Genomic DNA, 54,558 nt, shown 5'->3' on the forward strand with positions numbered 1-54,558 from the left:
CTTCCCCCGACGCCGGCCAGCCCGACACCAAGGGCCCACCGCGCCGCCGCCCCCGACACCGGTCCATCCCGCGCCCCCCCCCCCCCCCCCCCCGGCCCCCCCCCCCCGCCCCCGCCCCCCCCCCCCCCGGCCCCCCCCCCCCCCCCCCCCCCCCCCCCCCCCCCCCCGGCCCCGCCCCCCCCGCCCCCCGGCCCCCCCCCGCCCCCCCCCCCCGCCGCGGCGTATCAGTCTTCGCACACGGAGGCGACCCTCGTACGCCCGTCGCACCCCGGGCTCGTCGGCACTCGCCTCCCCCGGGTCCCGCGGGCCGCGGCCGCCCCACCGGTCACGCTCCCGTGCATACCGTCCGGACGGCCGGGTAACCGCCCGCTCACACGTCGCCGGGCAGCCCGCCCGGCCTCGGAAGGGAGGGTTCATGTCATCCGCGCCCCCGTCCGCCGACGAGTCGCGAAGCGCCCGCGGCACCGCCGCCGGCCCCGGGGAGGCATGATGGGCATCTCCCGCAAGCACCGGGACCCGGCCGCCCCCGACGGCCCGACCGACGGCACCGCCGCCGAGATCACCGCCGGCGAAACAGCCGCCACGAAGCCGCCCACCGGCGCGGCGCCCGTGGCCCGCTGGGTGCGCATAGGCGCCATGCTGGTCGCGTTCGCCCTGATGGTGGCCTTCGCCGTGGTGCTGGCGCGGCTGACGCTGGAGGCGTCCTCAGCCGCGGAACCCATGACGCACACGAACCTGCGCCCCGGCGACTCGATCCGCGACTACCTCACCCAGCCGGCGTTCGTGGACACCGTCCGGCAGCTCGGCGGCAACATCCTCCTCGGCGTCCCCTTCGGCCTGCTGCTCCCCGTGCTCGTGCCGCCCGCCAGGGGCCTGCTGCGGGTGGGCCTGTGCACCGCCGCGGTGATGACGGCCGTCGAGGTGGTCCAGGGCACCTTCCTCACGGGCCGGGCGTTCGACATCGATGACGTCATCCTCAACACCACCGGGGCCTTCCTCGGCTATCTGTTCCTCGGCCGCCGCCTCGGCCGCGCCGTGCACCCGCCGCGCCGCCGCTGGTGGCACCGGTTCTTCCGGGGGCCGCGCCCGGCCGGTTGAAGAGACGGCGGCCCGCACACGGTAGACAGGGACCGTCCACGGCGGCGTGCCCGGCGGGTGCGGAGCGAAGGAAGAGCGGAGCATGGACCGATGAAGCGCGGGGTGCACGCACGGGGCAGATGGGCGAACGGGGCGCGCTACCGCGCCGCTCTGCGCCGTACCCCCGTGGCCCTCTGGAACGACGACATCAGCGACTGGGCCGCCGCCCTCACGTACTACGCCATACTCACGGTCCTGCCCACGCTCTTCGTCACCCTCACCGTCATCGGCCTCGCCGACCCCTCCGGCACCGAAGCCCTCATCGCCTACATCGCCGGGCTCGCCCCCACCGGCACCGACACCGCGCTCAACGACGCCCTCCACGACATCACCCGCGGCCAGTCCACCGCCTGGATCCTCACCACCGTGGGCACCGCCAGCGCGGTCTGGTCCGCGTGCAGCTTCCTGTCCGTCTTCCGCCGCGCCCTGCACGCGATGTACGGCACCCCCGACAGCCGGCCCGTGCTGCGCCGCGCGCCCGCGATCCTCGCGATGGCGCTGCTGCTGCTCACGCTGCTGGTGTCCGGCGCGCTGACGCTGGTGGTCACCGGGCCCGGCATGCGGGCGCTGGGGCGGCCGCTGGGGATGGGCGAGCAGACGGCGGCGCTGTGGGACTTCCTGCGCTGGCCGTTCCTGGTCTTCGTGGCGGCGCTGCTGGTGCTGCTGCTCTTCCGCTCGGGGCCGCCGGAGTCGCGCACCGTGTCGCACGCCGTGCCGGGCGGGCTGCTGGCGGGCGTGCTGTGGCTGCTGGCGTCGGTCGGGTTCGCGATGTACGCCTCGTACGCGGCGGGGACGTACAGCAGGCTGTACGGGTCACTCGCCGGGGTCGTCGTCTTCCTGATCTGGCTGTGGTTCTCGAACCTGGCGCTGCTGGCCGGCGCGCAGTTCAACGCACTGCTCGCGCGCGGCGAGGGCACGCCGGAGGCGGCCCGCCCGCCGCGGCGCCCTGCGATGCCTGCCGTACCGCGGTGAGGACCGCGGCGCCCTGACGCGCCGGGCCGGGGGCGGGGTCAGCGGCGGGCCAGCCGGCGCTCGCCCGCCGCGCCCGACTCGTACTCCAGCTCGTAGTGCTTGTAGACCGCCGGCTCCTCCTCGAACGTCAGCTCCCCGTCCGTGTCGATCGACGGCGCGGACTTGACCTGGCCCTTGTCGTACGCGACGGTCAGGTACCCGGGGCTGACGGACGCGCCGTCCAGCGGGACGAACACGAGCCGCTTGCGGCCCGGCACGCCGGCCTTGACGGTGGCGAAGGACGGCATGTCCGTGCGGGTGTCGACGTAGACGGCCTCCATCTCGCCGATCTTGCCGCCGTCCGCGCCGCGGACGGGGTGGCCGCGCCACTCGCGGATGTCGTGTGCCTCGAACATGCGGGCCTCCCGGGAGGATGCGTCAGTTCTTGGCCGGCCGGTAGACGGTCAGCGCTCTTTCGAGCTTATCCAGCACAAACGCGGTCGGCGCGGGGACGACCTCCCCGTCGTAGGCCATCCGCGTGCCCTCGGGCAGCCCCGAGACGACGATCCGGCGCAGCCGTCCGGCCGCGTACAGCCGGGTCCTGGCCAGGCCCCCGGCCAGCGCGGTGGCCAGCAGCCGGGTGCGCGCGAAGTCCCCCGCGCGGGCGATGCGCACGTCCAGTACCCCGTCGGCGAGGTTGTCTCGGCGCACGGGCGCGATGCCCACGCTGTGGTACATGCCCGTCCCCGCGAACAGCAGCCACACCTCCCGCCGCCGGCCGTTGATCCGCGCGCTCACCGGTTTCGCCGTACGCATGACGCGCAGCACCGCCGCGACCGTGCCGAGCGGGCCGCGGAACGGCGGCGGGAAGCCCTCGCGCCGCCGCACCAGCTCGGGGTAGACGCCGAGGCTGAAGGTGTTCAGGAAGAGGACCGGCGGGCCCGCGGGCTCCCGGGGCCGGAGCCGGCCGATGTCCACGGCGACGGCGCTGCCGCGCGCCACCGCCTCGCCGGCCTCGGCGATGGTCTCCACCCCGAGGTCGGTGGCGAAGTGGTTGAACGTGCCACCCGGCAGTACGGCCAGCGGCACGCCGTGCCGCATGGCGGCCTCCGCCGCCGCGGCCACCGTGCCGTCCCCGCCGCAGACGCCCAGGGCGCCGCCGTGGCGCGCCGCCTCGCGCGCCGCGGTGTCCAGCAACTCGGGCAGCGGTTCCGCCCCCGGGTCGTCCGGCGTGCCGGCCACCGCCACCCGGGCTTCCGGCAGCACGGCCGCGAGCTGCCGCACCGGGTCGGCGAACTGCTGCCCGCCGGAGGCGGGGTTGACCACGACGTACAGCCCGGCGCCCGCGGGCAGCGCGGGCGCCTCGGCGGGCGGCGGCGTCGGGTGCCGCCCGCGGACGCGGGGCGGCACCAGGCGGCGGACGACGAGCGCCGCGCCCAGCCCGAGCGCGGCCCCGGCGAGCACGTCGCTGGGGTAGTGGACGCCGGTGTAGATCCGGGAGAAGCCGACCGACAGCGCGACCGGCGCCAGGACGGCCCCCCAGCGCGGCGACTCCATCGCGACGCCGCACACGAAGGCGGCGGCGGAGGCGGTGTGTCCTGACGGGAAGGACGACGTGATCGGCTGGCGGGTGACATGCCGGATGACGGGCACCGCGTCGAGCACCGGCCGGGCGCGCCGGAACGCGCCCTTGCCCGCCGTGTTCGCCGTCGCGGAGGCCAGTGCCAGCGACCCGAGCCCGCGCAGCGCGGCACGGCGCCCGCGCGCGCCGCCGAACGCGGCGACGGCCGCGGCGGTGCCGAACCAGAGGACGCCGTGGTCGGCGCCCCGGCTCAGCCGCGGCAGCACCGGCTCGGCGCCGGGCCAGCGGGTCGCGGCGACCCGGGCGAAGAGCGCGTGGTCCGCCCGGCGCAGCCGCCGGGCCACCGTGGGCCGGCCGCCGCGCCCGGCGGCGGCGAGGTCCTCGTACAGGCCGCGCCCGGCGTCCCGCAGCACCCGCGCCGCCCGCCGCGCACCGGGCCCGCCCGGCCGCCGCGCGGCGGCGAGGCCCCCGGCCGCGGCGCGGGCGGCGGCCCGCACCGAGCGTTCGGCCCGGGCGGTCCCGGTCGCCTCCCGGCGCCGTACGCGGCCGGGACGCCCGGAACGCCCGCCCCGCCGCAGTGGCGCTCGCACGCTCACGCCGGCTCGGTCAGTCCCTCGCGCAGGCGTCTGAGGATCGAGGTCAGCAGCCGGGACACGTGCATCTGCGAGATGCCCAGCTCCGCGCCGATCTCGCTCTGCGTCATCTCGGCGCCGAACCGCAGGTCGAGCACCTTGCGGTCGCGCTCCGGCAGCGCCTCGACCAGCGGTTTGAGCGACACCAGGTTCTCGACCTTCTCCAGGTCGGGGTCCGTCACCCCGGTGCGCCGCGCGAGGAAGGACTCGCCCTCCTCGTCGGCGGCGTGGTAGTCGAGCGAGGAGGTCTTGTACGCATTGGCGGCGACCAGCCCCTCGACGACCTCGTCCGGGTCGAGGCCCGTCTGCTCCGCGAGCTCCGCGACGCTCGGGCCGCGGCCCAGCGTCTGCTCCAGCTTCGCGCTCGCCTTCGCCAGCGTCAGCCGCCGCTCCTGCATCCGCCGCGGCACCCGCACCGCCCAGGAGGTGTCGCGGAAGTGGCGCTTGATCTCGCCCATGATCGTGGGCAGCGCGAAGGTGGGGAACTCGGTGCCCTCACCGAGGTCGTAGCGGTTGATCGCCTTGATCAGGCCGACGGTGCCGACCTGCACGACGTCCTCGCGGGACTCGCTGCGCAGCCGGAAGCGGCTGACGGCGTAGCGGACGAGCGCGAGGTTCAGCTCGACGAGGGTGTTGCGGACGTAGGAGTACGCGTACGTGCCCTCCTCCAGCTCCGCCAGCCGGCCGAAGAGGACCCGGGACAGAGTGCGCGCGTCGGCGGTACTCACCTCGCGCAGCTCCGGCAGCGGCGGCAGGTCGAGGCCGGCGAGCGGGTCGGTGCCGGTGGTGCCGATGGCCGGGTCGGTGCCGGTCACGAATGTCGTCATGGTGTCCCCCTGATGTGGACTTCTGCTCGACAGGCGTTGTGTGCAGCTACCCGTCATCACGGCGGCTATACCTGACCGTTACTTTGCATCCGTAATCAACGTGGTCCGGCGACACCCCCTTCAGCTCGCATTTCCGCTCGTCCGTAGGCCATTTGCAGCACGCGTCAACGATCAGGGCGCAGGGGGCGCGCGTCGCCCGGGACCGCGCCGGGGGGCCACCTCGCCCGCAGCGGCTCCGGCACGTGCTCCAGCGCCTCCCGCACGCTGCGGTACGCGGCGAGCATGTCGGTGCTGCCCGTCTGCTCCAGCAGGTACGTCACCCGCCGGCCCACGGCGGCGAGCAGCAGCTCGCCGCCCTGCCGGCGCAGCAGCCAGCGCACCGCGAAGAGGCAGTTGAGGCCGCGGGAGTCGCAGAAGCCGAGCGTGGTGAGGTCGAGGACGACGTAGCGGTGCCCGGAGTCCACGCAGGACCCCACGGTGTCGAGGAACAGCCGCTCGCCTCCGTGGTCCAGTTCGCCGCCGACGCGGATCACCGCGCACTGCGCACTGGAGCTGAGCACGTGCAGCGTCAGTCGCTGTCCCCTCATCGTCCCTCCCTCCCTTGCTCCCTGGGCTGCCGGTGCCGCGGCTGCCGCGCCGGCGTCAGATCACCACCGTTTGACGGTCCTGGACACCGTGTGCCCGACCGCGAGGTAGACGAGGGCGGCGATCCCGTAGTTGAGCAGGACCTGCCACCAGTCGGGGTCCACGGTGAACATGTCGCGGGACCAGCCCGCGAGCCAGCTCGCGATGTCGTGCACGAAGGCGACGAAGTCGTTCGAGCGGTTCGCGTCGAGGACATACAGGAATATCCACAGTCCGATCACGATCGCGGCCAGATCCGCGATCCCGGCGATCACTGCCGCCGCACTAGGTCTGCTTCTGTTCGGCATTCACGGCGTCTTGCCGAGTAACGAATCGGTAAACGCCGCCCGGGGTCGGGCCTTCGGTGGCCTGCGTCACGGTACGGGCCGGGCGTACGCCACCGGCATGGCGGCCCGGCGCTGGGGCGGCCTCGCCGTGAGAATGCCGGGATGAGCGTCGCCGTCTGCCTCTTCACGTCCGACCTCCGGCTGCACGACAACCCCGCGCTGCACGCCGCCGTGCGCGCCGCGGACGAAGTCGTGCCGCTGTTCGTCTCGGACGACGCCCTCGCCCGGACCGGCTTCGTGCGGCCCAACAGGCGGGCGTTCCTCGCGGACTGCCTCGCCGGCCTCGACAAGGCGCTGCGGGCGCGCGGCGGCCGTCTCGTCGTCCGCACCGGGGACCCGGTCCGCGAGGCGGTCGGGGTCGCGGCGGCCGCGGCCGCGGCCGAGGTGCACGTCGCCGCGGGCGTCAGCGCGTACGCGCAGCGCCGCGAGACCCGGCTGCGCGAGGCGCTGGCGGCGGACGGGCGGCGGCTCGTCGTGCACGACGCGGCGGTCACCGTGCTGCCGCCGGGCGCGGTGACGCCGCAGGCGCGGGACCACTTCGCGGTGTTCACCCCGTACTTCCGCCGCTGGGCCGCCGCCGACCTGCGCACGCCGCTGCCCGCACCGCGCCGCGTCCCGGTCCCCGCGGGCGTCCGTTCGCTCGCGCTCCCGGCGCGCGCGGAGGTCTCCGGCACCTCACCGGGGCTCGCCCGCGGCGGCGAGAAGGAGGGCCGGCGGCGCTTCGCGGCCTGGCTGCGCGCCGGGTTGTCCGCGTACGAGGACCGCCACGACGACCTCCCCGGCGACGCCACCTCCCGGCTCTCCCCGCACCTGCACTTCGGCACGCTCTCCGCGACCGAACTCGTCCACCGCGCCCGCGCGGCGGGCGGTCCCGGCGCCGACGCCTTCGTCCGGCAGCTCGCCTGGCGGGACTTCCACCACCAGGTCCTCGCCGCGCGCCCCGACGCGTCCCACGCCGACTACCGCCCGCGCGGCGACCGGTGGCGCACCGACGCCGCCGAGATCGGGGCGTGGCGTACGGGGCGGACCGGCTACCCGATCGTCGACGCGGCGATGCGGCAGCTCGCGCACGAGGGCTGGATGCACAACCGCGGCCGGCTGCTGACCGCGAGCTTCCTGACGAAGACGCTGTACGTGGACTGGCGGGTCGGCGCCGCGCACTTCCTGGACCTGCTGGTCGACGGGGACATCGCGAACAACCAGCTCAACTGGCAGTGGGTGGCCGGGACGGGCACCGACACGCGGCCGAACCGGGTACTCAACCCGCTGGCGCAGGCGCGGCGCTACGACCCAGAGGGGACGTACGTGCGGCGCTGGGTGCCGGAGCTGGCGGGGGTCGCGGGAGCGGCGGTGCACCGGCCGTGGACGCTCCCGGCGGGGGAGCGGGCGGGGTTGGGGTATCCGGAGCGGGTGGTGGAGCTGGCGGAGGGGGCGGACCGGTTCCTGCGGGGGCGGGGCAAGCGGTGAGGCGGGTTCCGGCGCGTGTACGGGGCCGGGCCGGCCCGGGTCCGGGGCGGGTGTCGGTCACGTACGCAGCGAGCAGTCGCCGCACGTGCCGCCGCCGGGGACCCGGTAGTACAGGCAGCAGCTACGGCGCCGGAAGACCAGCCCGGGCCCGGTGAGCAGCCCCGTGCCGGCCAGCCGGCCGGTGCACAGCAGGGCGTCCGTGAGCCGGGTCAGCGGGTCGCCCAGCGCCGGGCGGGCGGCGCGGAGCGCGGCGGCGGCGCCGACGAGCGCGGAGGCGGCGTTGCCGTAGAGCAGCCCGGCGGCGACCTTGACGCGCAGCCCCGCGGCGAGCGGCTCCAGGTGCCGGGTCACCACCTCCTCGTACAGCACCTCCGGCAGCCGGTCCGTCGCGGGCGCCGGCCGCCCGGCGGGCACGGGCAGCCGCAGCGTGGGGCCTTCGTCGGCGCGCTGGAGCCCGGTCAGGTCCGGTACGACGCCGTGGAGGAGGGCGCAGGCGAGCACCGGGGACCAGAGCCGGGAGGCGTGGCCGAACTGGACGAGGGAGGCGCCGATGCGGAGTTCGGCGGTGCCGTAGCGGCCGGCGGTGGCGGCGACGAGGTCGGCGGCGCCGCGGGCGTAGGTGTCGGCGACGGGGTGCCAGCCGTCGCCGGGCCCGGCGACGGCGAGGGCGAAGAACGGCCCGAGCGCGGCGACGTCGCCGAGCGCGGCGGCGACGACGGCCGGGGGCAGGGGCTGGTCGGCGGCGGAGGTCACGGTGCTCCCTTCTGGCCGGGGCGGAACCGGCCGGTGACGGTGGGCGGTTCGGACGGCCCGGGTGGATCGGCGGCCGGGGCCGGGCCGGGAAGACCGGCGGCCGGGTGCGGGAAGCGGGGACCCGGCGGGCCCGGCGGCTCCACGCCCGGGGGCGGGGCAGCGTCCGGCGCCGTGGGCGGGCCGGGCCAGCCCGCACCCGCGCACGAACCCGCACCCCCGCGCGAGCCGGCCCCCTCAGGCACCGCCGCCCCACCCGGCCAACCCTGGCCCCCCGCCGTGGCCGCCCCCGGCGGGGGCGCGTCGGGGAGCAGGGTGATGTGGGGGCGGGACGTGGCCGGGTGGATGCCGACCTCCGCCGCCACCCCGTACACCTCCGCGAGCAGCGCGGACGTCAGCACGTCCGCCGGCGGGCCGGTGACGACCGCGCGGCCGGCCCGCAGCACGCAGATGCGGTCGCAGAACGCGGCGGCCAGGTTGAGGTCGTGCAGGGCGACCAGCGCGGTGGCGCCGAGGCCGCGGACGAGGCGGAGCGCGTCGAGCTGGTGGCGCAGGTCGAGGTGGTTGGTCGGCTCGTCGAGCACCATCGTGCCGGCGCGCTGCGCCAGCGCCCGCGCGATCAGCACCCGCTGCTTCTCGCCCCCCGACAGCCGGTCGAACGGCGCCCCGGCCAGCTCGGCCGCCCCGACCGCCGCGAGGCTGCCGGCGATGACGGCGCGGTCGGCGTCGTCGTCCCCGGCGAAGGCCCGCTTGTGCGGTGTCCGGCCCATGGCCACCACGTCGTACACCGTCAGCTCGAAGGCGCCAGGGATCTCCTGGAGCACCGCGGCGAGCCGCCGCGCCAGCCGCTTGGCGGGCAGGGCGCGCACGTCGTCGCCGTCGAGGAGTACGCGCCCGGAGGTGGGCCGCAGCGCGCGGTAGACGGTGCGTAGCAGCGTCGTCTTGCCCGCGCCGTTGGGACCGACGAGGCCGACCACCTCGCCCGGCGCGACGTCGAGGGACACCGCGTCGACGAGCGTGCGCCCGCCCGCGGTCACGGTGACGGACTCCAGCCGCAGGGCGCCGGGCGCGGCGGGCGCGGCGGCGGTCACCGGGCGGCCCCGCGGCGCATCAGCCACAGGAAGAACGGCCCGCCCGCGAGTGCCGTCAGCACTCCCACCGGGACCTCCTCGGGGCTGATCAGCGTGCGCGCCGCCAGGTCGGCGGCGATCAGGAACGCGGCGCCGAGCAGCGCCGCCGCGGGCAGCGCCCGGCGGTGGTCGGCGCCGGTGAGCAGGCGCACCACGTGCGGCAGGATCAGCCCGACGAACCCGATCGCCCCGCTGACCGCGACCGCCGCGCCGACCATCACGGCGACCAGCGCGAACGTCGCGGAGCGGAAGCGGTGCACGTCAAGGCCGAGGGCGGCGGCGGCCTCCTCGCCGGCGAGGAGCAGGTTGAGCGGCCGGGCGACGGCCAGCAGCGCGGCCGTGCCGAGGACGACGACGGCCAGCGGGATCCAGATGAGCCGCCACGTGCTGCCGGCGAGGCCGCCGAGCATCCAGCGCAGCGCGGCCTGCGTCTTGTGCGGGTCGCCTGAGGTGACGATGAGGAACCCGACGACGGCGGAGAGGACTTCGGCCATGGCGACGCCCGCGAGCACCAGGCGCAGCGACGTCATGCGGCCGTCGGTGCCGAGGGCGAGGACGTAGACGGCGACGAGCGCGGCAAGGGCGCCGGCGAAGGCCGCGAGCGGCAGCGTGAAGAGGCCGAGGACGGTGACGTTGAAGACGACGACGAGCACGGCGCCGACCGTGGCGCCCGAGGAGATGCCGAGCAGCATGGGGTCGGCGAGCGGATTCCGTACGAGCGCCTGGAGCGCCATCCCGCACACCGCGAGCCCCGCCCCGACCGCCCCGGCGAGCAGCACGCGCGGGAGGCGCACGTCCCACACGATGGTCTCGCGCACGGGCGTCCAGCCGGGGTCCGCGAGGGCGGGGTGGAGGCGGTGCAGGAGGATGCCCCAGACCTGGCCGGCGGGGACGCGCACGGAGCCGAGGGCGACGGCGGCGGTGGCGGAGACCAGCAGCAGGCCGAGGAGGAGGACGAGCAGGGCGGGAAAGGGCAGCGCCCGGGCCCTCGTCACCGGAAGCGGTCCGGATGGAGCTGGCGGGCCAGCGAGTCGACGGCCTCCGGGACCCGGACGCCGAGGACGGTCGAGGACAGCGGGAGCACCGCGAAGCGCTCGTTCCGTATCGCCGGGACGTCCTTGAGCGCCGGATGGGAGAGCAGGAACCGCTTCTTGTCGGCGACGGACTGGTCGCCGTAGTCGTAGATGACGACCACGTCCGGTGCCCGGGCGGCGACCTGCTCGAACGACACGTCGCCGAAGGTCTTGCCGACGTCGGCGAAGACGTTGGCGCCGCCGGCCAGTTCGATGATCTCGTTGCCGATCCCGCCGCCGCCCGCGGTGAACGCGGTCTTGTCCCCGCTGTCGTAGACGAAGACCTCCGCCGCCTGTGCCCCGGCGACCGCCTCCCGCACGCCGTCGAGCGTCCCGTGCAGCCCGGCGAGCAGCTTCTCCGCCCGCCGCGGGACGCCGAACACCTCGGCGACGGTGCGTATCTCGCGGTCCATGAGGTCCACCGTCACCGGCGGGTCCGCACACTCCTCCAGGCTGAGGTAGGAGTCGATGCCGGCCCCGGCGAGCGCGTCGCGGCCGCGGCCCTCCTCGAAGGTGCTGGCGAACCCGCCGTAGACGAAGTCGGGTTCCGCGGCGAGGAGCGTCTCGTACGAGGGGTACTCGCCGGCGATCACCTCGATGCCGTCGTACGCCTCGCGGTAGGCGGGCAGGATCTCGTCGTCGAGATAGCCGGTGCCGACCATGGACTTCTCCAGCCCGAGGGCGAGCATGATCTCGGTGACGTGCTGGTTGAGGGTCACGGCCCGCTCGGGGGGCCGCTCGTAGACGGTCTCGACCCCGCAGTTGCCGACGGTCACGGGAAACCCGGGCGGCGACTCCCCCTCCGCCCGCCCGTCGTCCCGCGCGGGCCCCCCGCAGGCGGCGAGGAGCAACAGGGAAAGGGGAACGACCACACGCAGCGACCGCACCGGGCCGCGCAGCAGGGCACGCACGACGGCGCACGCTCCTCTCCGGGGAAATCCGCCCCAGATCCGCCGAGGAGGCGACGACGTGAGTCTCCTGGCTCTCGGTTCGCCGCCGGCCCCTGGCCTTCCCACCCCCGCGGGGGCAGTGGCCTGTTCGGAGCCGGCTCACCGATCACAGTGGCGGGACCGCACCGGATTCACACCGGCTTCCTCGTTCCGCCGTCGCCTTTGGAGGCGCCATCATCGCAGACGAACCCCCCTCCGGGGGAGGGCGCGTGACGTGCACGACAGGCACCCCGGAGCCACCCGCCGCCACCTGACCGGCGGGCGGCGGCCCGTTAAGGTGTAACGCATGGAATCGATGAGCGGCCCTTACGAGATACGGGCCGGGGTGCCCTCCGTCGCGGACTTCCGGCGGTTGCGGACCGGGGCCGGGCTGTCGGACAAGGCGGCCGAGGCGGCTGCCGCCGGGTTGCCGCACACCTGGTACGGGGTCGTCGTGTACCACCGCGGGGTGCCCGTGGGGATGGGGCGGGTCGTGGGGGACGGGGGGACCGTGTTCCAGGTGGTGGACATGTGCGTGCTGCCCGACCACCAGGGGCAGGGGCTCGGGAAGCAGATCATGGCGGCGCTCGTCGCCGAGCTGGACCGGCGGGCGCCCGCCACCGCGTACGTGTCGCTCGTCGCCGACGGGCCCGCGCGGTTCCTGTACGAGAAGTTCGGCTTCGCCGACGTCGCCGGGCACGGCTCCGTCGGCATGTACCGCGCGGGCTGAGCAGCCGCGACGCCCGCCCCGCGCCTCGTACGGCCATACGATAGGCGCATGCCGGAGCGCGACACCGCCCCCTCGCCCACCCCCGCCGTCCACCGTCACGAGTGGACCCCCGACCGGGAGCAGCTCGAAGCCGCGAGCACGGTGTTCTCGCTGCTCGCCGACGCGACGCGGCTGCACCTGCTGTGGCTGCTCGCCGAGGGCGAGGCCGACGTCACCGAGCTGGCCACCGCCAGCGGCGCCGCCCGGCCGGCCGTCAGCCAGCATCTGGCCAAGCTGCGCCTCGCCCACCTGGTGCACTCCAGGAAGGAAGGCAGGCGCGTCGTCTACTCGCTGCGCGACGGGCATCTGCGCGGCCTCGTCGTCGAGGCCCTCAACCACGCCGACCACCTCATGACCGGCGAGCCCTGGCACTCCTGAACCGGTAACGGCCCGCGGGAATAACGCCGGGGCCCTCCTCTGCTTATCATGTGCGTATATGCGCACACGAGCACAGGAAGAGGCCAGGGCCATGTTCTCCGTACTCCGCAACCGCACCTACCGGCACCTCTTCGCCGCCCAGGTCGTCGCCCTCGTCGGCACCGGCCTCGCCACCGTCGCGCTCAGCCTCCTCGCCTACGACCTCGCCGGCGGCAACGCCTCCGCCGTCCTCGGCACCGCGCTGGCCGTCAAGATGGTCGCCTACGTCGGCATCGCCCCCGTCATCGGCGCCCTCGGCGACCGCATCCCGCGGCGCGCCCTGCTGGTCGCCGCCGACCTCGTGCGCGGCGTCGTCGCGCTCGCGCTGCCGTTCGTGACCGAGGTCTGGCAGATCTACGTGCTGATCTTCCTGCTCCAGTCCGCCTCCGCCGCGTTCACCCCGACCTTCCAGGCCACCATCCCCGAGGTGCTCCCCGCCGAGCGGGACTACACCCGCGCGCTGTCGCTGTCGCGGCTCGCGTACGACATGGAGAGCCTGTTCAGCCCCGTGCTCGCGGCCGGGCTGCTGACGCTCCTCACGTACGACCGGCTCTTCCTCGGCACCGCCGCCGGCTTCGCCGCCTCCGCCGCGCTGGTCGTCTCCGTGGCGCTGCCGAAGCCGGCCCCGCGCGAGACCGGCGGGCAGGGCGGCACGGAGAACGGCGGATTGTTCGCCAGGGCCGCGTACGGGATCAGGCTCTTCGGCTCCGCGCCCCGGCTCCGCGCGCTCCTCGCGATCAACTTCGCCGTCGCGGCGGCCAGTTCGATGGTCATCGTCAACACCGTCGTCCTGGTCCGCGACCACTTCGCCCGCCCGGTCGGCGACGTCTCGCTCGCGCTGGGCGCCTACGGCGCCGGGTCGATGGCCGTCGCGCTGGCGCTCCCCCGGGTGCTGGAACGGGCCGGCGACCGCGCGGTGATGCTGCCGGCGGCGTTCGTGCCGGCGCCGGTGCTGGCGGTCGTCGGGGCGGGCCTCGCCGCGGGGATGCGGACCTGGCCGGCGCTGCTCGCCGCGTGGGCCGTGCTCGGCGCGGCGACCTCGGCGATGGTGACGCCGGCGGGGCGGCTGATCCGCGGCGCGGTGCCGGCGAAGGCGGATCTGCCGGCGGCGTTCGCGGCGCAGTTCTCGCTGTCGCACGTCGCGTGGCTGGTCACGTACCCGCTGGCCGGCTATCTCGCGGCTGAGGCGGGGACGGGCGTGGCGGCGGGCGTGCTGGCGGCCGTCGGGCTCGCGGCGGCGGTGGCGGCGGTGCTGCTGTGGCGGCCCGCGGGCGCGGCGCGCACGGCCGGGCCGCATCTGCCGGCCGGCGGCGCGCGGCTCACCCGGGACCGTACGACCACCGCCGCGTAGCGCCCGCGCAGGACACCGCGTGACACCCGTCACCGCACGTCGCTATACCCCCAGGGGGTATATCTGCTACGCTGCTCGGCAGACGGACCGCACCGGATACGAAGGGCAAGGACACCCACCATGAACGCCACCCAGCACCACGACGCCGGCCACGGTCACCACGACGCCCACGCCCACCACGGCCACGGCGCCCCGGCGGGACCCGCCGGGCTGGAGAGCTCCGAGGACGGCTACACCCTCGCGCTGGAGACCACCGCGGTCCCCGCGGGCGCCGAGACCGAGCTGCGCTTCCGCCTCCTCGGCACCGACGGCCGCCCGGTCGCCGGCCTCACGCCGATCCACGACAAGCTCGTCCACCTGATCGTCGTACGCCGCGACCTCACCCGTTACGTCCACGTCCACCCCGCGGAGGCGGCCGACGGCACCTGGTCCGTCCGCGTCCTCCTCCCCGAGGCCGGGGCCTACCGCGTCTTCGCCGACCTCGCCCCCGCCGCGCTCGGCCGCACCCTCACCCTCGGCGCGGACCTCGCGGTGGGCGACGGCGCCGGGCCCGCGCGCGAACTCCCCGCGCCCGCCCCGGCCTTCGCCGTCGACGGCCGCGAGGTGACGCTCACCGGCGAGCTCGCGGCCGGTGAGGGGCGGCGGCTGGAGTTCGCCGTCGCCCGCGACGGCGGGCCGGTCACCGACCTGCAGCCCTATCTCGCCGCGTACGGCCACCTCGTGGCGCTGCGCCGCGAGGACCTCGCGTACGTCCACGTCCACCCGGACGGCTCCCCCGGCGACGGCACGACCGAACCCGGCCCCGTCGTGGCGTTCCACGCGCAGGTGCCGGGCCCGGGGACGTACCGGCTGTTCCTCGACTTCAAGCACGAGGACGTGGTGCGCACCGCGGAGTTCACCGCGGTCGTGCGGTGACGGCAGCCGCCCAGGCCGCGGAGGCGGCCGGCGCGGAGGTCAGTCCCTGCCGACCGGGAAGTTGCTGCGGAACACCCCCTGCGGGTCGCGGGCGCGCTTGACGGCCCGCAGGCGGGCCAGGCTCTCCGGGCCGAAGACGTCCGCCGCGCCCTCGTCGGGGCCCAGGAACGTGTACGGCTTGCGGCCCGCGACGTACGGGCCGAGGGCCTTCACCAGCGCGTCCCGGCGGGCGGGGATGCCGGCGGCCACCTCGGGCGAGAACGGGACACCGAAGAGGTACAGCAGGTACGGCTCCGGCAGCGCGCCGTGCGGGGAGTCCGAGGGGCGGGCCAGCGCGCCGCCGACGTGGCGGAGCTGGACGCCGAGCAGCGGCGCGATCGGCTCCGCGAGGAGCGTGCCGATCACGGTGTCGTCGACGGCCGTGAGCATCTCGGCGCGGCCGAGGCCCGGGCTGGGGTCTTCTGGCTCGCCGGTGATGGTGCCCAGCTCGTGGACGGGCAGCACGGCCCGGTTGTCGTCGATCCGGCCCGCGATCGCGTCGAACGGGCGCAGCAGCTCGGGCCCGGCGTCCCCGGCGCCCTCGCCGAGGTACGTGCTGTGGACGGCGATCATCGGGTCGGCCCCGGGGACGTTGAGCAGCCCGGCCCAGACGGTCAGTTCGCCGGGCGCCGCGGCGGTCACCGAGCGGAAGACGTCGAGCACCTCCCGGGCCTGCGCGCCGGGCCACAGCATCTGGCCGCCGTAGAGGGCGGGCGCGGGGTACAGGCGGAACTCCGTCGCGGTGACGAGCACGTAGTCGCCCCCGCCGCCCCGCAGCGCCCAGAACAGCTCGGGGTCGCTCTCGGCGGTCACCCGGGCGGGCACGCCCTCGGCGTCGACGACCTCGAAGGCGGTGACCGAGTCGGCCGCCCATCCGTGCGCGCGGCTGAACCAGCCGACGCCGCCGCCCAGCGTGTAGCCCGTCACGGAGACGACGGGGGAGCTGCCGGGCAGGCCGGTCAGCCCGTGCCGCGACGCCTCTTCCTGTACGCGCCCCCACTTCACCCCGGCGCCGACCCGCGCGATCCGCGCCCCGGGGTCGACCCGCACCTCGTCGAGCAGCCCCGTGCGCAGCAGAACGGCGCCCTCCGCGGACCCCGAGGCGCCGTGCCCCGCGGGCTGCGCGGCGACGGCGACCCCGGCCCGCCGGGCGTAGCGCACCAGCGCGGCGACGTCGTCGGCGTCGGCCGCCTCCACGACGCCGGCCGCGGCGGGCTGCGGCACGGCCAGGTTCCACGGCTTGGCGGCCGCCTCGAAGCCGTCGTCGCCGGGCAGGAGCACCCGGCCGCGGACGGCGGAACGGAGTTCGGCGAAGCTGCTCATCTCGGATCCTTACGGAAGTCAGCAACAAACGGTTCGGATCCGAGCATCTCGCGCGGGTCTGACATCGGGGCGCGCGGGGCGCCCGTACGACCGGGACCTTCCGGGACGAACGAGACAGCGCGAACCGCCCCCGCCTGCCCGCGGCTAGGCGTGCCCCGGCCGCCGGGCCAGTTGCGCGCGGGCGTGCGCGAACGCCGCCTCGGCGTCCAGTTCGCCCGCGTCCACCGGCACCGTCGGCCACGGCGTACGGGCCAGCACCCGCAGGGTCAGCTCCGTCTCCGCCCGCAGGTGGGCCGCCGCCGACTCCAGGTCCCGTACGTGCCGCGTGCCCGGCGAGGAGCCCAGCTTCGCGACGTACCACTCCGCCCACCCGGCGCCCTCGCGGGCGACCGCCCGGCGCAGGGCCGCCCCGGGGTCGTCGTGCACGTAGACGACCGTGACCTCCGCGGGGGCCACCGCCCGGACCAGGTCCTCGGCCACGCCCGCGATCGTGTCCTCGTCGTGGCCCCAGGCCACGAGGGACGGCACGAACGGCAGCAGCGCGTCCGTCACCAGGACGCCCGTGCCGGCGGCGGCCGCCTCCGCGACGTACGCGCGGACGCACGCGACCAGCGTCTCCGGGCGCACCGCCCCGGTGCCGTCCGCGAACTCCTCGGCCACCGGGCGGAACGCCTCCCGCGCGAGGATGTCGGCCTCCTCGAAGTGGTCGACCACCGCCCCGTCCGCGCGCAGCGCGGCGGCGAGGGCGCGGCAGAGGGTGGACTTGCCGACCCCGGGGCTGTTCCCGATCACGGACACGAGCCGAACTGTCATCGCGGCAGTCTCGCAGCCGCCGCCGGGCCCGGGGGAGGTGGGTGCGATGTCCGGAGGCGCGGCGGTCTGCACCGACTCCTGCAGTGTGAGATAGGTCTCACCGCCGCACTCCTTATGGGGATTCTTCGTGCTCCGAGGGATTCCGGCGCTGGCACATTGTTCCGGCGTCGGAGGACCCCTCGCCCCCACGCGACGGAAGGGACGCCAGGACAGTGACGACGATCTACTGCCCGCGGTGCGACAGCCGGCACGACCCGGCCGGCGCGCCGTGGTGCGCGCAGCCGCGCCACGTGCCCGCGGTCCCCGAGATCTACGGGACCCTCGGCACCCCGGCGCTGCAGCTTCCCGCCGCCCCGCCGAGCGGGCCCGCGCCCGGGGACCTGGAGCTGTTCGACGCCTACGACGGGACGGCGCCCCTGCCCGCGGTGACGGAAGCCGCGGACGACGGCGGGGCCGTGGGCGCGGAACTCGTGCCCGTACGGCCCCGGTCGCGGCACCGGCGCTACAAGCGGCGCAGCCGGCGGCTGGCCGGTCTCGCGGCCGCCGGGATGACCGTGCTCTCCGGCGGGCTGCTCGCCGCGAACGCGATGGGCGGCGGCGGAGGGGCCCGTACGGACGGGGCCGTGGCGCGCGCCGACACCCCCGTGCAGCCGCTCCCGTCCGAGGAGCCCGGCAACGACGACGGCACCACCCCGGACGGCGACCGCCCCTCGGGCGCGGCGAAGCCGGACGGCGCGGAGCCCGCCGAACCGCGCACCGGGCCGACGAAGGCCGCCCGCGACGCCGACCGGCCCACGAAGAGCCCGGCACCGACGAACGACAGCCCGGAGCCGACGGCCACCACCCCGGCGGAGGGCCGCGTCACGGCGCCGGACACCGCGGAACCCGAGTCGTCGCCGTCCACGAGCACCCCGACGCCCACGCCGAGCAACGAGGGCGACAACGACGGCGGGGACGACGGCGGCTCGACCGGGTCCGGCGGCTCCGGCTCCGGTGGCGGCTCGACCGAGGACCCCGACCGCGGCGGCCTCGAACTCGACCTCCCCCTCCTCCCCGGCCTCCTCTGACGGCGGCCACCGCGCCCACACCGCCGTCCCCGGCGCCGTTCACCCGGCGACCGCCGTTCACCCGGCGACCCCGACGGCGCTCACCCGCCGTTCCGCACCCCCGCGACCACCCCGCGGAACGGCACCGCCACGAGCAGCGCCGCCAGCACCAGCACCCCGCTCGCCCACAGCGGCCCGCGGGTCCCCGCGGCGCCGATCGCCCCCGCGGCGACGAGCGGCCCCGCCACGGCGCCGACGTTGAGCGCCGCCGTCGCGTACGCCCCGGCCATCGTGGGTGCGCCGGCGGCCTCGTACAGCACCCGCGTGATCAGCGTGCTGCCCACCGCGAACGACAGCGCCCCCAGCACGCACACGAGCCCCAGCAGGGCGACCGGATACCCGGCCAGCAGCCCCAGCACCGGCCAGCCGGCGAGCAGCAGCGGCCCGCCGGCCGCGACGACCGCACCGGGCCGCACGTCCGCGAGCCGCCCCGCGAGGGTGACGCCGGCGAACGACCCCGCCCCGAAGAGCACCAGCGCCACCGAGATCCACGGCTTGGCCAGCCCGGCGGTATCGGTCACCAGCGGCGCCAGGAAGGTGAAGCTGCCGAACGTGGCCGCGTTCACCAGCGCGCCGAGCAGCATGACGAGGATCAGCCGCGGGCTCCTGAGCCGCGCGATCTCCGAGCGCAGCGCGGGCTCGCCCGCCGCGCCCGGCCGCGCCCGGCCCCCGGGGATCCCCGCGAGGATGCCGAGGGCCGCGGGCAGGCAGAGGGCGGCGACCGCCCAGAACGTGGCCCGCCAGCCGAACGCCGTGCCCAGCAGCGAGCCGCCCGGCACCCCGGCGATCGTCGCCACCGTCGTACCGGACAGCAGGACGGCAAGCGCCCGCCCCTTCCGGTCCGGCGGTACGAGCCCGGCGGCGGTGGTCAGCGCGACGGCGAGGAAGCCCGCGTTCGCCAGCGCGGCGACGACGCGGGTGGCGAACAACACCGCGAAGCTGCCGGTGACGGCGCCCACGACGTGTGCCGCCGCGAACACGACGACGAAGGCGAGAAGCGTGCTCCGGGCCGGCCAGTTGCGGGCGAGCGCGGCCACGAGCGGGGCGCCGACGACCATGCCGATCGCGAACGCGGAGGTGAGGGTGCCCGCCGTGCCGACGGAGACGCCGGCGTCGGCGGCGATGTCCGGCAGCAGTCCTGCGAGCATGAACTCGGACGTGCCCATGGCGAAGACGACCAGGGCGAGCAGATAGAGCGGGAAGGGCATCGAGGGGCTCCGAGACGAGGAGAGGAAGAGCGGGAAGACGTCTCGGTCACCGCGGTGTCAGCGCCCGGAGGGCGCACCCGTACGGCCGCGCCGGGCGGCGCGGCGGCGGGGCTGCGGACTCAGTGGTTCAGGGGGCTGACGGCGTGACCGAAAGCCCCCGCCCTGTCCGACTCGGGACTCGACATGACGCGCACGCTACCCGAGCGGCGGCCGGGTAGGCACGCCGGTTTTCCGGTACGCAGGATCCGTACGGCCCGCACCGCCCGCGCCGTCCGCGCCCCCACGCTGTCCGTACGGTCCGTACGGCCGCGAGAGGCCGGCCCTCACCCCCACACCGCCTCCCCCGCCGCCGCACCCAGGAACGCCGCGCCGAGCCCCACCGCCAGGCTCGCGCCCACGTACGCCGCCGCGTACCGCCCCCTGCCCTTCTCCGCCAGCCGCAGCACCTCGTACGAGAACGTCGAGTACGTCGTCAGCGCCCCGCACAGCCCCGTGCCCAGCAGCAGCCGCACCGACTCGGAGGCGGCGCCCGCCAGCGTCGCGCCCGCCAGCGTGCCGAGGATCAGGCAGCCGGTGACGTTGACGGCCAGCGTGCCCCAGGGGAAGGCCGAGCCGTGCCGCAACTGCACCGCCCGGTCCGCGACGTACCGCAGCGGCGCCCCGGCGATCCCCCCGGCGACCACGAGCAGCCAGTTCACGCGTCCCCCTCCCCCGCGGACGCCCGCGAACCGCCCGCGCCGGACGCGGGACGCCCCACCGCCCGCCGCGTCGCGGCCTGCGCCGCCCACACCGCCGCCAGCGCCGTGACCGGCGTCAGCACCAGGTACGCCACCCCCGCCGCCGCCCGGTCCGCCTCCGCCACCAGCCGCTGCACGTCCACCGCGTACGTCGAGAACGTCGTGAACCCGCCGAGCACCCCCGCGCCCAGGAACGGCCGCACCAGCCGGTGCGCCGTCCGCGCCTCCGTGATCAGCACCATCAGCACGCCGATCGCCGCGCACCCGACGACGTTCACCAGCAGCGTCGTCCACGGGAAGGCCGCCGGGTCCGTGGGCCACAGCAGCCCGGCCCCGTACCGCGCCGCGGACCCCAGGCCGCCGCCCAGCGCCACCATCGCCACCGGCGCGCCCTGGCCGCGCCAGCGGTGCTCGGCGGGCGCGGGCAGCGCCACCTCGACATCGGGGTCGACCGGCTCGGCCCGGTGCCTCCGGCGGGCGTCCTCGCCGGGCCGCGGGGCCTCCGTCATGTGCGCACCTCACCCACTCGCCGCGGCGCGCGCGGCAACGCGCGCCTTCCGTCGCAAGCAGGGACCGTTGGCGGCATCGGGTGCCGCGGTTCGGGTACGGCGGGCCCCACCGCCGCGGGACGGCCGGACCGGCGTACCGGCGGCCGTCTCCGTACCCCAGGCTACGCTCCCGCACCCCCCGCGGGGCCGCCCGCGCCCCCGCCCGGCAGGCGGTGCCGGCACGCGGCGCCCGCACCGCCCCCACCTGCGTATGAATCCCGTCAACGCCGTGCCCCGCCTCGTCAGGAGACCGTCAACGCCTGTCACATCCGTCCCGCGGCGGGGTTTCTCTGGACATGTCCGTTCGATTCGATTCCGTCTAGGAGCACCGATGGCCGACGTGGCCTTCGTCGTCACCACACTCGCGGTCTTCGCGCTGGTGGCGCTCATCGCCCGAGGGGTGGCCAAGCTGTGACCGCCGACAACGTGGTGGGCCTCATCGTGGCCGTCGCCCTGCTGGGCTACCTGGTCCTCGCCCTCGTCTTCCCCGAGAAGTTCTGAGGTCCCGGCATGAGCCCGATACTCGCTGACGTGCTCCAGGTGTCGGCGCTGGTCGTCGCCCTCGCGCTCGTCCACCGCCCCCTCGGCGACTACATGGCCGGGGTCTACGGCGGCAAGAAGCACAGCCGCGTGGAGCGCTGGATCTACCGCGTCATCGGCGCCGACCCCGACGCCGAGATGCGCTGGCCCGCGTACCTGCGCGCCGTGCTCGCCTTCTCCCTGGCCGGCGTGCTCTTCCTCTACCTGCTCCAGCGGGTCCAGGACAAGCTGCCGCTCTCCCTCGGCTTCGCCGCGATCAGCCCCGACCAGGCGTTCAACACCGCCGCGTCGTTCGTCGCGAACACCAACTGGCAGTCGTATTCGGGCGAGTCCGCGATGGGCCACCTCACCCAGACCGGCGGCCTGGCCGTGCAGAACTTCGTCTCGGCCGCCGTCGGCATGGCCGTCGCGGTGGCGCTCATCCGCGGCTTCGCCCGCTCCCGCACCGGCGAGCTGGGCAATTTCTGGGCGGACCTGGTGCGCGGCACGCTACGGATCCTGCTGCCGATGGCCGCCGTGGCGGCCGTACTGCTCGTCGCCTGCGGCGCGATCCAGAACTTCTCCGGCACCGAGTCCGTGACCACCGTGACCGGGCAGACCCAGCACCTCACCGGCGGCGCCGTCGCCTCCCAGGAGGCCATCAAGGAGCTGGGCACCAACGGCGGCGGCTTCTACAACGCGAACTCCGCCCACCCCTTCGAGAACCCCAACGGCATCTCCAACCTCCTGGAGATCTTCCTCCTGCTCGTCATCCCGTTCGCCATGCCGCGCACCTTCGGCAGGATGGTCGGCAGCGTCCGGCAGGGCTACGCCGTCGTGGCCGCGATGGCCGGCATCTGGCTGGCCGGCGTGGTCGCCGTGACCGTGCTGGAGGCCGCCCACCCGGGCACCGCCGCGCAGTTGGCGGGCGGCGCGATGGAGGGCAAGGAGCAGCGGCTCGGCGAGGGCGCGTCGTCGCTCTTCGCGGTCTCCACGACGATGACGTCGACGGGCGCGGTCAACGCCTTCCACGACTCCTTCGGCGGACTCTCCGGCGGCGTGCTGCTGTTCGGCATGATGATCGGCGAGATCGCGCCCGGCGGGGTCGGCTCCGGACTGTACGGAATGCTGGTGATGGCGATCGTCGCGGTCTTCATCGCCGGGCTCATGGTGGGCCGTACGCCCGAGTACCTGGGCAAGAAGATCGGGCCCCGCGAGATGAAGCTCGCCGCCTGCTACATCCTCGTCACCCCCGCCCTGGTGCTGACCGGCACGGCGCTGGCGATGGGCACAGGCAACGGCGAGTCGTCGATGACGAACACCGGGCCGCACGGCTTCTCCGAGGTCCTCTACGCCTACACCTCCGCGTCCAACAACAACGGCAGCGCCTTCGCGGGCTTCTCGGCGAACACCGAGTTCCACAACACCGCGCTGGGCCTGTGCATGCTGCTCGGCCGGTTCCTGCCGATGGTGTTCGTGCTGGCGCTGGCCGGCTCGCTCGCCGGGCAACGGCCCGTGCCGGCCACCGCCGGGACGCTGCGCACCGACAAACCGCTGTTCACCGGCGTGCTGGTGGCCTGCATCGCCATCGTCGCCGGCCTCACCTTCTTCCCGTCGCTCGCGCTCGGGCCGCTCGCCGAAGGACTGGCCGCATGACCATTCAGACCCAGACACCCGCCCCCGCGCCGCACACCGACGCGGAACCCGTACGGCACGAATCCGGACCCCGGGTCGGCGGCGGGCTGTTCGACCCCCGGCAGTTGCTCCGGTCCGTACCCGACGCGCTGCGCAAGCTCGACCCGCGGGCGCTGGTGAAGTCGCCGGTGATGTTCGTGGTCGAGGTCGGCTCCGTGCTGACCACGGTCCTCGCGGTCACCGACCCTGGCGACTGGTTCGGCTGGGTCATCGCCGGCTGGCTCTGGCTCACCGTGATCTTCGCCAACCTGGCGGAGGCCGTCGCCGAGGGCCGCGGCAAGGCGCAGGCCGACACGCTGCGCCGGGCCAAGACGGACACGGTCGCCCGCCGCCGTACCGCCGCGGGCGAGGAGCGGGTGCCGGGCACCGACCTGCGCGTCGGCGACCTCGTCGTGTGCGAGGCCGGCGACGTCATACCCGGCGACGGCGACGTGGTCGAAGGCGTCGCCTCCGTAGACGAGTCCGCGATCACCGGCGAATCGGCGCCGGTGATCCGGGAGTCGGGCGGCGACCGCTCGGCGGTCACCGGCGGCACGAAGGTGCTCTCGGACCGCATAGTCGTACGGATCACCGCCAAGCCCGGCGAGACGTTCATCGACCGCATGATCGCGCTGGTCGAGGGCGCGGCCCGGCAGAAGACGCCGAACGAGATCGCGCTGAACATCCTGCTCTCGTCGCTCACGATCGTCTTCCTGCTGGCCGTCGTCACGCTCCAGCCCTTCGCGGTCTACGCGGGCGCCGAGCAGTCCCTCGTCGTGCTCGCCGCGCTGCTCGTCTGCCTCATCCCCACCACCATCGGCGCGCTGCTGTCCGCCATCGGCATCGCCGGCATGGACCGGCTCGTCCAGCGCAACGTGCTGGCGATGTCCGGCCGGGCCGTCGAGGCGGCCGGCGACGTCTCCACGCTGCTGCTGGACAAGACCGGCACCATCACGCTCGGCAACCGGCAGGCGCACGAGTTCCTGCCCGTGCCCGGCGCGGAGGAGGCGGAACTCGCCGACGCCGCGCAGTTGTCGTCGCTCGCCGACGAGACGCCGGAGGGCCGCTCCATCGTCGTGCTCGCCAAGTCCCGCTACGGGCTGCGCGAGCGTGAACCCGGCGCGCTGGCGCACGCCGAATGGGTGCCGTTCACCGCGCAGACCCGGATGTCGGGCGTCGACGTCGACGGCCGCCGGATCCGCAAGGGCGCGGCGGGCGCGGTCGCGGCGTGGGTACGGGAACGGGGCGGCGACGTCCCCGACACCGTACGGGACATGACCGACACCGTCGCCGAGTCCGGCGGCACCCCGCTGCTCGTCGCCGTCGCCGACGCCGACGACCGCGGCGCGCGGGTCCTCGGCGTCGTCCACCTCAAGGACGTCGTCAAGGAGGGCATGCGCGAACGCTTCGCAGAACTGCGCCGCATGGGCATCAGGACCGTCATGATCACCGGCGACAACGCCAAGACGGCGAAGGCCATCGCCGCGGAGGCCGGCGTCGACGACTTCCTCGCCGAGGCCACGCCCGAGGACAAGATGGCCCTCATCAAGCGCGAGCAGGCGGGCGGCAAGCTCGTCGCCATGACCGGCGACGGCACGAACGACGCCCCCGCGCTGGCCCAGGCGGACGTCGGCGTCGCCATGAACACCGGCACCTCCGCCGCCAAGGAGGCCGGGAACATGGTCGACCTGGACTCCAACCCGACGAAGCTCATCGAGATCGTGGAGATCGGAAAGCAGCTCCTCATCACCCGGGGCGCGCTCACGACCTTCTCGATCGCCAACGACGTCGCGAAGTACTTCGCGATCATCCCCGCGATGTTCGCGGCCGCCTATCCGAGCCTGGACAAGCTCAACATCATGCAGTTGTCCTCGCCGGAGTCGGCGATCCTCTCCGCGGTCGTCTTCAACGCGCTGATCATCGTCGCGCTGGTCCCGCTGGCCCTGCGCGGCGTGCGCTACCGCCCGATGAGCGCGGACCGCATGCTCCGGCGCAACATCGGTGTCTACGGATTCGGCGGCCTGGTGGCCCCGTTCCTCGGCATCAAGCTCATCGACCTCGTCGTCTCGCTCATTCCCGGCATCGGCTGACGGAGGCCGACCACATGAACACTTCCGCACGCTCCACCGCCCGCCTGCTCTTCAGCGCGCTGCGCGCGCTGCTTGTCCTGACCGTGGTCACCGGCGTGATCTACCCCTTGGTGATCACGGGGATCGCGCAGGGCGCGTTCGCCGGCAAGGCGAACGGCTCGAAAGTCGCCTACGAGGGCCGGGAGGCGGGCTCGAAACTGATAGGCCAGAGCTGGAACCTCAAGGGCACGGACGAACCCGACCCCCGCTGGTTCCAGCCCCGCCCCTCCAACAGCGCCTACGACCCCCTGGCCACGGGCCCGTCGAACCTGGGCGCGTCGGACGCGACGCTGGTGAAGACGGTGAAGGAGGCACGGCAGCAGGTGGCGTCGTTCAACGACGTCCCGGTGTCGGAGGTCCCGAAGGACGCGGTGACGGGCTCGGGCTCGGCGATCGACCCGCACATCTCCCCGGCGTACGCGGAGATCCAGGTGGACCGGGTCGCAAAGGAGAACGGCCTGGGGACGGCCCAGGTGGAGAACCTGGTGAACACCCACAAGGAGGGCCGGGACCTGGGCTTCCTGGGCAACGAAAAGGTCAACGTCCTGGAACTGAACCTGGCCCTGTCCCGCCTGGCGGACAACTGACCCCGCGGGTCAGCCGATGTAGTCCTCCAGGATCTCCGTGTCGAGTGTGACGCCCACCGGGTCGGCGAGAGCCGCTTCCTCGCCGAAGGGGGCCCGGTGGATGTCCAGGTAGCACGCGCTCTCGGGGTGGGGGTTGGTCTGGAGGCGCCACGGGGGGTGAGGCTCCCCGGCGGGGCTCAAGTGACGGGGAATTCCCCGCCCTTGACGGCAGCGACGAACGACGACCAGGCGGCGGTCCCGAAGATGAGTGCGGGGCCGTGCGGATCTTTGGAATCACGGACGGGAACGCCGTCGGGGTATCCGTCCGACACCTCTACGCATCCGCCGGCCGAGTTCTCGCTGTGGCTGGACTTTCGCCAGTTGGGGAGAGCCGATGCGTCAGGAACCATCTTCACCTGCGTACTCCTTCGCGTATGCGTGGATCAGATCCAGCGACTCGCCTTTCGTGAGAGCAAGCGAGCGGGCCGTGTCGAACTTCTGCGTCAGCTCAAGCACCCTTCGCGGAGACTCCACGGGTTCACCGGAGTCGAAGCTCTCGACCACGGCGATCGTCGCGCCATCAGGCAGCGTGTGCAAGGTGAGGCTGCCCCCCATTATGGGGTGTGCACCTCTGGCGAAGGGGAGGATCTGCACCGTTGCGTACGGACGGACCGCGATCTGCACCAGATGCTTTATTTGCGCAGCCATGCACTGTGTACCACCAATTTGGCGCTTAAGTGCTGACTCGTCCATGATTCCCCAGTAGTACGGCGGTTCCTGCCGATCCAGGATGCGCTGCCGCTTCACGCGGAAAGCGACGCGCTCACCGATCTGCTCCTCGGACTCGCCCAACAGGACTCCCTGAAAAGCCGCCCGCATGTATTCCGGGGTCTGCAGAAGGCTCGGAACGACACTGCTGTTGAAGACTTGGATCCGCTCGGCCTGCGGCTCCTTGCTGAACGCCTTCCGGCTGTAGTCCGGAATCATCGTGTCGTGTGCCAGCTCCAGCAGCTCCGCCAGCACCCCGTCGGTATCGAAGAACTCGTCCAGCGCGTTGACCAGCGCTTCCGAGGGCAACTGCTCCCCCAGTTCCACCCGGCCTAAATAACTGTGCGAGTAGCCGCCCACGCGTTCGGAGAGCTGACGGAGGGACAGCCCCCTGCGCTCCCGGAGGCGGCGAAGCCGCCTGCCGAGCCTGACTCGCGGCGTGAGCTTGCCGTCTTCTCTGTTCAACTCCATCTCTTCGAACTCCTCTGCGTTGCAACTCGCTGTCCACCCTGGCCAATCGGTGACACCTCGTGCATGTTCCCGGCGGACCACCGTCGGCAAAGTCGGTGAAGGTAGGAACACCGCTGGCAACCAATCGCCCCGCAAGGGGCTCACACAAGGGGCGTACGGGCGCACGCGCCCCGGAACGAGGTATGCACCATGACGGCCTACGCGCGCGGGTTCATCAGAAGTGCCGGCTCCGTCGGTAGAGCGCGCGACTTTGTTGCGGGCATCGTCGGCACGGCCGACCGCGCCGACGACATTCGCCTGTGCGTTTCCGAGCTGGCCACCAACGCCCTGCTCCACGGCACCCCGCGGGGACGCCAGTTTCGCGTGCACGTTGCCGTCGGGGATGGCGTCGTACGTATCGAGGTGCACGACGCGAGTGACGCGCTGCCGCGTCTCCTTACGCCCGCGGAAACGGACGACCACGGGCGCGGGCTGCAATTGGTCGACGCGCTCGCCGACGACTGGGGCACCTCCGACCGCACCGGCATCGGCAAAGTCGTCTGGGCAGTGTTCAAGATCCCCTGCGGGACGCCCTCTTCGGCCGGCACAGACGGTCGCCGCCGGGATTGAGGCGGTGGCGGTGGGTGTGGCCGGAGGAGGCCGGGATCGGCGCGACACCGGCCGGGTGCGTCGTGGGGGTGGGACCGGGTACGGGGGCCGGGCCGGAGGAGCCGGGGCCGGGGTGAGCCGGGGAAGCCGGGGTCAAGTTGTGGCGGACGTGAGGGCTTGTCGGGGTCGGGGGGTCCGAGTTGGGGTGGACGGTGTCGCGCGGGAGCGGTCCGTGCGGGGGTTTTGGAGCATTGGGCCCCCACGCCGGAGCCCAGCCACGTCCCCGAAGGAACCCGCTCCGGCCGCAGCGGCGATCACACGCAAGAACCCGCGCCCGCCAGTGCCCGGAAATCGCGCACCCGGGGAAGCAACGCCCAACGCCTGCCGCCCGACGTGCCTCCGCCCGCGATCACCCGCCGGGGGGGGTGCCCGTACCGCCGGAGGGGAGAAACTGGGCCGTAACTCGCGGTAACTCCCCCGGATCCGGGCCGAATCAGCCCCCAGGCACCGACTTTCGCCCACCCAGCCGCACTCGCGAGGCCACGGCCCACCCGCCGGCGCCCGGAACATACGCGACCGGGTAGCTCGCGGGAGCCGCCCCAGCGGCCCCGGCTCTCGCCCACCGAGGCGCGCCAGTCCCCGCCTGGCCACCCCGATTGAACGCCAGCGCACCAAACTCGCGACATCCGGCGGGCGAACCCCGTCCAAATCGCCCCTCAGCCTGACTTTCGCCACGCGCGAGAGGGATGTAGCGAAACTCGCTGCAACCCTCCCAGCAAGCTGGGGCAAACCGCCCCCGCGGGCCGACATTCGCCCACCGGCGCGCACGCAGTCGCTCCCAGGCCGGGCAACCGCCGTCCGGGGCGCCCGAGGGGAGGGGATTGGGTCGTAACTCGTGGTAACACCCCCGGATCCGGGCCGGATCGGGCCCCAGGGCCCGAGTTTTGCCCCGCGGCACGCACGCCCTGCCCACTCGACGCCGGGCAGAACCCCGGCGCGCCGTCGCCGCGCGGACGCACCTCACGCGGCCGGGAGTTGGGCGCGGCTTCCCCGGGTGCGGTGTTCCGGTGCTGCATGCGGCGGGGGCGGCCTCGTCGCCGGTCGCTTCCCCGGGTGGGCGGGCTCCGGGTGCTGGCGGGCGCGGGCTGCTACGTGTGATCGCCGCTGCGGCCGGAGCGGGTTCCTACGGGGACGTGGCTGGGCTCCGGCCTGGGGGGCCAATGCTCCAAAACCCACGTCGGCCCTTTCGCCTACGAGACCGCCCACCCCGGCGCCCGCCCTTCCCCCGACGCCGGCCAGCCCGACACCAAGGGCCCACCGCGCCGCCGCCCCCGACACCGGTCCATCCCGCGCCCGCCCCGCCACGCACCCGGCCCCCACCCCGGCGCCGCGAACTCCCGCAACCGCTCCCACCCCGCACCAGCCCTCGCCCCCCACCCACCGCGGACATCGGCAACCGGACCGAGCCCAGATCCGCGGGGCCCACCCCACGCACACGCCAGGCCCGCCGACCGCACCGGCACCGGCACCGGCATCGGCATCGGCAAAGTCGTCTGGGCGGTGTTCAGGGCCACCGATCCTGGACTGGCTGTTCACCCGGCCTCCCGGGCGGTCGTAGCGTGCGGTGGGGCGCCGGTGGGGCGTGCCGGGGAGGGGTGCACCCGTGGCCGTGATTGCGCATTTCAGTGACGTTCACATCGACGACGAGCGCAGTGTCCGGCGGACCCGTGCCGTCGTCGAGTACCTGGAGGAACTGCCGTACGACCTGGATCTCGTCCTCGTCACCGGGGACATCGCCGACCACGGCACCCCCGCCGAGTACGCGACCGCCCGCGAACTGCTCGCCTCGCGGCATCCCGTGCTGGTCTGCCCCGGGAACCACGACGACCGCGCCGCCTTCCGCGGCGGGCTGCTCGGGGAGGCGGAGTCGACGGCGCCCGTCGATCAGGTGTACCGCGGGGCCGGGTTCACGGTGCTCGCGTGTGACTCGTCGGTGCCGGGGAAGCCCGAGGGGTGGCTCGGGGACGGGACGCTGGCGTGGCTGGAGGGGGAGTTGGGGCGGGTGCAGGCAGGGGAGCCGGTGCTGGTCGCGTTCCACCATCCGCCCGTCGAGTTGCATGTGCCGTACGTGGACGAGATCCGGCAGTTCGACGAAGCACGGCTAGCCGAGCTGACCGGGCGGCACCCCCAGGTGGCCGCCTTCCTCGCCGGACACGCCCACACCTCCGCCGCCACCACCTTCGCCGGCCGCCCGCTGCTCGTCGCCGGCGGGGTCGTCAACACCGTCCGGCTGCCCTGGGAGCGGCGCGCGCACGCCGGTCAGCACGTCCACCTCGACCAGCCGCCCGCCGTGGCGTTCCACGTCCTGGACCCGGACGGCCGGCTGACCACCCACTTCCGCACGGTGTCAACCCAGGGTTGACGCAAGCTCAAGTGTCAACCTACGGTTGCCAGCATGACCGAACCCGAACGCTCTACGCATCCCGTACGCCTCGACGACCTCATCGAGGCCATCAAGAAGGTCCACCCCGACGTCCTCGACCAGCTCACCGGCGCCGTCGTCGCCGCCGACCACCTCGGCGACGTCGCGGACCACCTCATCGGCCACTTCGTCGACCAGGCGCGGCGCTCCGGCGCCTCCTGGACCGACATCGGCAAGAGCATGGGCGTCACCCGGCAGGCCGCCCAGAAGCGGTTCGTGACCAAGGGCTCGGACGAGGGCCTCACGCTCGACCCGAGCGAGGGCTTCGCCCGGTTCACCGGCCGCGCCAAGAACGTCGTGATGGCGTCCCAGAACGAGGCGCGCGCCGCGGGCAACACCGAGATCGGGCCCGCCCACCTCGTCCTCGGGCTCATCGCCGACCCCGCCGGCATCGGCGCCGCGTCGATCGTCGCGCAGGACATCCTCCTCGACACCGTGCGCCAGGAGGCCGCCGCCGCGCTGCCGCCGGCCGCGGAGGGCACGGTGCCGGAGCTGATCCCGTACAACGCCGAGGGGAAGAAGGCCCTGGAGCTGACCTTCCGCGAGGCGCTGCGGCTCGGCCACAACTACATCGGTACGGAGCACATCCTGCTGGCGCTGCTGGAGCAGGAGAACGGCGCGGGCGTCCTCTCCCGGCTCGGCGTCGACCGCGCGGCGGCGGAGGCCCACATCGCCGCGGCGCTCGCCCCGCTCCAGCAGGGCGGGGGCGGGGCGTAGCCCTCAGTACCCCACCGTGAAGCGCGTGCGGTGGTGCTTCGGATGCTCGGCCTCGTCCAGGAGCGCCACCGCGAAGTCCTCCATCGAGATGGCCGACTCGCCCGCCTCGTCGACGACGAGTTCGTCCCCGCCCAGCCGGTACGCGCCCGTGCGCGCACCCGGCAGGATCAGGTGCGGCGGGCTCGCGTACGCCCAGTCCACCGCCGGCTCCGCCGCCCGGCAGGTCTCCAACTGCACCGCGCAGGCACGGGCGATGGGCAGCCACGGCGCCGGGAAGCCGGGGCCGTCCATCACCTGCACCCCGCCGCTGCCCGGCAGGGTCAGCGTGGCGGAGCCGCCGACCAGCAGCAGCCGCACCTCCGACGCCGCCGCGCCCGCGAGCAGCGCCCGTGCCATCGCGGGCAGTTGCTCCTCCGCGCCGGGTGCCGGCCGGGTGGCGCCGACGATCAGGTCCTGTCCCGCGCCGAGGGCCGCGACGTCCGCGGCGCTGGTCGCGTCGCCGATGCGGATCTCGGCACCGGCGGGCAGGTCGGAGGGCCGGCGCGGGGTGCGGACGACGGCGGTGACGTCGTGGCCGCGGGCCTGGGCCTCGGCGACGATACGGCTGCCGATCTGGCCGGTGGCTCCGAAGACGGTGATACGCATCAGGCGGCGCTCCTCTGACGTGCGGGGCGGGTGGCGGGGGTCGTGGCGGAGTCTGCGGCGGGGGCAGGGGCAGGGGGCGTAGCGGAGTTCGCCACGGAGTCCGGGCCGGTCCGCGGCGCAGGGTCCTTGCCGGTGGTCCGCGGCCCGTCCTCCCCGGAGGTGCGTACCGCACCCCGCGCACCCCGCGCCTCCCCCACCCGCTCCGCCACCCAGAGCACCACCGTTCCCGCCGCCAGTACCGCGCCCAGCGCCGACACCGCCGGCCAGCCGCCCCGCGACCAGACCACCGACGTCAGCGCGGAGCCCACCGCCCCGCCCGCGAAGAAGCTGGTCATGAACGCCGAGTTGATGCGGTTGCGGGCGTCCGGGCGTATCGCGTACACGACCGCCTGGTTGCTGTTGAGCACCGCCTGCTGCGCGACGTTGAGGCCGACGATCCCGACGACCAGCCACAGCAGCGAAGACCCGGCCACCCCCAGCAGCACCCACGAGCCGGTCAGCAGCAGCACTCCCGCGCCCGTCACCGCCTGCACGTGGCCACGGTCGTTGAGCCGCCCCGCGAACGTCATCGTCACCACGCCCAGCGCCCCGACCAGGCCGAAGAGCCCGATCGCCGACTCCGACCAGCCGTACGGCGGCCGCGCCAGCAGGAACGTCAGCGCCGTCAACTGCACGCTGTACGAGGCCAGCGACAGCGCCCCCAGCGCCGACCGCCGCCGCAGCACCGGCTCCTCGCGCAGCAGCGCGACCGTGGAGCGCAGCAGCGCGGGATACGACATGCGCGCCATCCCCGCGCCCGCCGCCGGCAGCCGCGGCAGGTGGCGGTGGAGGAGGACGGCCATGCCGGCCATGAGCAGGGCGTTGACCCAGTAGATCGTGCGCCAGCCGCCGAGTTCCGACAGCACCCCCGAGGCGGTACGGGCCAGCAGCCCGCCGAGCAGGATGCCGGACATCACGACGCCCACCACCCGCCCCCGCTCCTCCGGCGCCGCGAGCCCGGCCGCGTACGGGACGACGACCTGTGCGCCGACGGACGCCAGCGCGGTGAGGACCGTACCGGCGAGCAGCACCGGCCCGTTGGGCGCGGCGGCGGTGAGCGCGAGGAACGCGGCGGTGGCGACGAAGAGCCCGACGGACAGCCGCCGCCGGTCGGTCACGTCGCCGAGGGGGACGAGGAGGATGAGGCCCAGCGCGTACCCGGTCTGCGCGGCGGTGACGACGAGCGCGGCCAGCGTGCTGCCGACGTGCAGGTCGCGGCCGATGAGGTCGAGGAGGGGCTGGGCGAAGTAGTTGCCCGCCACGGACAGGCCGGTGGCGGTCGCCATGAGCAGCAGCAGGCCGCGGCCGAGAGTGGCGGGCTCCTCGCGCGGTGATACCGAGTCCGTTGTCATGACCCCAGACTCCGCCCGCCCCCATGGATGAGTCCAACACATAGTTGTCATCTGATCCATCTCGTATCACGATGGATCGCATGGAGCTGCAGCAACTGCGCTACGTCGTCGCCGTCGCGGACACCGGCGGATTCACCCGCGCCGCCGAGCGCTGCCATGTCGTCCAGTCGGCGCTGAGCCATCAGATCGGCAAGCTCGAACGGGAGCTGGGCGCCCGGCTGTTCGACCGTACGAGCCGGCGGGTGCGCCCCACCCGCGCCGGCGAGGCGTTCCTGCCCGCCGCCCGCGCCACCCTCGCCGCGGCGGAGCGGGCCCGCGCGGAGGTAGCGGCGGCGACGGGGGAGGTGCGCGGGCGGCTGGCGATCGGGTCGATCCCGACGGTGGCGGCGGTGAACCTGCCGGCGGCGCTGAAGGAGTTCCACGACACGTATCCGCAGGTGCGGATCAGCCTGGCGGTGGGCGCGAGCGAGAACCTGGTGCGGGCGGTCGCGGAGGGCACGTACGACCTGGCGCTGCTCGGCGTCCCCGCGGGCTTCCGGGCGGAGAAGGTCCGCGAGCGGGTCCTCGTACGGGACCGGCACCTGGCCGTCCTGCCGCCGGACCACCCGCTGGTGGGTACGGGCGAGACGGATCTGGCGCGGCTGGCGGAGGAGACCTTCGTCGACTTCGCGGCGGGCACGGCGGCACGGGCGCAGTCGGAGGAGGCGTTCGCGGCGGCGGGGCTGCGGCGGACGGTGGGCTTCGAGGTGTCGTCGATGGACTTCATGGCCGATCTCGTACGGGCCGGGCTGGGGGTCGCCCTCCTCCCCAGCACCTTCGCGCCCCGCCTCCCGGGCCTGGCCACCGTCCGGATCGCCGACGGCCCGTCCCGGGAGGAGCGCCTCGTCTGGCCCCGTACCCGGCCATCCCCGGCCGCGGCGGCGTTCCTCCACAGCCTGGGGGTAACGCCGGACGAGGAGGAAGGGGAGGGGGAGGAGGACGGGGCCGCCCCGGCGGGGTGAGCGGGCACGGAAACGGACCCGGGCCTGGCCGGCCCGGGTCCGTGTACCCCCGATTCCCCGTGGTCGTGGCGGTGCCGGTCAGTCGGCCGCGTAGACGTACTCGCGGTCCTCCACCGGCTTCTGCTCGCGCTCCGGGCGGCGCGGCCCGCGCAGCCCGGTGAGCGCGATGACGAGGCCCAGCAGCGCCATGGCCGCGACCACGTACAGCGCCGGGTCGAAGCCGTTCAGCAGCGCCCGCGAGCCGGTGGCGCCCTCCGCGTTGGCGGTGAGCACGGCGGTCACGACCGCCAGCCCGATCGCCCCGCCCACCTGGAGCGAGGTGTTCAGCAGCCCGCCGGCGAGACCCTGCTCGTCGTCCTGGATACCCGCGGTGGCCTGGATGTTGAACGAGGCGAACGCCAGCATGAAGCCGAGGCCCAGCAGCACCATGCTCGGCAGGGTGCCGACGAGGTACGGCGCGTCCCGGTCGATGGCGAGGAAGAGCACGTACGCCAGCAGGTGCGCCACGACGCCGCCCGCGATGGTGCGCGTGGTGCCGACCCGGTCGATCAGCGAGTCCATCCGCGGCGAGCCGAACGCGACGATCAGCGCGGCCGGCAGGAAGCCGAGCGCCGTCTCCATCGCCGACCAGCCCAGCACGGACTGCAGGTACTGCATGACCAGGAACTGGAAGCCCAGGTACCCGCCGAAGAACACGGCGGCGCCGAGGTTCGCGCGGGCCAGCGGGCCGGAGCGCAGGATGCCGAGCCGGATCAGCGGGTGGCTGCTGCGCCGCTCGATGGCGAGGAACGCGGCCAGCAGCACCGCGGCCGCGGCGAACTGCAGCAGCGTACGGGCCGCGCCCCAGCCCACCTCGGGCGCCTCGACGACGGTGTAGACGAGCAGCAGCATCGCCCCGACGCCGGTCACCGCGCCGGGGATGTCGTAGCCGCCGGTGCGCTCGGGACGCCCCTCCTTCGGCAGCACGCGGAAGGCGGCGACGAGCGCGATCAGGGCGATGGGGAAGGGCAGGAAGAAGGTCCAGCGCCAGCCGACCTCGGTCAGCAGGCCGGAGAAGACGAGCCCCGCGCTGTAGCCGCTGGCGCCGAAGACGGCGAAGATCCCGAGCGCCTTGTTGCGCGCCGGGCCCTCGGCGAAGGTCGTGGTGATGATCGAGAGCGCGGCGGGCGCGGTGAACGCCGCGGAGACGCCCTTCAGCAACCGGGTCGCGATCAGCAGCCCGCCGTCGTCGACCAGCCCGCCGAGCAGCGAGGTGACGGCGAACACCGCGACGGCGACGAGGAACACCCGCCGCCGGCCGAGGAGGTCGGCGGTGCGGCCGCCGAGGAGGAGCAGTCCGCCGTAGGTGAGGACGTACCCGCTGACGACCCATTGAAGGGTGCTCGTGGACAGCCCGAGGTCGGCCTGGATGGAGGGGAGGGCGACCCCCACCATCGACACGTCGAGAGCGTCGAGGCCGACCACGAGGGAGACGGTCAGCAGGATGCCCCACAGGCGGGCGTCCCACTTCGTCGAGGTCGTGGACAGATGTGCGGAAGAGCTCATGACGGATCACAGTACATGCAGAGACATCTAATGCCAACGCATTTAATGAAGTCGCATTAGGTTCACGCGCATGTTACCTTTGCTGCGTGAGCGTGAGCGACGTCGGCGCCGAACGCGCCCTGGTGGACCGCTGGCACGGCCTCCTGGCCTGTCACGCGGCGGTCTGGGGTGCGCTGGAGCGCGAGCTGCAGAGCAGGCACGGCATCGGCGTCAGCGAGTTCGAGGCCCTGGAGGGCCTGGCGACGAGCGGCCACGACAAGTGCCGCGCGGCCGAGCTGGCCGGCGCGGTGCACCTGAGCCAGAGCGCGACGTCGCGGCTGACGGCCCGGCTGGAGCGCGCGGGGCTGGTGACGCGGGCGATGTGCGACGTCGACAGGCGCGGCATCTTCGTCCTGCTCACGGAGGAGGGCCGGCGGCTGTACGAGGACGCCAGGCCGACGCACCGCGAGGTGCTGGCCCAGGCCCTGCCCGGGGCGGAGCAGCCCGCCGACCGGTAACGGCTCGTCTTCTTGGGGTCGGTTGACGCCGCGTCAGCCGCTTGCCTCGTGTCCGCCCCGGCGTCAGAGGTCGACAGCTCCGTTGCGGGCCGCCTGGAGCCCCGCCTGGAAGCGGGTACGGGCCCCGAGCCGCAGCATCAGCGCGCTGACCCGGCGGTTGAGGGTACGGGCGCTCACCCCCAGCCGCCGCGCCACCGCCTCGTCTTTCAGCCCGGCCGCGAGCAGCGTCAGCAGTTGCCGGTCGGACTCGGCGTCGCCGCCCCGCTCGCCCCCGGCGCCACCCGCCGCGGCGAGCGGCCCCGGCACCGGCACCGCCGCCGCCCACAGCAGCTCGAAGAGCTGCACCAGCGCGTCCAGCAGCGCCCCTTCGTGGATCACGAACGCGCTGTCGACCATCTCGTGCGCCTCGCGGCTGAACGGCAGGATGGCCGTCGAGGCGTCGGCGACGGCGAGCTTCAGCGGCACGTCCGTATGCACCCGGGCCTGTTCCCCGGCCGCGACGACCGCCTCGAAGACGTCGAACGCGCCCGGCACCTCCAGCGCCTCCGGCGCGTACAGCCCGCGCACCCGCGCGCCGCGCGCCAGGATCTCCAGCTCCGCCCGGTTCGGCTCGGCCGGCTCCTGCGCGTACGGCGGCCGGTCCAGGACCAGCAACTCGCGCCGCACCGACCGCTGCAGCCGGTCGAAGGCCGCCGCGACCGAGCCGCGGCCGAAGAGGATCTCCACCTGGTCCTCGGGCCGGTGCCTGCGGTCGACCGGCAGATCGGCGAGGAGCGCGGTGGCCGCGGTCCTGGCCACGGCGACCTGGTCCTGCCAGCGGACCGTGAGCTGGTCGACGGCCGCGTCGGGACGGGTGGCGACCAGCCGGACCGGGGCCCCGGGCAGCAGCGTGACCAGGCCCAGCTCCGCGAGCCGCTCGACCGCCGGGGCGGTCTCGGCCTCCGTACGCCCGGCCGCCGCCGCCAGCCGCGAGGTGTCGAGCGGCGGATGGCGGAGCAGCAGGCGGTACAGGGCCTCGTCGGACGCGAGGACGCCGAACGGCTCGAACATGACGTGGACCCCCGGGGCGCGTATCGGATATGTCCCGCCTGATGGGGGCAGCGCGAGCGGCGCATGGGCGCCATGGCGTCCGTTCGCCAGCCGATCGACGTGGACATCCAGACGATCACGGTACTTCCTGGTGAGGACAACGTCATCGAGGAGGAGATCCGGGTGAGACCCCTTCACCGCGCGATTACCACCGTGACGGTCGGCGCAGCGCTCGTCGCGAGCCTGTTCACGGCCGCCGCTCCCGCCAACGCCGCCGCGCACCCGAAGCACTGGGACGCACCCGAGTGCGACCAGGTCGTCAGCGACGGCTCGCTCTCCCACACCCGGGACGGCGGCGCCACCTTCGCCCCGACCACCACCGCCGAGCGGCCGCCGTACTACCAGTTGGTCACCGGCCTGGAGACCCTCGCCACCCCGAACCGGCTGCTGGCCACCGACATCAACGGCCGGGTGACCCGGTCGGCCGACGCCGGCTGCCGCTGGACCACCATCGCCAAGCTCGGGGCGGGGCACTGGTTCGTCGCCCCGGGGCGCAACGGCAGCGCCTACGTGTGGGAGTTGCGCGGCGACCGCGTCTACCGGGTCGACGGCAACGAGGTCGTCAGGATGCCGGCCTTCGACGGCGAGAAGCTCGGCGGGCTCTACGGGCTCACCGCCAACCCGCGCCGCGCCGGCCACCTGCGGGCCGTCACCGACGGCGGCCGCGTGCTGGAGTCCACCGACCACGGGCGCAGCTTCCGCCCCATCGGCACGCCCGTCCCGCTGGCCGGGGTCGGCCCGCACACCATGTTCTACGACGCGAAGGTCTCCAGCGCCGACTTCGACCGCATCGTCGTCGGCGTGAGCGACGCCGGCGGCTTCACCAGCGACGACGCCGGCCGCACCTGGCGCCGCGTCAAGCTCGGCGCCGCGGGCGACGAGGTCAACGGCTTCTCCCTGGCCATCTCGCCCGTCGACCCGCGGGTGGTCTACGCGAAGGCGCTGAACGTCACCGAGCTGGAGGCCGGCGAGAGCGGCCGGCACCTCTACCGCTCGACCGACGGCGGCCGCACCTTCCGGCCCGTCGTCGACCAGTTCCAGGACGGCGAGGACGTGGTGATCTACAACGGCGGCTGGATGCGCCCCGATCCGACCGACGCCGACGTCGTCTACTTCGAGTACGGCGACCCGTGGAGCGGCACCAACCTCTACCGCCACGACGCGGACGACGGCGAGCTGACGATCCGGCACTCCGGCCACCACGGCATCGGCGCCCTCGCCGTCAGCCCGGCCGACCCGGACGTGCTGTACGCCGGCCTGACCTCGGTGCCCAGCGGCGCACCGGTGACGGGGGACGGCGCGTAGCGGCGCCGCGGACCGGGGGCGGTGCCCTGACCCACCGCCCCCGGTTCCCGCGTCCTACGCCCGTCTACGCCCCCGGCCGCGCAGCAGCAGCGGCGCGACGACGAGATACGGCAGCGCGCACACCGCGAACGCGGCCCCGTGGCCGAGCCCGGCGGCCGAGCCGAGCAGACCGTACGCGCCGTAGACGGCGATCGTCCCCAGGTCCGTACCGACGCCGGCCAGCGAGGTCAGGGTCGCCCGTGCCGGCCCGGTGATCCGCTCCTGCAACCGTGCCTCCGCGAGCACGGTCGCCACCTGGAACCCGCCGAACGCGACCCCCACCAGCGCGATCCCCACCCCCGGCCCCGCCGTCCCCAGCAGCCCGCCCCCGGCGAGCGCCACGGCGGACCCGGCGAGCAGCGCGGCCAGCAACCCCGCCGGCGTCCGCGCGGCCCGGCCCCGCTCCTCGACCCGCCCGGCCAGCAGCCCGCCGGCGGCGGCACCGGCCCAGATCAGCAGCAGGTACAGCGGCACGGCGGGGTCGGCGACGCCGGCCTCGCGGACGAGGTAGGGCGTGTACTCGTCGAGGGAGCCCCAGACGGCGACGACGGCGGGGACGAGGAGGACGGCGCCGCGGACGGAGGGCTCGGCGCGCAGTTCGGCGAACCCGGCGCGGAGGGTGCCGACCCAGCCGAGACCGGGATCGTCGGCATCGGGATCGTCGGCACCGGGATCGGAGTCGGCGTCGGCGTCGCCGTCGGCGGGGGGACCGGCGTCCACGCCCGGGGGCGCGCCGTGCTCGCCCCGGCGCGCACCGGCGGAGCCGCCCGCGCTCCCCGGGGCGCCCCCGTCCGACGCTGCCTCCCCTTCCGGTCCCGCCTCACCACCCGCCGGACCCGGCCCCCGCGCCCGTACCGTCTCGGCGCCGGCGGCAGCCACCCGGTGCTCCGGAAACCGCGTCGCCACCGCCGCGCCCAGCAGGCACGACGCCACACTCGCCGCCCCCACCGCCGCGTACCCGCCGGCCGCGAACACCGGGGCCGCCGCCGCCATCGAGGCCATCACGCCCACCGTGCCCGCCGCGCGCCCGCGCCCCAGCGTGCGCGCGTACCGGCCGGCCGCGCCCGCCCGGCCCAACTCCTCGTAGAGCAGCGCCTCCAGCGCCCCCGACGCGAACGCGCCCTTGGCTCCCCACAGCACGAACCCCGCGGCGAACGCCCAGTACGACGGCGCCAGTATCCACAGCGTGAACCCCGCGCCCGTCAGCAGCGGCCCCGCGCACAGCAGCAGGCGGCGGGAGAACGCGTCGGCCCAGGCCCCGGAGGGGACTTCGAGCAGGAGGGACGTCAGCGACCAGATGACGAAGAGGGAGGAGACCTGCCACAGCGACAGCCCGTGGTCGGCGAAGAGCAGCGCGTACACGGGGTAGAGCAGGACGAAGTCGTCCAGGAACGAGTACGCGTAGAAGCAGGCCGCCAGCCGCCGTTCGGGACGGGCGGAAGATACGAATCAATGTCGCCAGTTCATGCCCGCAACCCTACCCTTCGGCCAGCACCTCGTCGATGACGAACTTCGAGCTGGCGACCATGACCGGGTTGGTGTGCCGGTAGTACGGCAACTGGATCAGCGAGATCGACAGCGCCCACCCGCGGCCGCGCGCCCACGCCGCGTCGTCGTCCCCGCCCGCCACCGCGGCGCGGAACGCCTCGCGCGCGGGGCCGGTGAAGAGGTTCCAGGCGGCGATCAGGTCGACGGCCGGTTCGCCGAGGCCCATGCAGCCGAAGTCGATGACGCCGCCGAGGCTTCCGTCGCCGGCGAGCAGGATGTTCCCGGGGGACAGGTCGGCATGCAGCCACACCGGCGGCCCGGCGTGCGCAGGCGCGCGCAGGGCGTTCTCCCAGGCGGCGGTCACGGCGGGCACGTCCACGCCGTCCCCGGGCCGGAGTTGCGCGAGGCAGGCGCGGGTCTCCGCGTCCCGGTCGGCCAGGGTCTCACTGCGGTACGAGGGCGGGCCGCCGGCCGGGTCCGCGGCGCGCATGGCGTTGACGAAGCCGGCGAGCTGGCCGGCGAGCGGACCCGGGGCGGCGACGCCGGCGTCGGGCGGCAGGATCGTCCCGGGCAGCCAGCGGCAGACGCTCCACTGCCAGGGGTAGCCCGCCCCGGGCTCGCCCACGGCGACCGGCTCGGGTACGGGCACGGGCAGGCCGGCGGCGAGCCGGGGCAGGTGGGAGAACTCCAGATCCACGTCCTTGGCGCCGGCGGCGGTCAGGGGCATCCGCACGCTCAGCTCGTCGCCGAGCCGGAAGACGGCGTTGACGGTGCCGCCGGAGGCGACCCGCTCGACGGGCAGCCCGGCCCACCGCGGGAACTGGGCGGCGATCAGGCTCCGTACGAGCGCGGCGTCTATCTCCGCCTCGTCGGCGTGCATACGGACAGCAGACATGGGCGCGACCCTACGCCGGTCGCCCCCGGTCCCCCACCGATATATTCGGCGGTGATGCGTACCGTGAACCCCGAGCAGCACGCGCGCAAGCGGGCCCGCATCCTGGCCGCGGCGGCGGAGGAGTTCGCGGCGAACGGGGTGGACGGGACGTCGACGGCGCGCATCTGCCGCCGGGCGGGCATCGGCTCGGGGACGCTCTTCCACTACTTCCCCACCAAGAAGGCGATCTTCCACGCCCTCTTCGCCGACGACCTGGCACGTACCGCGGAGATCCGCGACCGCGCGCTGGCGATGCCCGACCCCGAGGAGGGCTTCGCCCTCCTCTTCGACCGCCTCACCGCGGACCTCGACGACCCGCAGGCGCCGGGCCTGATCGCCGCGGCGCTGATCCAGGCGAGCCGGGACGTGAAGTTCGCCGGGCTGCTGGGAGACGACGAGGCCCGCACCCTGGCGGCCCTGACGACGCTCCTGGAGCGCCTGGCGACGAAGGGCCGCACGCCGCCCTTCCCCCCGCCACGGGCGGCGCGCTGGCTGGTCACGGTGATCGACGCGGCCTACCTGGCGGCGACGGACGACGGCTACGACCCGGCGGCCCACGCCGCCGAACTCCGCCACGTCGCCGCCTGGCTCACCGCCACCCCCCTGCCGCCGCCCTCCCGGGGCGGCGGTCACCGCTGACGGGTGGCGGTAGGAGGGGCCCGGCCTCGACTGATCGTCCGGCCGACGAGCACCCGAGTGCCCGATGCCGGGACCCCTCAGCGGGACTGCAGGGCGTCCAGGGCCACCGCCTGGGCGATGATCAGGCGGCGGTCCAGGGCGGGGTCCGCGATGTCGATCTCGTAGCGGTCGTAGAGGGAGAGCTTCTTCGTCACCGAGAAGGCCCGCTTGCCGTCCGAGGTGAAGTCGAAGTGGTACGGAACCGGGAAGGGGAACTCGCCGACGACCGGGAGCAGGCTCCAGCCGCGGCGGACCAGCGCCACCGCCCTGTTGCGCTCCGTGCCGGTTGCCGGCGGGGCGCCCGGCTGGTCGAGGTGCCAGGTGGAGCGGGTCAGCGAGCGCTTGAAGTCCTTGCGGAACGTACCGAGCGGGATGCCGGCAGGGTCCGTGACGTCGTACGTCGTGCCGACGTCCAGCGCCTTGCGGGCCCTGAAGCCGGCGAAGACGTGCTGCTTCTCCGTGTCGGCGTAGAGCGTGACCTGCTCCTTGAACGCCATCCGCTTCTGCTGCGCGAACGCCAGCAGCTCGCCCTCCGTGCCGTCGGGGGCGGCGGCGAAGACCTCGTACTGGTTCACCATGAGGCGCGCGCGCTGCCGCATGAGCAGCTTCGGCTGCGCCTGGAGGGTCGGGGTGTCCATGCCGAAATAATAGAGCAGGTGCTCCGCTAAACCCGTTTACTGCCGGAATCGTGCAATGACCACGTACCCGTGTTGTCACGATCCGCGCCTGTGCTTGCGTACGACTGTGCGAAACGGTTGGGATTGCGGAGAGTGATCACGCGACCAGAGGAGGGGGACGACATGGCACGTTCGCGCGCGCAGACCGTGAGAAGCGCGGCGCAGGCCGTGATGGAGGGGGACAGCCCGAGGCGGCTCGCCCAGGACGAGCTGCGCCGCCGGGGCGTACTGCCCGACGGGGAACAGGGCCGCGAGGGCAGGGAAGGCGGCCGGGGCCGGCGTGGTGACGCGTCCCGGGAGGACGGGATGGACCCGGCCGACTTCCCCGCCGCCCGCGACCAGGGCGGCAGCCTCGACACCGTCATGACGCAGCAGTCCGTACCGCTGGACGAGGCCGGGGAGGTGCTGAACCGCAGCGAGCTGAAGCGCGAGGGCCTGGAGCAGGTGCACGCCATCTGCCCGATGGTGCTGCCGCGCGGGCGCTCGTTCCTCAGCATGCTGCCGGTGTCGCTGCTGCTCGTCATCGGCCTCGTCGGCACCATCGCGGTGGCCGCCACCGGCGACGACGTGGTGACGAACCCGGTGTTCGGCGCCCACTACTGGGTGCTGGCGATCTTCGCCGTGGGGTTCGTGTGGTGGCGGCAGGGCATGGTGATGGTGCCCGACGGGTGTCATGCCCTGATCACCAAGTTCGGCAAGCTGGAGCAGGTCGTCGGCCCCGGCCGGGTCATCCTGCTGAACCCCTGGAAGCGGGTCTCGTACATCCTCAACACCACCCGCGAGTACCCCTTCAACGCGCCCGTGCGCGAGGCCCCGACGAAGGGCGGGGTGAAGGCGTCCATCGACCTGTTCATCCAGTTCCGGATCAGCGACCCGGTCGAGTTCGTCTACACCCTCGGCGCCGTGCGCGGCTTCGAGGAGAAGCTGAACAACGCCGTCAGCGAGACGATCCGCAGCCTCATCTACGAGCAGGAGGCCGCCGGCATCTACGACATGGTCGGCGAGGACACCACCCGGCTGCTCGACTCGCTGAACCACCAGTTCCGGCCCGCGGTCGAGCTGACCAACGCCAACATCACCCACGCCGAGCCCTCCGACCAGCCGTACCGCATGGACCTCGCGGCGCCGGAGATGGTGCGGATGGCCAAGGAGGCGTACACCCACGAGTACTCGCTCCAGCTCCGCAAGGAGCAGGACGAGGGCGACCTGAGCAAGGAGCTGGCGACCCGCGAGGAGGAACTGTCCGCGATCCAGGCGGACATCGCCCAGTACCAGGCGCAGATGGACACCGCCGTCGAGCGCGAGACCAACCGCGCCGAGGCGCTGGCCCGGCAGCGGTACGTCCAGGCCGAGTCGGAGGCGCGGGCCAACGCCGCGCTGCTGGAGGCGCAGGCGCTCGACATCCGCGCGGTGACGACGGCCGAGGCGCCGGAGATCCTGGAGTACCGCTACCAGCAGCAGGTCCTCGACACCCTGGAGCAGGTCGCCGACCACCTGCCGCAGTTGCTGCGCATCGGCGGCCCCGCCGGCGGCGCGGACGGCGGCGGCGCGGGCGTCGACTTCCTGGCGCTCGCCCGGGAGCTGATCGGCGAGCACGGCGCGGACCTGTTCTCGGAGGCCGAGATGGCGGCCGTACGGGAGCGGCTGACCGAGGTCGCGGCGCGGATCGCCGAGCGGGAGCCGGAGATCCGGGCGCTGCGCGAGGCCGAGCGGCCGGCCCCGGTGCCGGCCCCGGCGGGCAGCGCCGAGGCGGAGCAGCAGCACGCGCCGCAGGAGGCGGCCCCCGGCGCCGGTGATGGGGCCGGCGAAGCGGTCGGCGAAGGGGCCGGATTCGGCGGCGGATTCGGTGCCGGAGCCGCCAACGAGGGCTACGGACACGAGAGCACGGGCTTCGGGCCCGCGCATCACGGGCACGAGGAGGCGGGAGCATGAGCACGACGGCCATGAAGCGCAGGTCGGTCATCTCCGAACTCGTCGCGGCCTGGGGCGACATCCCCCAACTGCTGCGCGGCGGCGAGGCCGGCACCCTGATCCCCGTCATCATCCCCCGCCACCGCCGCCGGCTGTGGTGGATGGTGCCGCTGTGGCTGTCGCTGCTGGCGCTCGCGACCGGCGTGATGGCCGGGCTGCAGAGCGGCAGCGAGGACGGCTGGAGCGCGAGCGCGTACGACGCGCTGGCGGCGGCCGCGTACGGCACCGGCGCCTTCCTGCTGGTCGTCGGCGTGCTGTGGTGGTGGCGCTCCTCGATCGTGAAGATCGAGCAGGGCACGAACGGCGTCCTCACCCGCTACGGCGCCATCTCCCGCACGCTGGGCCCGGGCCGGCACTTCGTCTGGCACCCCTGGTCGCGGGTGGACTTCGTCGTCGACACGGCCACGGAGATCCCGTACTCGGCGCCGGTCATGGCCTGCCCGACGCAGGAGAACGTGCCGCTGCGCTCGATCGAGTTCTTCCTGAAGTTCCGCATCAACGACGCCGTGCTCTTCGTCCGCACCATCGGCGCGGGCAACTTCGACCTGGTGCTCTCCAGCGCCGTGCAGGACGCGATCCGCCAGCGGGCCCGCCGGGTGCGCACGGAGCGGGCGTACGACCTGCGCGGCTCGGACGTCGCGGACATGCAGGACCTGCTCAACCGCCAGTTGGCCCGCTACGGCGTGCGCATCACCGGCGCCAACATCCCCGACGTCCAGTTGCCCGCGCAGTACCAGCAGCACCTCGCCACCCGCGAGCGGGTGGCGAAGGAGCGGACCGCGTACGAGCAGGAGTGGGGCCTGACCCGCAAGCGCCGCATCGACAACCTCCAGATGGACATCGAGCGGGCGAAGAAGGCGCGCGACGCGCGGTTCGTCGAGGTCAAGGCCGCGCTCAACCGGGCCCGCGAGGAGGTCGCCCGGCTGCTGGAGCAGCAGGAGACCGAGGCGCAGAAGGTCCGCTTCGAGATCGAGACCCGCGGGCGCAGCGGCCTCATCGCCGCGGAGAACGAGGCGAAGGCGCAGCGCCGGCTCGCGCAGGCGTACCGCGACAACCGCGCGGTGCTGCAGTACGAACTGGCCAGGCGGCGGCTGGAGGTGGGCGCGGTGCTCGCGGGCAGCGCGCCGCAGCCGACGGTCATCCGCACGGACGGCGGCGGGGGCGGCGGCGCCGATGGATCCGCGCTCACGACCCTCCTCACGGCGCAGTTGCTCCCCCGGCTGACGGCCGGCTCTCCGGCGGGCGGTTCCGTGCCGCCGGCGGGCGGCCTGCTCCGGGCGGTGGCGGCTGACGGACACGGCGCCGGCGAGGAGTGAGCGGGGCCGTGCGGCGGGCGCGGGGGGCTCGCCGCACGGCTACCGTGGACGTATGGCGACAAAACACGCACCCCCTCGGATACGACGTGTCTACGACGCCCCCGAAGGCGACGACGGCACGCGCGTCCTCGTCGACCGGATCTGGCCCCGCGGCATGACCAAGGAGAAGGCGCACGTCGACGAGTGGCTGAAGGCCATCGCGCCCTCCGACGAGCTGCGCCACTGGCTGCACGCGGACTTCGAGCGCTACCCGGACTTCGTGAAGCGCTACCGCGCGGAGCTGGCCGACCACGAGCGCGCCACGGCGCTGGCGCATCTGCGCGCGCTGTACGAGCAGGGGCCGCTGACGCTGGTGACCAGCACCAAGGAAGTGGACCGCAGCCACCTGACGGTGCTCGCGGAGGAGCTGGAGCGGGGCTGACCCCGCGGCCGTACGGGTCACCCGTACGGCCCAGCGCCGGTGGCAGCCCCGCCGGAGCCGCTCGCAGCCTGGAGCATGAGCACCGACCCGGCGCCGCACCGCGGCCGCCCCGACAAGCCCGCCCCCTCCGACGCCGACGCCTCCGACGCGCGCGCCGGCACCGATGCCGCCGGCGAGGGCATACGCCCCGTCGGCGACCGCACCCGCCGCGCGGAGGAACCCCGCGCCGCGTCCACCGCCGCCCCCGGCGAGCACGCGCCCCGGGAGCGCCGGCTCAGCGTCGTCGAAGACGACGAGCACGCGGGACCGCCGCCCGGCGGCGGCGCGGCACGTACCGCCCACCGCGAAGGCGGCGCCGTCCCCGAAGGGCCCCTCGGCCTCCTCGCCAGAGGCGCCTGGCAGGCGGTGCTGCTCGCGGGCGTCGCCGCCCTCGTCCTCGGCGCCCTCACTCTCGCCTGGCCCGGCGAGACGCTCCGCGTCGTCGGCATCCTCTTCGGCCTGTACCTGCTGGTCATCGGCGTGATGCAGCTCGTCGCCGCGTTCGGTACGCACGCCTCCACCGCGCTGCGCGTGATGGCGTTCATCAGCGGCGCCCTGTGCATCCTGCTGGGCCTGCTGTGCTTCCGCAGCGCGCTGCAGTCGATCCTGCTGCTCGCCCTGTGGATCGGCATCGGCTGGCTCTTCCGCGGCATCACCCAGGCCGTGGCGGCCGGTTCCGACGAGGCGATGCCGGCACGCGGCTGGCAGATCGGTCTCGGCGTGATCTCGGCGCTGGCCGGCATCGTGCTGATCGTGTCGCCGCTGACGTCGATCGCCATCCTCACCTATCTCGCCGGCGCCTGGCTGCTGGCCGTCGGCGTCATCGAGATCGCCACCGCGATCCGCGTCCGCCACCGCGCGAAGCAGCTCCCGGCCGACGCCTGAGCGGGACGCCCGGCCGGTCCGCGGCCCCCGGTGCGCAAGGCGCGCACCGGGGGCCCGCGTGTTGCCCGGCGGGGCCGCGACCGGCTGCTGCCATGATGCCCGGATGAACGTCACCGTCCGTCTCGCGCAGCAGCCGGAGGCCGACGCGCTGCTCGGCCGCAGCCCGCTGGCCGTCCTGGTCGGCATGCTCCTCGACCAGCAGGTGCCCATGGAGTGGGCGTTCTCCGGCCCGTACACGATCGCCCACCGCATGGGCGGCGACGACCTCGACGCCCACGCCATCGCCGCGCAGGACCCCGAGGCGTTCGCGGCGCTGCTCTCCGGGAAGCCGGCCGTGCACCGCTACCCCGGCTCGATGGCCAAGCGGATCCAGCAGCTCTGCGCGTACCTCGTGCACGAGTACGACGGCGACGCCGAAGCCCTCTGGCGCGACGCCGGCAGCGGCAAGGAGCTGCTGCGGCGGCTCCAGGCGCTGCCCGGGTACGGGAAGCAGAAGGCGCAGATCCTCACCGCGCTGCTGGGCAAGCAGTACGGCGTCACGCCCGACGGCTGGCGCGAGGCGGCGGGCGCGTACGGCGACGACGGCAGCCGCCGGTCGGTCGCGGACATCACCGGGCCGGAGACGCTGGCGGAGGTACGGGCGTTCAAGCAGGAGGCGAAGGCGGCGGCCAAGGCGGCCGGCCCGCAGGGGAAGACCGGCACGAAGTCGGGGCAGAAGGCGAAGAAGACCACCTGAACCGGGACGGGTTGGCCACCGGCCCATTCCGCAACGCCGTTCGAGTCGCTAGGTTGCTCGCACCCCGTCCGCCTTGCGGACAGGAGACCCCACACGCCGGACAGGTTCGCCCACCTTTGACGTCGGAAGGACTCCTGTGTTCCCTCGAAGATTCACGGCTGCGCTGGGCGCGGCCGCCCTCGCCGTCCCCCTGCTCCTGGCCAGCTCGGCGCCCGCCGGCGCGGCACAACCGGCGAAGGACGGCGCGAAGCTGGCCCGTGACCTGGTGCGCGCGTCCAGCGCTTCCGACGCGTACAAGCACCTCAAGGCGTTCCAGCGGATCGCGGACCGCAACGGCGGCCACCGCGCGGCCGGTTCGCCGGGGTACGAGGCGTCCGCCGCGTACGTCTACGACCAGCTCGAGCAGGCCGGTTACGACGTCAAGTACGACACCTTCGACTTCACCTACTCCGAGACGCTCAAGGACGAGTTCGCCGTCGTCTCGCCCGAGGCGCGGGACATCGAGATATACGCGATGACCTTCTCGAAGGCGACCCCCGAGGGCGGCCTCGACGCGCCGCTGGCCGCCGCGCCCGTCGACGCCGACGGCACCTCGGGCTGCGAGCCGGGCGACTTCGAGGGTGGCGACTACACGGGCAAGGTCGCGCTCGTCCAGCGCGGCGGCTGCAACTTCGCCGTCAAGCAGGCCAACGCCGCGGACGCGGGCGCCGTCGCCACCGTCATCTACAACAACACCGAGGGCGCCCTCAACGGCACCCTCGGCGACGCCGACTCGGTCAAGGTGCCCACCGGCGGCATCACCAAGGCCGAGGGCGAGGCGCTGACCACGCTGCTGGCGCAGGGCGAGGTCACCGTCCACGTCGACATCCAGATGATCGTCGAGCCGCGGACGACGCGGAACGTCATCGCCGAGACCAAGCGCGGCGCCGAGGACCGTACCGTCATGCTCGGCGCGCACCTCGACTCCGTCTCCGAGGGCGCCGGCATCAACGACAACGCCTCGGGCTCCGCGGCGCTGCTGGAGGTCGCGAAGGAGCTGGCGAAGGCGGAGAAGAAGCCGCGCAACCAGGTGCGCTTCGCGTTCTGGTCGGCGGAGGAGCTGAGCCTCGTCGGCTCCACGGACTACGTGAGCCGGCTGACCCCGCGCCAGTTGCGGGACATCGAGCTGTACCTGAACTTCGACATGGTCGCCTCGCCGAACTACGGCCTCTTCGTCTACGACGGCGACGACTCCGACGGCGTCGGCGAGGGCGCGGGCCCGGAGGGCTCGGCGCAGTTGGAGCGGCAGATCACCGACTTCATGGACCGGAAGGGGATGCCGCACGAGGGCACCGACTTCACCGGGCGCTCCGACTACGGCCCCTTCATCGAGGTGGGCATCCCGTCCGGCGGCACGTTCACGGGCGCGGAGGGGACGAAGACCGAGGCGCAGGCGGTGAAGTTCGGCGGCACGGCGGGCAAGGCGTACGACCCGTGCTACCACACGGCGTGCGACGACCTGGACAACATCAGCATGCCGGCGTTCGACGCGAACATCGACGTCATCGCCAACGCGGTCGGGACGTACGCGCACGACGTCAGCTCGCTGCGCGAGCCGGTGTCGTTCGTGCCCACCGAGGGCGACGCGGGCAGCGGCGGGGGTGCGCACGACGACCACGCGGAGCGGTGAGCGTGTGACGGCGTAGCACAGACGCGAGGGGAGCCCGGGCCGCGAACGGCCCGGGCTCCTGCCGTCCCCCCGCCCCGCCCCCGCCTCGCCCCGCAGCCCCTCCGCTGCCCTCGCCTCGCCGCCGCCCCGCCTCGCCTCGTCGCCCTCGCCGTTCCCCGCCCCGCCTCGCCTCGCCGCCCTCGTCTCCGCTTGGCCGCCGCCCGCTTCCGCCGTGCTCCGCCTTGCTTCTGCCGGTCCCCGCTTGCCTCCGCCTTGCTTCGCACTTGCCGCTGACTTGTCGCTCCTGTGCATCACTGCTGCGCCCGGAGGCGCATCCCCGGTAGGCTTTCCGTGTGATCTTCAAGCGCATCGGAAACGGGAGGCCGTACCCCCACCACGGCCGGGAGTCCACCCGCCAGTGGGCTGATGTCGCGCCACGCCCGGTACGCCTCGACCAGTTGGTGACGACGAAGCAGCAACTGGACCTGGAGACCCTGCTCGCCGAGGACTCGACCTTCTACGGCGACCTCTTCGCCCACGTCGTGAAGTGGCGCGGCGACCTGTACCTGGAGGACGGACTGCACCGCGCGGTGCGGGCGGCGCTGCAGCAGCGCCAGGTGCTGCACGCGCGCGTGCTTGAGCTGGACTGACCAGTCCGTTGACCCTTTCGGGGGGACCCGCGTCCACCCCGTAGATCATTTAGTAGGCACGGCCCCTTCCGGCTACTACGCTGCCGCCATGAGCATGCTGACGCCCCCCGAGATGGGCGGGCAGTACCGCATCAAGGGCACCAAGTATCCGCGTATGCGGCGAAGCCACCGGCGCCGGAAAGTGCTGGCTCTGCTCGGTGCCGTGGTCGCGGTCGCGCTCGTCGGCTGGGGCACGCTGCAACTCGTGGACACCTTCACGGGCGGCGGTGAGGAGGAGAAGGCGGTGCAGGCCCGTACGCCCGGGGACTGCGGCGCGCGGGAGACGGGCGCGAAGTCCGGCGAGGGCAAGAGACCCGAGAGCCGTCCCGGCGCGAAGCCGGCCGAGCTGCCCGCCCCCGGCCGGGTCAAGGTCAACGTGCTGAACGCCACCGCCAGGACCGGTCTCGCGCAGAAGACCGCCGACGAGCTGAAGAAGCGCGGCTTCAAGATCGGCAAGGTGGCCAACGCGCCCGCGGCGTACGACAAGAAGGTGCGCGGCGAGGGCATGCTGCTCGGCGCCCCGGGAACCGTGGACGGCGAGCTGAAGGTGCTGGGCACGCAACTGGCGCAGGCGGAGCCGAAGACGGTGGAGCGGGACGGCGCGGTGGTCGACCTGATCATCGGCGACGACTTCAGCGGGCTGACGAAGCCGGCGGAGGCGAAGGCGGCGCTGAAGGCGCTGGCGACCCCGGCGAAGGCGATGCCGGGGGCGTGCGACTGAGACGCCGGTAGCCGCCGGCGGCACGGGCACGACGGGACACCCGCGTACGGGCGCTCGCCGACCGGCGGTCACTGACCCGGCGCCCGGCGACCCGGCGCTGTGCAACCGCGCTCGGCGCCGGCGGAACCGGCATCCGCCGGCCCTGCGGCCCTGCGGCTCGCCGCTAGGCGGTCCCGTACATCCGGTCCCCGGCGTCGCCGAGGCCCGGCACGATGTACCCCGCCTCGTTCAGCCGCTCGTCCATCGCCGCCGTGACGACCGTCACCGGCGCACCCGCCAGCTCGTGCTCCACCGCGTCCGTCCCCTCCGGCGCCGCCAGCAGGCAGATCGCCGTGACGTCGTCCGCGCCCCGCCGGATCAGCTCGCGGATCGACGCGACCAGGGTGCCGCCGGTGGCCAGCATCGGGTCCAGGACGTAGACCTGCCGGCCGGACAGATCCTCCGGCAGCCGGTTCGCGTACGTGCTGGGCTGCAGGGTCTCCTCGTCGCGTATCAGCCCGAGGAAACCCGCCTCCGCCGTCGGCAGCACCCGCATCATGCCGTCGAGCATGCCGAGCCCGGCGCGCAGGATCGGCACGATCAGCGGCTTGGGACGGGCCAGCCGCACACCGGTGGTCTGCGCGACGGGGGTGCGCACGTCGACCTGTTCGGTGCGGACGTCGCGCGTCGCCTCGTACGCGAGGAGCGTGACGAGCTCGTCGGCCAGCCGCCGGAAGGTGGGAGAGTCCGTGCGCTCGTCGCGCAGCGTGGTGAGCTTGTGCGCCACCAGGGGGTGGTCGACCACGTGAATCCGCATGCTCCCGAATCTATCCGAGTCCCGGCCGGGCACGGATACCCGTGGGGGTCAGGGGGTACGCGTGGAGAAACGGGCCGTGGTTCGTACACAACCGCCAACCGGGTGCAAGGCGGATATGTCCGGCCGGCCCGCTCGGATGCTGGAGGTGTGTGATGCCGGATCGTGATCTGCGCAGCGGTGATCCCCTGGCCGAGACCACCGACGACCGCGGCCGCCGCCGCGCCGCCTTCCTGCGCGACCTGCACGAAGCCGAGGCGCTGCGGGCGCGCGTCCAGCCGCGGCGCGCCCGGGCGGCGCGGCGTCGGCATGTCCACCGCATGCGGACCTTTCGCTGGTAGACGGCCGATGAGCGGCGGAACGGGGGCCGCGCGGCGGCACAATTCACGACGCACAGCGGAAGACCCCGCAGACAGCGCAGGTTTCTGTCACGATTCCGGTGAGGGCGGGTCCCCCGCCCCTGGTCGGGGGGAGAGAGCAGGCAAGCTCGACCACCCGGCCCGGCACACCTAGGACCAGTGGGAGAGTCACGGTGTACTTCGCCGCACTGCTCGCGCGCACCGAAGACGGGTGGGAAGCGAGCGATACAGAGCTCGACGACGTGGAGACGCTGGACGACCTGGCCGACCTCGCCCGCGAGGCGACGGCCGACGACGACGAGACCGTGCTGGTGCTGCTCGAGCAGGAGGGCATCTGGTACGGCGTCATCCGCATAGACGGCGAGGACGACCCGCGCGTCTTCGTCTCGAACGCCGCGGGGGCCGCACGCAGCGCGTACGGGGAGATCCTGCTCACCCCCGAGCTGCTCGGCCGGGAGCCCGAGGACGACAGCGCCCTGGACAGCCTGACGGACCTGGACGGCACCGAGGACGGCGAGCCGGACCCCGCCGCCGCCTCCGGCGCGGACACCGACGCCGACCCGGACGCCCCGCCCGGCACGCCGGCGGGCCCGGTGGGCGACACGGAGCTGCTGGAGGACCTCGGGGTCTCGGAGAAGCAGTTGCTGGCGCTGCACGGCGACGCGGTCAACGAGATCGCCGAGATGCTCGGCGCGGCGGACGTCCTGGAGGCGGTCCGCTGACCGAGCCCGGCGGAGAAGGGGAGAGCGGCCCGTACGAGGAGCTGTGGGCACCGCCGATGCGCGCGGCCCTGGCGGAGGCGGAGCGCGCCCTGGCTACGGGCGACGTGCCGGTGGGCGCGGTGGTCGTGGGACCGGTGGACGCCTCCGGGGACTCGTACGCCTCCCTGATCGAGGCACCGCCCACGGGCAGGATCCTGGCCCGCGCCCGCAACGAGAGGGAGGCGACGGGCGACCCCACGGCGCACGCGGAGATCCTCGCGCTGCGGGCCGCGGCGGCGGAGCTGGGCGGCTGGCGGCTGACGGGCTGCACGCTGGTCGTCACGCTGGAGCCGTGCACGATGTGCGCGGGCGCCGCGGTCCTCGCCCGCGTCGACCGCGTCGTCTACGCGGCCCGCGACCCCAAGACGGGCGCCGCGGGCTCCCTCTGGGACGTACTCCGCGACCGCCGCCTGAACCACCGCCCGGAGGTCATCCCCCACGTCCTGGCCCCACCCGCCACCGCCCTGCTCACCACCTTCTTCCGCACCGCCCCGCCGCCGGACGGCGGGCACCCGTAACGATTTCTGCTCACGGCGGCAGGTGGGCTAAGCTGCGTGGCGGTAGCGTGTCCGAGCGGCCGAAGGAGCTCGCCTCGAAAGCGAGTGTGGGGGCAACTCCACCGTGGGTTCAAATCCCACCGCTACCGCAGGTAGACGAAAGGGCGGACCCGACGGGTCCGCCCTTCGTGCTGCCGGGGGTCGGTTCGGGCCCGCGCCTGCGGAGTTCCGCCCCTCGCCCACCGCCCGCGGCAGACGGCGGGGCCTTCGGTCCCACCCGGCCCGTCGATCCGGGAACCCCGCTTTCCCCAGGCGCGGTTGGGGAGACCGGCGGCCGTCTAGGGTGTTTTCGACGGCCCTTCACCGGAGGCAAGGATGGAGCGCGGCACGCGCATCGCCGGCAAGTACGACATGCAGGAGCGGCTGGGCCGGGGCGGTATGGGCGAGGTGTGGTCCGCGCGCGACCGCGACCTCCACCGCAACGTGGCCGTCAAGCTCCTCGTCCGCGACGACGCCGCACCCGACCTGCTGCACCGATTCGAGCGCGAGGCCATCGCCGCCGCTCAGATCAACCACCCCAACGTGGTCTCTCTCTACGACCGGGGCGTCCACGACGGTCTCCAGTTCCTGGTGATGGAGCACGTGGACGGCACCACGCTCACCCGGCACATCCGCGAGCACGCCCCGCTCCCGCCGGCACAGGCTCTGGAGATCGCCCAGGAGATCTGCGCCGCCCTGGTCGCCGCCCACCTCGCCGAGGTCGTCCACTACGACATCAAACCGTCCAACATCATGCTGACCCGCGACGGCCGGGTGAAGGTCGTGGACTTCGGCATCGCCGGGTTCACCCACAGCCACACCTTCACCGTCGTCCCCACCTCGGCTCTCCCCCCGGTCGGCACCGCACTGTACGGAGCGCCCGAGCAGTTCCTGGAGGAGCGCGGTGACCACCGCTCCGACCTCTACGCGCTCGGGGGCGTCCTCTTCGCCCTGCTCACCGGCGAGACCCCGTTCGGGGAGGGCGGCGCGCTCTCCGTCGTCCACCGCAAACTCAACGAGGAACCCCGCCGGTTGCGCGATCTGCGCCCGGACATCCCGGAACCGGTCGCCGCGCTCGTCGCCCACCTGCTGCAACGCGATCCCGAGCGGCGGCCCGTGTCGGCCTCGGCGGTCTACGAACGCGTGGAACGCCTCCGTTCCGCTGCCGCCACCGATACCACCCGGGGGGAAGCGGCTGTCGAGCGCCTGGTCCCGCCCACGGTGCACCGGGTCGTCACCGCCCGGCTCCCGGAGCCGTACGGGACGGCAGCGGCCGGTGCCGGCGCGGGTGGGGACGACGCCTTCGAGGCCACGTGGACCGGTCGGGAGCCCCTTTCCAGCTACGTGACCTACCGTCGCCCACCGCCGCGGACGTGGCACTGGTTGGCCTTTTCCGCCCTCACCGTGGCGGCGCTCGGTCTGCTGATCCCGATGACGTTCATGTGGCTCGATCAGGGGCGACTCAACTCGGACGGGGAAGTGCTGGCGTGGCTCGCCGTCCCGACCCTTCCGCTGACCGCCCTGTACGGCCATTGGCTCATCAGGCGCACCCGCGCCTGGCTGCGGCACCGCCGGTCCGTTCCGCACACCGGCCCCTGGTCACTCCGGATCGACGCGGACGGCATCACCACCACGGACCCGCGCCGTGCCACGCCCTCCGGCGGGCCGGCGGGTCGCCGGACGTACGCCTGGAGCCGGGTGGGCACCTGCAGGCTCGGATACGTGACGGAGTTTCCCGGAGGGCCCCGCTACAGCGCGCTCCAGATCGAGTACCGGGCCGGCAGCCGACCGGCCGGATTCTCGCC

The 54,558-nt window shown here is 74.1% G+C and carries 55 protein-coding genes, 1 tRNA gene, 1 pseudogene and 1 riboswitch (1 of these 58 only partly in view); of the genes and pseudogenes, 32 read left to right on the plus strand and 25 right to left on the minus strand.

Going from position 1 to position 54,558, the window contains the following annotated elements; translation table 11 throughout:
• Nucleotides 1-489 precede the first annotated feature (489 nt).
• Together ACFYVJ_RS30890 and ACFYVJ_RS30895 are read left to right on the plus strand one after the other, a co-directional pair.
• Complete coding sequence (locus tag ACFYVJ_RS30890) at nt 490-1,098, plus strand: VanZ family protein (protein WP_388898506.1); 609 nt, start codon at nt 490-492, stop codon at nt 1,096-1,098.
• Nucleotides 1,099-1,188: 90 nt separating this feature from the next.
• Nucleotides 1,189-2,109 carry a YihY/virulence factor BrkB family protein gene (locus ACFYVJ_RS30895; protein ID WP_388898508.1) on the plus strand — a complete coding sequence of 307 codons (921 nt, stop codon included), beginning with the start codon at nt 1,189-1,191 and terminating at the stop codon, nt 2,107-2,109.
• Nucleotides 2,110-2,147: 38 nt separating this feature from the next.
• Here ACFYVJ_RS30895 and ACFYVJ_RS30900 read toward each other — a convergent pair whose 3' ends face one another.
• The 5 genes from ACFYVJ_RS30900 to ACFYVJ_RS30920 all read right to left on the minus strand — a co-directional run bounded on the left by ACFYVJ_RS30900 (nt 2,148) and on the right by ACFYVJ_RS30920 (nt 6,061).
• Nucleotides 2,148-2,504: a PRC-barrel domain-containing protein gene (locus ACFYVJ_RS30900; RefSeq protein ID WP_388898512.1), complete on the minus strand. Its 357-nt coding sequence runs from the start codon at nt 2,502-2,504 to the stop codon at nt 2,148-2,150.
• Between the two features lie 22 nt (nt 2,505-2,526).
• Nucleotides 2,527-4,059: a bifunctional phosphatase PAP2/diacylglycerol kinase family protein gene (locus ACFYVJ_RS30905; RefSeq protein ID WP_388898757.1), complete on the minus strand. Its 1,533-nt coding sequence runs from the start codon at nt 4,057-4,059 to the stop codon at nt 2,527-2,529.
• A 203-nt stretch (nt 4,060-4,262) separates the two neighbouring features.
• A complete protein-coding gene (locus tag ACFYVJ_RS30910) occupies nt 4,263-5,129 on the minus strand; it encodes a SigB/SigF/SigG family RNA polymerase sigma factor (RefSeq protein ID WP_388898515.1) in 867 nt (288 codons plus the stop codon).
• A gap of 164 nt (nt 5,130-5,293) precedes the next feature.
• The gene (locus ACFYVJ_RS30915) at nt 5,294-5,716 is read right to left on the minus strand and encodes an STAS domain-containing protein (RefSeq protein ID WP_388898517.1); all 423 of its coding nucleotides are present in this window, start codon (nt 5,714-5,716) and stop codon (nt 5,294-5,296) included.
• A gap of 60 nt (nt 5,717-5,776) precedes the next feature.
• The gene (locus ACFYVJ_RS30920; protein ID WP_388898520.1) at nt 5,777-6,061 is read right to left on the minus strand and encodes a hypothetical protein; all 285 of its coding nucleotides are present in this window, start codon (nt 6,059-6,061) and stop codon (nt 5,777-5,779) included.
• A 141-nt stretch (nt 6,062-6,202) separates the two neighbouring features.
• On the opposite strand from ACFYVJ_RS30920, the gene ACFYVJ_RS30925 reads away from it, so the two are divergent.
• Nucleotides 6,203-7,567 (plus strand): cryptochrome/photolyase family protein, encoded by a 1,365-nt coding sequence (locus ACFYVJ_RS30925; RefSeq protein WP_388898522.1) that lies wholly within the window; start codon nt 6,203-6,205, stop codon nt 7,565-7,567.
• 57 nt (nt 7,568-7,624) lie between these two features.
• Here ACFYVJ_RS30925 and ACFYVJ_RS30930 read toward each other — a convergent pair whose 3' ends face one another.
• The 4 genes and pseudogenes from ACFYVJ_RS30930 to ACFYVJ_RS30945 all read right to left on the minus strand — a co-directional run bounded on the left by ACFYVJ_RS30930 (nt 7,625) and on the right by ACFYVJ_RS30945 (nt 11,296).
• Nucleotides 7,625-8,320: a (2Fe-2S)-binding protein gene (locus ACFYVJ_RS30930; protein ID WP_388898525.1), complete on the minus strand. Its 696-nt coding sequence runs from the start codon at nt 8,318-8,320 to the stop codon at nt 7,625-7,627.
• A 278-nt stretch (nt 8,321-8,598) separates the two neighbouring features.
• A pseudogene (locus tag ACFYVJ_RS30935) lies at nt 8,599-9,435 on the minus strand (ABC transporter ATP-binding protein); the annotation flags it as partial.
• Complete coding sequence (locus ACFYVJ_RS30940) at nt 9,405-10,442, minus strand: FecCD family ABC transporter permease (RefSeq protein ID WP_388898528.1); 1,038 nt, start codon at nt 10,440-10,442, stop codon at nt 9,405-9,407. The gene ACFYVJ_RS30940 and the pseudogene ACFYVJ_RS30935, both read right to left, overlap by 31 nt.
• On the minus strand, nt 10,439-11,296 hold the full coding sequence (locus tag ACFYVJ_RS30945; RefSeq protein ID WP_388898760.1) for an ABC transporter substrate-binding protein: 858 nt from the start codon (nt 11,294-11,296) through the stop codon (nt 10,439-10,441). The genes ACFYVJ_RS30940 and ACFYVJ_RS30945 overlap by 4 nt, the downstream gene beginning before the upstream one ends.
• A 174-nt stretch (nt 11,297-11,470) precedes the next feature.
• Nucleotides 11,471-11,662: riboswitch (cobalamin riboswitch) on the minus strand.
• 94 nt (nt 11,663-11,756) lie between these two features.
• On the opposite strand from ACFYVJ_RS30945, the gene ACFYVJ_RS30950 reads away from it, so the two are divergent.
• From ACFYVJ_RS30950 to ACFYVJ_RS30965, 4 genes are all read left to right on the plus strand, one after another.
• Nucleotides 11,757-12,179 carry a GNAT family N-acetyltransferase gene (locus ACFYVJ_RS30950; RefSeq protein WP_388898531.1) on the plus strand — a complete coding sequence of 141 codons (423 nt, stop codon included), beginning with the start codon at nt 11,757-11,759 and terminating at the stop codon, nt 12,177-12,179.
• Between the two features lie 48 nt (nt 12,180-12,227).
• On the plus strand, nt 12,228-12,596 hold the full coding sequence (locus ACFYVJ_RS30955; protein WP_388898534.1) for an ArsR/SmtB family transcription factor: 369 nt from the start codon (nt 12,228-12,230) through the stop codon (nt 12,594-12,596).
• A 91-nt stretch (nt 12,597-12,687) separates the two neighbouring features.
• Entirely contained in the window at nt 12,688-13,986 is a 1,299-nt protein-coding gene (locus tag ACFYVJ_RS30960) for an MFS transporter (protein WP_388898762.1), read from the plus strand.
• A 120-nt stretch (nt 13,987-14,106) separates the two neighbouring features.
• Nucleotides 14,107-14,901 (plus strand): hypothetical protein, encoded by a 795-nt coding sequence (locus ACFYVJ_RS30965; protein WP_388898537.1) that lies wholly within the window; start codon nt 14,107-14,109, stop codon nt 14,899-14,901.
• Between the two features lie 39 nt (nt 14,902-14,940).
• Here ACFYVJ_RS30965 and ACFYVJ_RS30970 read toward each other — a convergent pair whose 3' ends face one another.
• A complete protein-coding gene (locus ACFYVJ_RS30970) occupies nt 14,941-16,263 on the minus strand; it encodes an FAD-binding oxidoreductase (protein ID WP_388898539.1) in 1,323 nt (440 codons plus the stop codon).
• A 144-nt stretch (nt 16,264-16,407) separates the two neighbouring features.
• Entirely contained in the window at nt 16,408-17,076 is a 669-nt protein-coding gene (locus ACFYVJ_RS30975) for a hypothetical protein (RefSeq protein WP_388898542.1), read from the minus strand.
• Nucleotides 17,077-17,288: 212 nt separating this feature from the next.
• Between ACFYVJ_RS30975 and ACFYVJ_RS30980 the strand changes: the two genes are divergently transcribed.
• Nucleotides 17,289-18,143 carry a hypothetical protein gene (locus tag ACFYVJ_RS30980; RefSeq protein WP_388898545.1) on the plus strand — a complete coding sequence of 285 codons (855 nt, stop codon included), beginning with the start codon at nt 17,289-17,291 and terminating at the stop codon, nt 18,141-18,143.
• An 80-nt stretch (nt 18,144-18,223) separates the two neighbouring features.
• Here the strand turns inward: ACFYVJ_RS30980 and ACFYVJ_RS30985 are convergent, their stop codons facing one another.
• From ACFYVJ_RS30985 to crcB (ACFYVJ_RS30995), 3 genes are all read right to left on the minus strand, one after another.
• Nucleotides 18,224-19,390, minus strand: coding sequence for a Cmx/CmrA family chloramphenicol efflux MFS transporter (locus ACFYVJ_RS30985; protein WP_388898548.1), 1,167 nt, complete (start codon nt 19,388-19,390; stop codon nt 18,224-18,226).
• A 323-nt stretch (nt 19,391-19,713) separates the two neighbouring features.
• A complete protein-coding gene (gene crcB, locus ACFYVJ_RS30990; protein ID WP_388898550.1) occupies nt 19,714-20,088 on the minus strand; it encodes a fluoride efflux transporter CrcB in 375 nt (124 codons plus the stop codon).
• Entirely contained in the window at nt 20,085-20,636 is a 552-nt protein-coding gene (gene crcB / locus ACFYVJ_RS30995) for a fluoride efflux transporter CrcB (protein WP_388898553.1), read from the minus strand. Before crcB (ACFYVJ_RS30995) ends, crcB (ACFYVJ_RS30990) begins: the two co-directional genes overlap by 4 nt.
• Nucleotides 20,637-21,086: 450 nt before the next feature.
• Between crcB (ACFYVJ_RS30995) and kdpF the strand changes: the two genes are divergently transcribed.
• The 4 genes from kdpF to kdpC are packed head-to-tail and all read left to right on the plus strand — an operon-like array spanning nt 21,087 to nt 25,584.
• A complete protein-coding gene (gene kdpF, locus ACFYVJ_RS31000) occupies nt 21,087-21,176 on the plus strand; it encodes a K(+)-transporting ATPase subunit F (RefSeq protein ID WP_388898556.1) in 90 nt (29 codons plus the stop codon).
• Nucleotides 21,177-21,185: 9 nt separating this feature from the next.
• The gene (gene kdpA, locus ACFYVJ_RS31005) at nt 21,186-22,850 is read left to right on the plus strand and encodes a potassium-transporting ATPase subunit KdpA (RefSeq protein WP_388898559.1); all 1,665 of its coding nucleotides are present in this window, start codon (nt 21,186-21,188) and stop codon (nt 22,848-22,850) included.
• Nucleotides 22,847-24,958, plus strand: coding sequence for a potassium-transporting ATPase subunit KdpB (gene kdpB / locus ACFYVJ_RS31010; protein ID WP_388898561.1), 2,112 nt, complete (start codon nt 22,847-22,849; stop codon nt 24,956-24,958). The genes kdpA and kdpB overlap by 4 nt, the downstream gene beginning before the upstream one ends.
• Before the next feature lie 14 nt (nt 24,959-24,972).
• A complete protein-coding gene (kdpC, locus tag ACFYVJ_RS31015) occupies nt 24,973-25,584 on the plus strand; it encodes a potassium-transporting ATPase subunit KdpC (RefSeq protein ID WP_388898564.1) in 612 nt (203 codons plus the stop codon).
• Between the two features lie 9 nt (nt 25,585-25,593).
• Here kdpC and ACFYVJ_RS31020 read toward each other — a convergent pair whose 3' ends face one another.
• The 3 genes from ACFYVJ_RS31020 to ACFYVJ_RS31030 are packed head-to-tail and all read right to left on the minus strand — an operon-like array spanning nt 25,594 to nt 26,802.
• Nucleotides 25,594-25,764: a hypothetical protein gene (locus tag ACFYVJ_RS31020; protein WP_388898567.1), complete on the minus strand. Its 171-nt coding sequence runs from the start codon at nt 25,762-25,764 to the stop codon at nt 25,594-25,596.
• Nucleotides 25,761-25,973: a DUF397 domain-containing protein gene (locus ACFYVJ_RS31025; RefSeq protein WP_388898765.1), complete on the minus strand. Its 213-nt coding sequence runs from the start codon at nt 25,971-25,973 to the stop codon at nt 25,761-25,763. The genes ACFYVJ_RS31020 and ACFYVJ_RS31025 overlap by 4 nt, the downstream gene beginning before the upstream one ends.
• Nucleotides 25,963-26,802: a DUF5753 domain-containing protein gene (locus tag ACFYVJ_RS31030; RefSeq protein WP_388898570.1), complete on the minus strand. Its 840-nt coding sequence runs from the start codon at nt 26,800-26,802 to the stop codon at nt 25,963-25,965. Before ACFYVJ_RS31030 ends, ACFYVJ_RS31025 begins: the two co-directional genes overlap by 11 nt.
• A gap of 189 nt (nt 26,803-26,991) precedes the next feature.
• On the opposite strand from ACFYVJ_RS31030, the gene ACFYVJ_RS31035 reads away from it, so the two are divergent.
• The 3 genes from ACFYVJ_RS31035 (at nt 26,992) to ACFYVJ_RS31045 (ending at nt 30,589) form a co-directional block, all read left to right on the plus strand.
• Nucleotides 26,992-27,411, plus strand: a complete 420-nt coding sequence (locus ACFYVJ_RS31035; RefSeq protein WP_388898573.1) for an ATP-binding protein — start codon at nt 26,992-26,994, stop codon at nt 27,409-27,411.
• 1,642 nt (nt 27,412-29,053) lie between these two features.
• Entirely contained in the window at nt 29,054-29,812 is a 759-nt protein-coding gene (locus ACFYVJ_RS31040) for a metallophosphoesterase (RefSeq protein ID WP_388898576.1), read from the plus strand.
• 33 nt (nt 29,813-29,845) lie between these two features.
• Complete coding sequence (locus ACFYVJ_RS31045) at nt 29,846-30,589, plus strand: Clp protease N-terminal domain-containing protein (protein WP_388898579.1); 744 nt, start codon at nt 29,846-29,848, stop codon at nt 30,587-30,589.
• Between the two features lie 3 nt (nt 30,590-30,592).
• On the opposite strand, the gene ACFYVJ_RS31050 is transcribed toward ACFYVJ_RS31045, so the two are convergent.
• Nucleotides 30,593-31,234, minus strand: coding sequence for an NAD(P)-dependent oxidoreductase (locus ACFYVJ_RS31050; RefSeq protein ID WP_388898582.1), 642 nt, complete (start codon nt 31,232-31,234; stop codon nt 30,593-30,595).
• Entirely contained in the window at nt 31,234-32,625 is a 1,392-nt protein-coding gene (locus ACFYVJ_RS31055) for an MFS transporter (RefSeq protein ID WP_388898585.1), read from the minus strand. Before ACFYVJ_RS31055 ends, ACFYVJ_RS31050 begins: the two co-directional genes overlap by 1 nt.
• A gap of 80 nt (nt 32,626-32,705) precedes the next feature.
• On the opposite strand from ACFYVJ_RS31055, the gene ACFYVJ_RS31060 reads away from it, so the two are divergent.
• On the plus strand, nt 32,706-33,626 hold the full coding sequence (locus tag ACFYVJ_RS31060) for a LysR family transcriptional regulator (protein ID WP_388898588.1): 921 nt from the start codon (nt 32,706-32,708) through the stop codon (nt 33,624-33,626).
• Nucleotides 33,627-33,704: 78 nt separating this feature from the next.
• Here ACFYVJ_RS31060 and ACFYVJ_RS31065 read toward each other — a convergent pair whose 3' ends face one another.
• Nucleotides 33,705-35,171, minus strand: coding sequence for an MFS transporter (locus tag ACFYVJ_RS31065; RefSeq protein ID WP_388898591.1), 1,467 nt, complete (start codon nt 35,169-35,171; stop codon nt 33,705-33,707).
• A gap of 86 nt (nt 35,172-35,257) precedes the next feature.
• Here ACFYVJ_RS31065 and ACFYVJ_RS31070 point away from each other — a divergent pair, with 86 nt between their 5' ends.
• Entirely contained in the window at nt 35,258-35,668 is a 411-nt protein-coding gene (locus ACFYVJ_RS31070) for a MarR family winged helix-turn-helix transcriptional regulator (RefSeq protein ID WP_388898593.1), read from the plus strand.
• Nucleotides 35,669-35,731: 63 nt separating this feature from the next.
• Here the strand turns inward: ACFYVJ_RS31070 and ACFYVJ_RS31075 are convergent, their stop codons facing one another.
• Complete coding sequence (locus ACFYVJ_RS31075) at nt 35,732-36,718, minus strand: LuxR C-terminal-related transcriptional regulator (RefSeq protein ID WP_388898596.1); 987 nt, start codon at nt 36,716-36,718, stop codon at nt 35,732-35,734.
• A gap of 72 nt (nt 36,719-36,790) precedes the next feature.
• Between ACFYVJ_RS31075 and ACFYVJ_RS31080 the strand changes: the two genes are divergently transcribed.
• Nucleotides 36,791-38,062: a hypothetical protein gene (locus ACFYVJ_RS31080; RefSeq protein ID WP_388898598.1), complete on the plus strand. Its 1,272-nt coding sequence runs from the start codon at nt 36,791-36,793 to the stop codon at nt 38,060-38,062.
• Nucleotides 38,063-38,116: 54 nt separating this feature from the next.
• Here ACFYVJ_RS31080 and ACFYVJ_RS31085 read toward each other — a convergent pair whose 3' ends face one another.
• Both ACFYVJ_RS31085 and ACFYVJ_RS31090 read right to left on the minus strand, forming a co-directional pair.
• On the minus strand, nt 38,117-39,490 hold the full coding sequence (locus ACFYVJ_RS31085) for an MFS transporter (RefSeq protein ID WP_388898767.1): 1,374 nt from the start codon (nt 39,488-39,490) through the stop codon (nt 38,117-38,119).
• An 88-nt stretch (nt 39,491-39,578) separates the two neighbouring features.
• A complete protein-coding gene (locus ACFYVJ_RS31090; RefSeq protein ID WP_388898769.1) occupies nt 39,579-40,469 on the minus strand; it encodes an aminoglycoside phosphotransferase family protein in 891 nt (296 codons plus the stop codon).
• Nucleotides 40,470-40,538: 69 nt separating this feature from the next.
• Here ACFYVJ_RS31090 and ACFYVJ_RS31095 point away from each other — a divergent pair, with 69 nt between their 5' ends.
• Nucleotides 40,539-41,162: a TetR/AcrR family transcriptional regulator gene (locus tag ACFYVJ_RS31095; protein WP_388898601.1), complete on the plus strand. Its 624-nt coding sequence runs from the start codon at nt 40,539-40,541 to the stop codon at nt 41,160-41,162.
• Nucleotides 41,163-41,239: 77 nt separating this feature from the next.
• Here ACFYVJ_RS31095 and ACFYVJ_RS31100 read toward each other — a convergent pair whose 3' ends face one another.
• Nucleotides 41,240-41,839, minus strand: coding sequence for a hypothetical protein (locus ACFYVJ_RS31100; RefSeq protein ID WP_388898603.1), 600 nt, complete (start codon nt 41,837-41,839; stop codon nt 41,240-41,242).
• A 162-nt stretch (nt 41,840-42,001) separates the two neighbouring features.
• Between ACFYVJ_RS31100 and ACFYVJ_RS31105 the strand changes: the two genes are divergently transcribed.
• The 8 genes from ACFYVJ_RS31105 (at nt 42,002) to ACFYVJ_RS31140 (ending at nt 50,304) form a co-directional block, all read left to right on the plus strand.
• Nucleotides 42,002-43,810 carry an SPFH domain-containing protein gene (locus ACFYVJ_RS31105; protein WP_388898606.1) on the plus strand — a complete coding sequence of 603 codons (1,809 nt, stop codon included), beginning with the start codon at nt 42,002-42,004 and terminating at the stop codon, nt 43,808-43,810.
• Nucleotides 43,807-45,165 (plus strand): SPFH domain-containing protein, encoded by a 1,359-nt coding sequence (locus ACFYVJ_RS31110; RefSeq protein ID WP_388898609.1) that lies wholly within the window; start codon nt 43,807-43,809, stop codon nt 45,163-45,165. The genes ACFYVJ_RS31105 and ACFYVJ_RS31110 overlap by 4 nt, the downstream gene beginning before the upstream one ends.
• Nucleotides 45,166-45,217: 52 nt before the next feature.
• Nucleotides 45,218-45,586, plus strand: a complete 369-nt coding sequence (locus ACFYVJ_RS31115; RefSeq protein WP_388898611.1) for a DUF488 domain-containing protein — start codon at nt 45,218-45,220, stop codon at nt 45,584-45,586.
• Nucleotides 45,587-45,661: 75 nt separating this feature from the next.
• The gene (locus tag ACFYVJ_RS31120) at nt 45,662-46,510 is read left to right on the plus strand and encodes an HdeD family acid-resistance protein (protein ID WP_388898614.1); all 849 of its coding nucleotides are present in this window, start codon (nt 45,662-45,664) and stop codon (nt 46,508-46,510) included.
• A 103-nt stretch (nt 46,511-46,613) separates the two neighbouring features.
• Nucleotides 46,614-47,246 carry an HhH-GPD-type base excision DNA repair protein gene (locus ACFYVJ_RS31125; RefSeq protein WP_388898617.1) on the plus strand — a complete coding sequence of 211 codons (633 nt, stop codon included), beginning with the start codon at nt 46,614-46,616 and terminating at the stop codon, nt 47,244-47,246.
• Between the two features lie 136 nt (nt 47,247-47,382).
• The gene (locus ACFYVJ_RS31130; RefSeq protein ID WP_388898620.1) at nt 47,383-48,915 is read left to right on the plus strand and encodes a M28 family metallopeptidase; all 1,533 of its coding nucleotides are present in this window, start codon (nt 47,383-47,385) and stop codon (nt 48,913-48,915) included.
• 332 nt (nt 48,916-49,247) lie between these two features.
• Nucleotides 49,248-49,544 carry a type II toxin-antitoxin system VapB family antitoxin gene (locus ACFYVJ_RS31135; protein WP_018836497.1) on the plus strand — a complete coding sequence of 99 codons (297 nt, stop codon included), beginning with the start codon at nt 49,248-49,250 and terminating at the stop codon, nt 49,542-49,544.
• A gap of 94 nt (nt 49,545-49,638) precedes the next feature.
• Nucleotides 49,639-50,304: a LytR C-terminal domain-containing protein gene (locus ACFYVJ_RS31140; RefSeq protein ID WP_388898772.1), complete on the plus strand. Its 666-nt coding sequence runs from the start codon at nt 49,639-49,641 to the stop codon at nt 50,302-50,304.
• A gap of 163 nt (nt 50,305-50,467) precedes the next feature.
• Here ACFYVJ_RS31140 and upp read toward each other — a convergent pair whose 3' ends face one another.
• Entirely contained in the window at nt 50,468-51,100 is a 633-nt protein-coding gene (gene upp / locus ACFYVJ_RS31145) for a uracil phosphoribosyltransferase (protein ID WP_047016662.1), read from the minus strand.
• A 152-nt stretch (nt 51,101-51,252) separates the two neighbouring features.
• Here upp and ACFYVJ_RS31150 point away from each other — a divergent pair, with 152 nt between their 5' ends.
• The 5 genes from ACFYVJ_RS31150 to ACFYVJ_RS31170 all read left to right on the plus strand — a co-directional run.
• The gene (locus ACFYVJ_RS31150; protein ID WP_125939077.1) at nt 51,253-51,438 is read left to right on the plus strand and encodes a hypothetical protein; all 186 of its coding nucleotides are present in this window, start codon (nt 51,253-51,255) and stop codon (nt 51,436-51,438) included.
• A 191-nt stretch (nt 51,439-51,629) separates the two neighbouring features.
• Nucleotides 51,630-52,178 carry a hypothetical protein gene (locus tag ACFYVJ_RS31155; protein WP_388898624.1) on the plus strand — a complete coding sequence of 183 codons (549 nt, stop codon included), beginning with the start codon at nt 51,630-51,632 and terminating at the stop codon, nt 52,176-52,178.
• Between the two features lie 56 nt (nt 52,179-52,234).
• The gene (locus tag ACFYVJ_RS31160; RefSeq protein WP_388898627.1) at nt 52,235-52,735 is read left to right on the plus strand and encodes a nucleoside deaminase; all 501 of its coding nucleotides are present in this window, start codon (nt 52,235-52,237) and stop codon (nt 52,733-52,735) included.
• Between the two features lie 41 nt (nt 52,736-52,776).
• Nucleotides 52,777-52,863 (plus strand) — tRNA-Ser (locus ACFYVJ_RS31165).
• Nucleotides 52,864-53,089: 226 nt separating this feature from the next.
• Nucleotides 53,090-54,558: the 5' portion of a protein kinase gene (locus tag ACFYVJ_RS31170; protein WP_388898630.1), read on the plus strand. Its footprint extends 157 nt past the window's final position; 1,469 of the gene's 1,626 nt are visible here — the first part of the coding sequence; its start codon is at nt 53,090-53,092; the stop codon falls past the right edge of the window.

It is taken from the genome of Streptomyces sp. NPDC004134 (assembly GCF_042874195.1).
Taxonomy (GTDB): Bacteria; Actinomycetota; Actinomycetes; order Streptomycetales; family Streptomycetaceae; genus Streptomyces.

Coding starts and splice junctions, on each gene's coding strand:
- ACFYVJ_RS30925 (WP_388898522.1), top strand. CDS start 6,203: ATGAGCGTCGCCGTCTGCCTCTTCACGTCCGACCTCCGGCTGCACGAC.
- ACFYVJ_RS31095 (WP_388898601.1), top strand. CDS start 40,539: ATGCGTACCGTGAACCCCGAGCAGCACGCGCGCAAGCGGGCCCGCATC.
- ACFYVJ_RS30965 (WP_388898537.1), top strand. CDS start 14,107: ATGAACGCCACCCAGCACCACGACGCCGGCCACGGTCACCACGACGCC.
- ACFYVJ_RS31050 (WP_388898582.1), bottom strand. CDS start 31,234: ATGCGTATCACCGTCTTCGGAGCCACCGGCCAGATCGGCAGCCGTATC.
- ACFYVJ_RS30920 (WP_388898520.1), bottom strand. CDS start 6,061: ATGCCGAACAGAAGCAGACCTAGTGCGGCGGCAGTGATCGCCGGGATC.
- ACFYVJ_RS31045 (WP_388898579.1), top strand. CDS start 29,846: ATGACCGAACCCGAACGCTCTACGCATCCCGTACGCCTCGACGACCTC.
- ACFYVJ_RS31105 (WP_388898606.1), top strand. CDS start 42,002: ATGGCACGTTCGCGCGCGCAGACCGTGAGAAGCGCGGCGCAGGCCGTG.
- ACFYVJ_RS31080 (WP_388898598.1), top strand. CDS start 36,791: ATGGCGTCCGTTCGCCAGCCGATCGACGTGGACATCCAGACGATCACG.
- ACFYVJ_RS31030 (WP_388898570.1), bottom strand. CDS start 26,802: ATGGAGTTGAACAGAGAAGACGGCAAGCTCACGCCGCGAGTCAGGCTC.
- ACFYVJ_RS31140 (WP_388898772.1), top strand. CDS start 49,639: ATGCTGACGCCCCCCGAGATGGGCGGGCAGTACCGCATCAAGGGCACC.
- ACFYVJ_RS31035 (WP_388898573.1), top strand. CDS start 26,992: ATGACGGCCTACGCGCGCGGGTTCATCAGAAGTGCCGGCTCCGTCGGT.
- ACFYVJ_RS30950 (WP_388898531.1), top strand. CDS start 11,757: ATGGAATCGATGAGCGGCCCTTACGAGATACGGGCCGGGGTGCCCTCC.
- ACFYVJ_RS30900 (WP_388898512.1), bottom strand. CDS start 2,504: ATGTTCGAGGCACACGACATCCGCGAGTGGCGCGGCCACCCCGTCCGC.
- ACFYVJ_RS31150 (WP_125939077.1), top strand. CDS start 51,253: ATGCCGGATCGTGATCTGCGCAGCGGTGATCCCCTGGCCGAGACCACC.
- ACFYVJ_RS31025 (WP_388898765.1), bottom strand. CDS start 25,973: ATGGTTCCTGACGCATCGGCTCTCCCCAACTGGCGAAAGTCCAGCCAC.
- upp (WP_047016662.1), bottom strand. CDS start 51,100: ATGCGGATTCACGTGGTCGACCACCCCCTGGTGGCGCACAAGCTCACC.
- ACFYVJ_RS30970 (WP_388898539.1), bottom strand. CDS start 16,263: ATGAGCAGCTTCGCCGAACTCCGTTCCGCCGTCCGCGGCCGGGTGCTC.
- ACFYVJ_RS31110 (WP_388898609.1), top strand. CDS start 43,807: ATGAGCACGACGGCCATGAAGCGCAGGTCGGTCATCTCCGAACTCGTC.
- ACFYVJ_RS31125 (WP_388898617.1), top strand. CDS start 46,614: ATGAACGTCACCGTCCGTCTCGCGCAGCAGCCGGAGGCCGACGCGCTG.
- ACFYVJ_RS31060 (WP_388898588.1), top strand. CDS start 32,706: ATGGAGCTGCAGCAACTGCGCTACGTCGTCGCCGTCGCGGACACCGGC.
- ACFYVJ_RS30960 (WP_388898762.1), top strand. CDS start 12,688: ATGTTCTCCGTACTCCGCAACCGCACCTACCGGCACCTCTTCGCCGCC.
- kdpB (WP_388898561.1), top strand. CDS start 22,847: ATGACCATTCAGACCCAGACACCCGCCCCCGCGCCGCACACCGACGCG.
- ACFYVJ_RS31055 (WP_388898585.1), bottom strand. CDS start 32,625: ATGACAACGGACTCGGTATCACCGCGCGAGGAGCCCGCCACTCTCGGC.
- ACFYVJ_RS31075 (WP_388898596.1), bottom strand. CDS start 36,718: ATGTTCGAGCCGTTCGGCGTCCTCGCGTCCGACGAGGCCCTGTACCGC.
- kdpC (WP_388898564.1), top strand. CDS start 24,973: ATGAACACTTCCGCACGCTCCACCGCCCGCCTGCTCTTCAGCGCGCTG.
- ACFYVJ_RS30975 (WP_388898542.1), bottom strand. CDS start 17,076: ATGACAGTTCGGCTCGTGTCCGTGATCGGGAACAGCCCCGGGGTCGGC.
- ACFYVJ_RS30910 (WP_388898515.1), bottom strand. CDS start 5,129: ATGACGACATTCGTGACCGGCACCGACCCGGCCATCGGCACCACCGGC.
- ACFYVJ_RS30890 (WP_388898506.1), top strand. CDS start 490: ATGGGCATCTCCCGCAAGCACCGGGACCCGGCCGCCCCCGACGGCCCG.
- ACFYVJ_RS31120 (WP_388898614.1), top strand. CDS start 45,662: ATGAGCACCGACCCGGCGCCGCACCGCGGCCGCCCCGACAAGCCCGCC.
- crcB (WP_388898553.1), bottom strand. CDS start 20,636: ATGACGGAGGCCCCGCGGCCCGGCGAGGACGCCCGCCGGAGGCACCGG.
- kdpA (WP_388898559.1), top strand. CDS start 21,186: ATGAGCCCGATACTCGCTGACGTGCTCCAGGTGTCGGCGCTGGTCGTC.
- ACFYVJ_RS31065 (WP_388898591.1), bottom strand. CDS start 35,171: ATGAGCTCTTCCGCACATCTGTCCACGACCTCGACGAAGTGGGACGCC.
- ACFYVJ_RS31090 (WP_388898769.1), bottom strand. CDS start 40,469: ATGCACGCCGACGAGGCGGAGATAGACGCCGCGCTCGTACGGAGCCTG.
- ACFYVJ_RS31160 (WP_388898627.1), top strand. CDS start 52,235: ATGCGCGCGGCCCTGGCGGAGGCGGAGCGCGCCCTGGCTACGGGCGAC.
- ACFYVJ_RS30955 (WP_388898534.1), top strand. CDS start 12,228: ATGCCGGAGCGCGACACCGCCCCCTCGCCCACCCCCGCCGTCCACCGT.
- ACFYVJ_RS30985 (WP_388898548.1), bottom strand. CDS start 19,390: ATGCCCTTCCCGCTCTATCTGCTCGCCCTGGTCGTCTTCGCCATGGGC.
- ACFYVJ_RS31115 (WP_388898611.1), top strand. CDS start 45,218: ATGGCGACAAAACACGCACCCCCTCGGATACGACGTGTCTACGACGCC.
- ACFYVJ_RS30915 (WP_388898517.1), bottom strand. CDS start 5,716: ATGAGGGGACAGCGACTGACGCTGCACGTGCTCAGCTCCAGTGCGCAG.
- ACFYVJ_RS30895 (WP_388898508.1), top strand. CDS start 1,189: ATGAAGCGCGGGGTGCACGCACGGGGCAGATGGGCGAACGGGGCGCGC.
- ACFYVJ_RS31100 (WP_388898603.1), bottom strand. CDS start 41,839: ATGGACACCCCGACCCTCCAGGCGCAGCCGAAGCTGCTCATGCGGCAG.